Here is a 57,671-nt window from a genome sequence, read left to right as displayed (position 1 = left end):
CTACCTCGTGGAGGTGATGGGTCGTTACGGCGTCACCGTCACCGATTTCGTGCCGTCCATGCTCAGCGTCTTCGCCGGACATGTGCACGGCACCGGGCAGCGCCTGGCCGCGCTGCGCACCGTCTTCGTGATCGGCGAGGCGCTGCCCGCCGAGACCGTCCGCGCGTTCGGTGCGGTGAGCGAGGCGCGGCTGCACAACCTGTACGGACCCACCGAGGCCGCGGTGAGTATCACCTACCGGGACGTGACGGGCGAGACCGAGCGCACCGTGATGCCGATCGGCAACCCCGAGTGGAACAGCCGTGTCTACGTGCTGGATTCGCGCCTGCGGCCGACGCTGCCGGGTGTCGCAGGCGAGCTGTACCTGGCGGGGACCCAACTCGCCCGGGGCTACCACGGGCGACCCGACCTGACCGCGGATCGGTTCGTGGCCAACCCCTTCGGCGCTCCCGGCGAACGCATGTACCGCACCGGCGACCTCGTGCGCTGGGACACCGGCGGCGACTCCGCCGAGCTGGTGTACCTGGGACGCACCGACTTCCAGGTGAAGTTCCGCGGCCAGCGCATCGAGCTCGGGGAGATCGAGGCGGTGTTGGCCGGGGTGACAGGCGTGTCCCAAGCGGCGGCGCTGGTGGTCGGCGATCACCTGGTCGGCTACGTCGTGCCGACACCGGAGCGAACTGCGGATCTCCAAGACGCGCTGCGCGCCGCGGCGCGGGCGGCGCTGCCGTCCTACATGCTGCCGTCGGCCTTCGTGGTGCTGGACGCCTTCCCGCTCAACGCCTCCGGCAAGCTGGATCGAAAAGCGTTGCCGGAGCCGGTATTCGATCGCCGCGCCTACACGGCTCCGGTAACTCCGGCCGAGCGTCTGGTGGCCGCCGCCTTCGAGGACGTGCTCGGTTGCGGGCCGGTCGGCGTCGAGGACAGCTTCTTCGATCTGGGTGGGAACTCGCTCAGCGCGACCAGGGTGCTGGCCAGGCTCGGCGAAAGGCTGGGCAGGCGAGTGCCCGTGCGGCTGCTGTTCGAGGCGCCGACGGTCGGCGCGCTGGCGGCGAGAATCGCCGCGGAGGCAACCGATTCGGTCGTTCCGCTGATCGCGGGTCCGCGTCCTGGCCCGGTGCCGTTGGCGCCCGTGCAGCGCGGCATGTGGTTCCTCAACCGGCTCGATCCGTCGTCGGCCGCGCACAATATCCCGGTCGCGATGCGGATTCGCGGCGAACTGGACGAGGTGGCGCTCGGCGCGGCGTTCGCCGACGTGGTGGCGCGGCACGAGGTGCTGCGCACGATCTACCCCGTCGCGGCCGACGGCACGGCGCACCAAGTGATCCTGCCGGTGGCGTCCGCGCCCGTGCGGCTGGCCGTCGAATCGATCGGCGCGGGCAGTGTCGAGGATCGAATCGCCGAATTCCTCGCCGCCGGTTTCGATGTCACGAGCGAGGTTCCGGTGCGCGCGGTGTTGCTGCGCGAGAGTCCGACCAGCCGGGTGCTCGTCGCGGTGCTGCACCACATCACCGCCGACGGGTACTCGATGCGGCCGCTGCTGCGAGATCTGCTCGCCGCCTACCTGTCCCGCGTGCTGGGAGCCGCACCGGTGTGGCCCGAGCTGGCCGCGCAGTACGCGGACTACGCGGTCTGGCAGACAGTGTCGGTCGAAAACGCGGCGGCGGAGGAACTGTCGTTCTGGCGCGAGGCGTTGCGCGAACTGCCCGAGGATCTGGCCCTGCCCACCGACCGCCCCCGCCCGCCCGTCGCGAGCAAGCGCGGCGGGAACGCGCGGGCCCGGATCGGCGGCGAGGTCGGCGCACGGGTGCGCGAACTCGCCCTCACCTACCGTGCGACTCCCTTCATGGTTGTGCACGCCGCGCTGTCGGTGCTGCTGGCCAGGCTCTCCGGTTCCGACGACATCGCGATCGGCACCCCCGTCGCGGGTCGCGGCGCGGCGGCGCTCGACGACCTGGTCGGCATGTTCGTGAACACGCTGGTGCTGCGCACCCGGCCTCGTCCCGACCAGTCTTTCACCGAATTGCTCGCTGAGACGCGAGCCGCCGACCTGGCGGCGTTCGCGCACGCCACCGTGCCGTTCGAGCGGGTGGTCGACGAGCTCGGCGTGACCACGACGCAGGCGCGGCATCCGCTGTTCACGGTCGCCCTGAGCTACCTGAACACCGGGGACGACACCTTCGCCGTGCCGGGTCTCGAACTCTCGACGGTCGAATTCGACGAGCCGGTGGCGCGTTTCGACCTCCAGTTCACCGTGTCCGCGGATATGGACGCCGACGGACACTTCGCTGTCGAGCTGAATTACGCGACCGACCTGTTCGACGCGGACACCGCCGAAGGGCTGCTGCGCCGGTTCGGTCGGGTCCTCGGCGCGCTGACCGCCGAACCGGAACGTTCGATCGGCGCGGTCGAGCTGCTCGCGCCCGCCGAGCGTGCCGAACTCCTCGCCAGGCGCGGCGCCGAGGCGGTGCCGCAGCGGACCCTCGCCGAGATGATGGCGGCGGCCGTCGCCATGAACCCGGACGGTGTCGCTGTGGTCTGCGGTGACCGCGAGCTGACCTACCGCGAGTTGGACGAGCAGTCCGCGCGCCTGGCCAGGATGCTCGCCGGGCAGGGCATCGGCGCGGAGAACGTCGTCGCGATCGCCATCCCGCGGTCGGCCGAGGCGCTGCTCGCGGTGTGGTCGGTAGCCAAGACCGGCGCGGCGTTCGTCCCGGTCGATCCGACCTATCCGGCCGACCGGATCGCGCACATGCTCACCGATTCCGGCGCGGCCTTCGGCCTCACGATCGACGCTGTCCGCGCCGCGCTGCCCGGCGCCGTCGAATGGCTCGCGCTGGACGCGCCCGCCACCGTGGCGCGGATTCGGCGCACCAGTGGGACGCCGCTCGGCGCGGACGAGCTGGTGCGTCCGGTGCGGGTAGATCACGCGGCGTGGATCATCTACACCTCCGGCTCGACAGGTGTGCCGAAGGGTGTCGTGGCGACGCACGCGGGGATCGCGGGAGTCGCTCGCGCGCAACGGGATCGGTACTCGGTGACCGCCGACGCGCGAGTGCTCACGGTGTCCTCGCCCAGCTTCGACGCCTCGATGCTGGAACTGCTGATGGCGCTTCCGGCGGGCGCGACCATGGTCGTCGCTCCGGCGAGCGTCTACGGCGGGGCCGAGCTGACCGCGCTCATCCGCGATCAGCGGGTGACCCACGCGTTCATCACCCCTGCGGTCCTGCAAACTCTCGATCCGGCGCAACTGCCGGAGCTGCGGCAGTTGACCGTCGGCGGCGAATCCTACGGGCCGGATGTGGTGCGGCGCTGGGGCGTCGGACGCGCGATGTACAACACCTACGGCCCGACCGAGACCACGGTCATCGCCACGATCAGCGCGCGGATGCGGCCGGGCGATCCGCTCGACATGGGCGCGCCGATCCCCGGCATGTCCGCGCTCGTGCTCGACGACCGGCTGCGGCCGGTGCCCGTGGGCGTCGCGGGTGAGCTGTACCTGCGCGGTCCCGGCTTGGCGCGCGGATACCATGCGCGGCCAGGACTTTCGGCGGACCGGTTCGTCGCGGACCCCTATGGCCCCGAAGGCGGGCGGATCTACCGCACCGGCGATCTGGTCAGATGGGTGCCCGCATCGCGAAGCGATTCGATGAGGGGCGGTGGCCGGGCGACGGGTGGGCCCAGGTCCGGCGCCCTCCAGCACCTCGGCCGCACCGACCATCAGGTGAAGGTGCGCGGTTTGCGCATCGAGCTCGGTGAGATCGACGCGGTGCTCGCCGCGCACGAATCCGTCGAATACGCGGTGACCGTCGGACACACCGATGCCGATGGTGTCGTCGCGCTGGTTTCGTACGTGGTCGCCGCGCCGGGGCACAGCGTCGACACGACGGCGCTGACCGCCTTCGCGGGTCGTTCGCTGGCCGCCTACATGGTGCCCGCTGCCATCATGGTCCTCGACCAGCTGCCGCTGACGCCGGTCGGGAAGCTGGACCGGAAGGCGCTGCCGGAACCGGAATTCCGAACTGCCACGTACCGCGCGCCGGTCACGGTGGCGCAACAGACGGTCGCCGCGACCGTCGCCGCCGTACTGGGAGTCGAGGACGTCGGCCTGGACGACGACTTCTTCGCACTCGGCGGAAACTCCCTCACCGCGACGCAACTCGCCGCGCGGCTGGGTGCGGCGCTCGGCGTCACGGTCGGCGTGCGCACCGTGTTCGAGCACTCGACCGTCGCGGCCATGGCCGCCGAACTGGATGGCGCGGACACCTCGCCCGCCCGCCCCGCGCTGGTCGCGCGCCGGGGCGACGAGCCGGTTCCGCTATCGCTCGCACAGCAGCGAATGTGGTTCCTCAACCGGCTGGACCGCCAGTCCACCGCCTACAACATCCCGCTCGCGGTGCGGCTCAGCGGCGAACTCGACATCGCCGCCCTGAATGCCGCCATCGCCGACGTAGTCGCCAGGCACGAGGTGCTGCGCACGGTCTACCCGCAGCGCACGGCCGGACCGGTGCAGGTGGTGCTGCCGGTCGCGGCGGCGGGCACACCCGTGCTCGCACCGATCGCGGTGCCGATCGATGATCTGCCCGTCGCGGTCGCGGATTTCGTCGGCGCGGGATTCGACGTGACCGACGCGGTGCCGTTGCGCGCCAGGCTCTTCCGTCCGGAGGCCGAGAACGACTCGGCGGCAACGGAGCACGTGCTGGTCGTGGTGATGCACCACATCGCGGCGGACGGCTCCTCGCTCGCTCCGCTGGCCAGGGACATGATGCTGGCCTACACGGCGCGCAAGCAGCGTCGCGCGCCGGGCTGGGCGCCGCTGCCGGTGCAGTACGCCGACTACAGCCTGTGGCAGCGCGAACTGCTCGGCTCGGAGGACGATCCGGAATCGCTGGTGGCGCGTCAACTCCGGTTCTGGACCGAGGCGCTCGACGAGCTGCCCGCGCAGCTGCCGCTGCCGACGGACCGGCCGCGGCCCGCGGTCGTGTCAACTCGGGGTAAGCACGTCGATTTCGCCGTCGATGCCGAAACGCACTCGGCACTGGTCGAATTGGGCCGCGCGTCGAGCGCCACGCTGTTCATGGTGGTGCACGCCGCCTTCGCCGCGTTGCTCGCGCGGCTGTCCGGCACCGGCGACATCGCCGTCGGGACACCCGTGGCCGGTCGCGGTGCGGCCGAACTGGACGACGTGGTCGGCATGTTCGTCAACACGCTCGTACTACGCACCCGGGTGGACGCGGGCGACGGATTCAGCGCGCTGCTCGAACGGGTGCGCGCCGCCGACCTGGCTGCATTCGCGCACGCCGACGTCCCGTTCGAGCGGCTGGTCGAGGTGCTCAACCCCGAGCGCTCCACCGCGCGGCACCCGCTGTTCCAGGTCGGCTTCTCGTTCCACAACCAGGCCGAGGCCGATTTCACCCTGGATGGGCTGACCGCGACCGCGGTCGACTTCGACTCCGAGGTCTCCCAGTTCGACCTGCACCTGGTGGTCACCGATCGCTACGACGCGCAGGGCGTGCCCGCCGGACTCGCCGCGACGATCACCTACGCCACGGCGCTGTTCGACGAGGCGACCGTCGCGGGCTTCGCGAGCCGGTTGCAGCGGCTGCTGAAAGCCGTGTGCGCCGCGCCGCGGGTGCCGGTCGGCGACCTGCCGTTGCTGGACGACGCCGAGACCGAACGCATTCTCGTCGCGTGGAACGCCCCTGACCGTGAGTTCGCACCGGACACGCTGGTCACCGCTTTCGAGTCGCAGGTGGCGCGCACGCCCGACGCGATCGCCGTCGTGGACGACGCGCACACCCTGACCTACGCCGAGTTCGCCGCGCGGGTGAACCGGCTGGCCCGGGTGCTGATCGGCCGCGGCGTCAGCCCGGAATCGTCGGTGGCGCTGGCCATTCCGCGCAGCGTCGACCTGCTCGTAGCGATGTACGCGGTGGTGACGGCGGGCGGCGCCTACGTGCCGCTCGACCCGGCGCATCCACTCGATCGGACTACCGGCGTACTGGCCGCGGCGAATCCGGAGCTGGTGCTCACCTCCGCGCGCAGGCCGATGCTGCCCGCCGAGGTGTCCGACCACGAGGTGCTGCTCGACATCACGACGGTCCCCGAGGGCGGCGACGCCACACCGATCCGCGACACCGAACGGGTGCGGGCGTTGTCGCCGTGGCACACCGCGTACGTCATCTTCACGTCCGGCTCGACCGGCGTTCCGAAGGGCGTCGCGGTCCCGCACCGCGCCGTCGCGCACCAACTGGACTGGATGCAGTCGGAGTACGGCCTCGGCGCCGACGACGCCACGCTGCTGATGACCTCGGCCGCGTTCGACCTCTCGGTGTGGGAATTCTGGTGGGCGCTGCGCACCGGTGCGCGCGTGGTCCTCGCGCCGACCGGCGCGCAGCGTGACCCGGAGGGGGTGCTCGACCTGGTCCGTCGAGCCTCGGTCACCACGGTGACGCTCGTGCCGTCGCTACTCGCCATGCTGACCGAGGTGTCCGGCGGGCGCAGACTGCCCCGCTCGCTGCGCAGGCTGTTGGTGATCGGCGAGGCGTTGCCCGCCGCGACCCTGGCGAGGGTCGGAGCGCTTACTGATGCTCGGGTCGACAACTTGTACGGGCCGACGGAAGCGGCGGTTTCGGTGACTCGATACCGGACGGCCGTCGGCTCCGCGGCGTCAGCGCTGACCGGCACCGTGCCGATCGGTACGCCCGAGGCGGGCAATCAGGTGTACGTCCTCGACGACCGGCTGCATCCGGTCCCCGCGGGCGTCACCGGCGAGCTGTACCTGGGCGGCGCGCAGCTGGCCCGCGGGTATCACGGCAGGCCGGACCTGAGCGCGGAACGCTTCGTGGCCAACCCCTTCGGCGCGCCGGGCAGCAGGCTGTACCGCACCGGCGACATGGTGCGCTGGGGCTCCGACGGCAACCTCGGCTACGTCGAACGGCGCGACTTCCAGGTCAAGGTGCGCGGGTACCGCATCGAGCTGGCCGAGATCGAGCACGCGCTGCGCGCCAGGCCGGAGATCGCGGAGGCCGTCGTGGTCGCGTACCGGGCGGATGGTGAAAATGCCATGCTGGTCGGCTATTTCACGTCGGTAGCGCCGGTCGACACCAAGCGGCCGCACACCGCGTTGGGCACGGATGCACCACGCGCTGGGGTGCACGCCGAACAGCTGAGCGCTGGGTTGGACGCCGACGGGCCGCACGTCGGGGCGGAAGCCGAGGGTGCGCGGGCCGGGTTGGTGGCCGATGGACAACGTGCCGGGTTGGGCGCCACGGCGCCACACGCTGGGGTGCACGCCGAACAGCGGGGCGCTGGGTTGCGCGCCGACGAGCCGCACGCCGGATCGGGCGACGGGCAGCACGCCGCGTCGGACATCGGCGCACTACGTGCCGCCCTGGCAGAGGCGCTGCCGAGCTACATGGTGCCCGCCGCGCTCGTTCGACTGGACGCGCTGCCGCTCAACGCCAACGGCAAGGTGGACCGCGCCGCACTGCCCCGGCCCGAACCAACCGCACGCGAGTTCCGTGCTCCGGCAACGGACCTGGAACACGCTGTGTGCGCCGTCTTTACCGAGGTACTGGAGGCGGAGCGAATCGGCATGGACGACAACTTCTTCGAGCGCGGCGGCAACTCACTGCTCGCCACGCGCCTGGCCACCCGGCTCAGCGCGGAACTCGGCGAACCGGTCCCCGTTGTCTGGTTGTTCTCCGCGCCGACGCCCGCCGGGCTCGTCACACAGCTCGAGCTGACCAGGTCCGGCCGGGGCAGGGTGGACGCGGCGGCGGCCTTCGACGTGCTGCTGCCGCTGCGGCCGGGCGGCGGCAAGGCGCCGCTGTTCTGCCTGCACCCGGTCGGCGGTGTGGCCTGGTCGTTCGCCGGTTTGGCCGCGCACATCGACCCGCAACGGCCCATCTACGGCCTGCAATCCCCGGCGCTGAATTCGGCGGAACCACTGCCGGATTCGATCGAGGACTGGGCCCGGCGCTACGTCGCGGAGATCCGCGCCGTGCAACCGGAAGGGCCGTACCACCTGCTCGGCTGGTCGCTCGGCGGCGTTCTCGCGCACGCCGTCGCGATCCAGTTGCAGGACGAGGGGCAGCACGTCGCGACGCTGGCCATGATGGACAGCCCGCGCACCGAATCGGTGGCCGAGACCACCGTGCCGCTCGCCGACCTGCTCGGCGGACTCCTCGGCGAACAAGCCGCCGAGGCGGACACCGAACTCGGCCTCGCCGAACTCGCCGAGCGCATCGCCGACCTGCCGGAACCGTTCGCCTCCTTCGGCGCCGAACGGCTCGGCCGCGTACTGGACGCGGGAACCCGCTCCCTCGAACTACTCACCCGCTACCGGCCTCGCCGCTACAAGGGCAACCTGGTGTATTTCACCGCCGCACTGGACGATCCGACCGGCGCGACCGGAGCCGCCAGCTGGTCCGATGCCGTGGACGGCACCGTGCACAACCACGCCGTCACCGCCACCCACTGGCGAATGACCACCGAATCCGCGCTCGCCCGCATCGGCCACGTGCTGACCGCGGCCTGGGCCGACACCGACCGCGCATGAACCTGTAGACGACTCACGAAAGGCCAACCATGACAAACCCATTCGACGACGATGACGCCCAGTTCTACGTCCTCACCAACGCCGAGGGCGAACACTCCCTGTGGCCCATCTTCGCCGCCATCCCCACCGGCTGGACCATCGCCTACGGTGCGTCCCCCCGCAGCGCCTGCCTGGAATACGTCGAAACCCACTGGACCGACATGCGCCCCAAGTCCCTGATCGCCGCCATGAACCCGAAGACGAACTGAACGCGGGGCGCGTCGGTCCTACTGCCGCGCCCAGAATGGCAGGCGCGGTAACCGACCGAAGGTGCCCTTCGTCCCGCCAGACCGGCTGGAGGTCACCTTCATCCCCGACCTGCGTGCCCAGGGCGGACCGACCCAGGGTGACCTTCATCGCGGCGGGTCGACTGGATCACCGCACCCCGCGCGACTACACGTCCACCCGCTGGGCGTCGACGACCTCCCTGGCCCGCTGCCGCCACTCGCTCACCGCGCGCCCGCTGCCGTTCAGCAGCGCCGAGTCGAATCGCTTGGCGCGCTTGGTGACCGTCAGCCCGACATAGGTGCGCGCGTTGGTGATGGCGGCGGTGGCGACGGCGCAGGCTTCGTCCACTTCGCCGGAGGCGAGCAGTGCGGTCGCGTGTTCGAAGCGCACCAGCGCGGGTTCCATCGTCTCGCTCGGGTCGTACAGCGAGATGGCTTGTGCCGCGGCGGTGGCCGTCTCGTCGGGCTTGCCGAGCCTGGCATATCCGATGGCGCGGTAGAAGGCGAGCTTCTCCGGTCGGAACGAGAAGATGCCGATCGGCAGCTCCTCGGTCGCGACGGTGTCCAGCGCCCGCGCGGATTTGTCGATGCAGTGGGCGAAGTGGCGTTCGTCGCCGAGATCGGCGTGCGCGCGCGCCGCCATGCCCCAGAGCCAGGCGGCGGCCGCGCCGGTCGCCGGGTCCTGCGCGAGGCGAGGATCGAGCAGGCGCAGCACTTCCCTCGGTTTGTCGCTGTAGGTGGGCAGGTAGGCCAGTCCGGCGAGCGCGATGTCCTCCGAGTAGCGGTCGCCGATGTCCTGTGCGGCGTGGATGGCGGTGGCGTACCACAACCGCGCTTGGCCGAAATGCCCTTCGTTGAACAAGATCTCGCCGACCACGTTGGCCAGTCGTCCCGCGGTGCGGACCAGCCGGATCTGGTGGTGTGTGGCCTGGCGCTCGCCGAGACATGCTCGCACCGTGCGGAACTGGTCGAGCGTGCCTTGCAGCAGCTCGTGCGGCGGCACCTGGACGACGTGCTTGCCCAGCGCCGCGGTGGATTCTTCCAGGAAACCGAGCCTGCGCTCGCTCATCGACCCGGCGTCCAGGGTCGCGAGCATCCGCTCCGGTTCGCTTGCCAAGAGTTCGGCAGCGTGTCCCGCCAGACCTGCGCCGATGCAGGCCAGCATTTCCCGCCTTCTCACGTCGTCATCCTCGACTTCCTCGTCGAGCCCGATCGGCGTCGACCGAACCTCCGGTCCGGCCTGCGCTTTGTCCCTACCGAGCTTGATTGTCCGATCGAGCGCCGCGCTCGCATCGTCGGTGTGGCCTGCCGCTTCGCGACCCGCCTTGATCGCCCGCTCGAATCGCGTGACGACGACTGAATCGGCCTCGGACAGCACTCGATCGAGTAGTCGACGGCTTGCGGCGTGCATCCGGGTTGTCCGGCCGTTCTCCCACAAGACCACGGTGCGCGGGGTAACGCCCACCAAACGTGCGAACTCGTAACGACTCCGCTTCATCGCCGTGCGAAGGGCAAGCACGTCCTCGCCCGTCCAGTCGACCTCAACCATAGGACCCGCTTCCTCGCATCAGGCCGATTCACTCGAAAATTACTCGCATTTATCGCATTCCGGACTGTTATGTACCCAATCGCAACGCGCAGTCTGTATTGGCACCCGGCGCCGGGGTTGTGCCCAGACCCTATGGGGGCGCCCACTCTCCGGAACCCGGCGCACGGTCCCGACGCGGTCATGATCCAGCCGCTTCGAGCGCGGTTCCGCCGGCGCTCCCGGCGCCGGGTGCACTGAACTCCGCGGAGGTGGACGATGAACGTACCGCATTCGGACTTGCGCGAACTGTGGCTTGTCCAAAGTCGTGACTGCGCAGCAGAACCGCAGGTCCTGGACTACGACAAGGCGAGATTCATCCTCTCCGTCCACGCCGGCCACGGCAGCGGCTGCCGCCAGTACCTAGCCGCCTCCGCCTACTGCTTCCGGCGCGCCGTAGACAAGTGATCCGATGTACTCGACGCTGTCCATCCTGACCGGTTGCGGTCTGGTCGTCTCCCTCATCGGCATCATCGGAACCTGCGTCGGCGACCCCCGCTCCGCAGCCGGACACCGCGCTCCCACAACACCTTTCACGGTCTCCGAAGCGCACCGCGCAATGCAGCAACACCGCGGTTGCCGGGCAGATGCTTGCGCCCGCAAAGGAGCCGCCTTCCGAACTTTGGTCGCGGCGGGACGCATAGTTCCCGATACCCGCGCCGACGGTTATTCGATGTAGTCGTCTGCGCGGCAACGGATGTCGTCGATCGCGTCTGTCAGTAACACTCCCAGCAGACTTCGACGTCGGAGAAGTCGTGCGGGTGGAAGCGACCTCGACCGCCACCGGCGCCCACTCGAAGTCGCGGTTCCAGCCCACAGGCCGCCCCTGGCTGAGGGGAACAGGCGCGCCTGTGTTCATCGACCGGTCGAACAACAGCACGACACTCGAGGCGTGGCGCCATGAACACCGGAGCCGGGCTGGTTCGGCGCGGAAATGATCCTCGGGGCTGAGGGGAATATCGGGGTGGTCCCGGATGTGCGGGGCACCGGACCTGCCTACCGTCGAGGTATGCGTCTGGTATCGATCGTCGTGGCCGCTTCCGCGGTGGCACTGCTCACCGCGGGGTGTGCGAGTGACAGCCGGACGGAGTCGGCCGGGGTGTCGGATGCTCGGCTCGAGGCTGTGCAGGCGGACATCGACCGGGTGGTGGGGGCCGGGGTCACCGGGGCGATCGCGACGGTCACCGAGAACGGGGAGACCGTGGTCCGTACGGCCGGGGTGGCGGACCTGGGCACCGCGGCGCCGATCCCCACCCAACCCGCACAACAGACCCGCGTCGGCAGCATCACCAAGACCTTCACCAGCGCCCTCGTGCTGCAACTGGTCGCGGAGGGGAAGGTGCGCCTCGACGAACCGATCGACACCTACCTGCCCGGTCTGCTGCGCGGCGACGGCATCGATGGACGCGCCATCACGGTCCGGCAGATCCTGCGCCACCAGAGCGGTCTACCGGACTTCGCGGACGACCCGCGCGTCGACGAATACCGCGCGGGAGTCGAGAACCGCACGATGACACCCGCGGAAGGCATCGCGATCGTCAACGGTGGGCGGGCGGTGTTCGTGCCGGGCGAGCGCTACGAGTACAGCAATTCGAACTACCTGGTCGCCGGGATGTTGATCGAGCGGGTGACCGGAGCTCCGTACGCGGCGGAGTTGGAACGGCGCATCCTGAAACCCCTCGGCCTCGCCGACACGTACCTGCCCGGCGCTGGTGAGCGCGACATCCGCGGCCCGCACCCCGCGGGTTACGCCACCCTGAACGGCGTCGTCACCGACGTCTCCCGCATCGAGCCGTCCATCCCATGGGCGTCGGGCGCCCTGGTCTCGTCGGGCACGGACCTGAACCGCTTCTACGGCGCGCTGCTCGCGGGCCGGGTGTTGGAGGCCGCGGAGCTCCAGCAGATGCGCGATGGTGTGCCCAGCGACCAGGAATCGGGAATGGTCTACGGACTCGGCCTCGGATCCATCCAATTACCCTGCGGTGCTGAGTACTTCGGCCACAGCGGCGGAATCTATGGCTACTACACGGTATCCGGTGCGACCGTCGACGGGCGCGCGATCACCGTCGCCCTCACGAAGGCCCCGGAGACCGAACCCGACCTCATCGGCATGCTCGAACACGCACTGTGCCCATGAGAAACCGGACAAGCTCGCATTGCGCGCAGTCCAGCGTCAGCTGAAACCCACCGCCGCCAGGGGAATCGTCGCGATGCCCGTGAGCGGACGGCTCGATGTCGACGATGGGCGCCCAACCTCTCAGACCAGGTTCTTCTCCTTGCGGATCCGGCGGCGTAGATCGACCATCAGCGCGTGGCTGCCGCCGTGCCGCAGGAACCGCGGGATGAACCGGTTGACGAAGCCGACGAACACGAAAAGGTGCTCGAAGCGGCGCTGATCGGCGGCGGTCCACTCCAACCGCATCTGCTCGCGGAAGTACGGCGCGAGGAAGCCGATCGTCAAGAACTTCAGCAGGTTTCGGAACGGCAGGCGCAGGTACCAGTGGATCATGCGCAGATTCAGCAGATCGTCGACGTAGGCGCGCACGTAATCGTCGAGTACGGCCTGGCGGCACGCCTGGTTCCAGTAGATGTCGAACTCGGCGCGCGTCTTGGGCCACATGTCCTCGGTGACCTGAAGCGTGGTGCCCAGAGTCGACGACGAGGCGTAGAAGGCTTCGGCCTGCTCGTCGTTCATCTTGCCTTGCAGCAGCTGGTAGGTGTCCTCGAAACCGATGTAAAGGCATGCGGCGACCCACAATTGGAGGTTGCGGTCGAACGCGTTGTACTTCACCGGGGCCCCCGGCTCGGACCGCACGTGGCGGTGCACCGAGTCGACTGCCTTGCGGTAGGCCATGCGCTCTTCCTCGGTGCCGAGGATCGCCACCGCCAGGTACTGGGTGGTGGTGCGTGCGCGCTTCCACGGATGCTTCATCAGCGCACCGGATTCCACCTTGCTCTCCGCGACGCCGTAACCCACGCCGGGCCTCGCCATCTGCATCGCCACGTTGGCCGCGGCGCCGGCGAAGGACCAGAAGTCCAGCGCGTCGGCCAGTTTGATCGGCCGCTTGGTGAACGGGCGGTGCGCGGAGCTGATGGGGATGCGCGTCTGCTCCTTGGTCAGTGGCGCCGGTTCGTTCTGGTACGAGAAGTGGGCGACCGCGGTCATCGGAGTCCTTCCGTTGTGTTCCTCGTGGTCCGGACCAGCCGCGCGACCCGCGCGGCGGTGAATCGTCCGGTGCCGAACAGGAATCCGGCGAGGAACAGCCAGCCGAGGAACTCGAAGACCGTCATCTCCACGCTGAGAATCCTGTTGAGTGCTTTCATCGTTCGACCTCCTGGAGGCCGATGCGGGGTCGGGGCGGGGTGTGATCACCCATCCGTCGATTATGTTACCGATCATTCTGTATGACAAGAGTGCGCCTTGTCCGGGGTTTGCCCAGTTTCGAGACGGTCCTAGGCGATGGAAGTGTGGTCGTGTTCTGACCGGAAATATCGGTGAAAGTCTTCCGTCCTGCCGTGAATCGTGCGTAACATACGGGACCATGCCGGACCGGATCTCAGCGGTCGGGTGCGCCCGCGACGTCGCGATCTCCTTCGGTACGCGTGGGCGACCTCGACGGGGTTCGGCTGGCGCAGGAAAGGATGCGACGTACATGCTCAAGAGGCTGGATCGAATATTCAGCTACGAGATGAAGGTCTCCGAGTTCTTCGGGACGCTCATCATCCTCGGAATCCCTTACGGGCTGGTCGGAGTCGTCTGGACGCTGACCCACACGAGTCACCTGCGTGAGATGCACGGCATCGACGTGGTGATCTCGTTCCTCGGATCGATCGTGTGCTGGCCGGTGCTCACCTTCTCGAATGTGTGCATGACCTGATGATGATCCTGGTGTGGCTCATCGACATCTTGGTGATCGTCGTCAAGATTCTCGGTGGGCGGATGAAAGTGAATCCGATTCTGCGCTACGGGCTTTGGGTCGCGGTGCTGAGCGCCGTCGCCGCGGGCGTCGCCGTCGTCGGCTACGTGCTGGTGGCGGGGGCGGGTGTAGCTGCCCAGGGGTGGTTCTCCGGGTGAGTACCTGCCAACGGATAAGGCCGGGTTGCTCGTGTGCCGTCTACGCACATGGGCACCTGCCGTGAGCGGATTCACCTGCTCGGCGCCGACCGGACGTGACGTGGATGGGTGTCCGGAATGGATGTGATTGTCTGGTCACTTCTCTGGCGTCGAGTGTCTGACATGGGCGCGGAAGTGCGGCGATCACCTCGATTTCTTCGCAGGTGACGCGCCTACTCGGTAATCGAACCCAGCTCGTCCCGTTGGGCCAATACCCTCGGAAATATTGAGAATTCTTATTCACATGTGACTTGTGTCGCCCACTGTCTCCGTGCGACACTTCACACGCTCCGCGCCCTCGAAGGGGTCACCGTTACCGGTCGGCGAAGTGAGCGAAAGAAGGCCGAGAAAGGACTCGGGCACCGTGACAACCATCGAACGACCTCCGGGTCGGATCGAACCGGGGGAGTCTCCGGAGCGCACCGATCTGGAGCAGGCCGTCGAGGACCTGAAGGGGCTGTGGCGGCGTCATCCGCAACGGTCGCTGGAAACCCTCGGCAGGCAGGTGATGCTCGGGCGCGACGCGGTCATCGAACTGATCCGCGCGATCGTCGCCCGGCGTTTCCCGTACCACGAGTTCATCCGGCAGTGCGCCTTCATGTCGAGCGTCTCCGCGGCGCCGACGGTGTTCGTCGCGATCCCGATCGCCGTCGTCGTCTCGATTCAGGTCGGAGCGCTGGTGAATCAGGTCGGCGCGACGACGTTCATCGGCGCGGTCGCTGGACTCGGCATCATCCGGCAGGGTGCGCCGCTGGTCACCTCGCTGATGATCGCGGGCGCGGTCGGCTCGGCGATCTGCGCCGACCTCGGCTCGCGCACCATCCGCGAGGAGATCGACGCCATGATGGTGATGGGCGTCGATCCGGTGCGCAGGCTGGTCGCGCCGCGTCTGGTGGCGGCGGTGCTGGTCAGCATGCTGCTGTGCGGGTTCATCGTGTTCGTCGGTTTCGCGACGGCCTACATGTTCAACGTCTACGCCCAATCCGGCACGCCGGGCTCGTTCATCGGCTCGTTCGCGTCCTTCGCGGTGGCCAACGATCTCATCGTCGCGCTGGTCAAAGCCGCCATCTTCGGCGCGCTCACCGCGATCATCGCCTGTGACATCGGGCTGCACGCCAAGGGCGGCCCCGGCGGTGTCGCGAACGCGGTGAACTCCGCGGTCGTCACCTCGGCGCTGATGCTCTTCGCCACCAACATCATTCTCACCCAGCTGTACAACACGCTGTTCCCGACGAAGGTGATCTGAGGTGGGCACGAAGTACACCCCGCCCGCCCTGAGACCATTCCGGGCGGTCGGCACCGCGGTCGCCGTGCCGTACCGGGCCAATCAGCGACTCGGCCACCAAGCCATCACGTTCTTCCAGGCGCTTGGCGCGATTCCGTTCGTGCTCAAGCATTATCGCAAGGAAGTGCTGCGGCTGACCGCCGATGTCGGGTGGGGCAACGGCTCGCTCGTCGTCGGCGGCGGCACCGTGGGCGTGGTGATCATCCTGTGCGCCTTCGGCGGCATCACCGTCGGCATGGAATCGTTCACCGCACTCAACCTGCTCACCATGGGTCCGCTGACCGGCGCGATCTCGGGATTCGCCACCACGCGTGAACTCGCTCCGATCCTGGCGACGCTGGCCTTCGCCATCCAGGCCGGCTGCCGGTTCACCGCGCAACTCGGCGCGATGCGGATCTCCGAGGAGATCGATGCATTGGAATCCATTGCCATCCGGCCACTTCCGTATCTGGTCAGCACCAGGATGATCGCGTCCACGCTGACCATCGTCCCGCTCTACACGGTGGGCCTCGCGGTGGCATACCTGGCTACCAAGCTCTCGGTGCTCTTCCTCGGCGGTACCTCCGCGGGCACCTACGACCACTACTTCTTCCAATTCCTCATCGGGACCGATGTCTTCTTCTCGCTGCTCAAAGTCGTCGTCTTCGTGCTGCTCGCGACGTTCATCCAGTGCTACTACGGCTATGTCGCCTCGGGCGGGCCGGAGGGCGTCGGCGTCGCGGCCGGTCAGGCGATCAAGATGGTGATCGTCGTGATGGTTTTCGCGAATCTGTTCATGACACTGGCCATTTGGGGCATCGACCCCGGCTTCCGGATCTCGGGATAGGGGCCGCGCATGCTTCTCGATCCCAGTGGCCGCGGGCCGAGCGCCCGCCAGCTCTCCCTGTCCGGTCTGGCCATGCTGACGGCCACCGCGATATTGCTCGGCCTGCTGATGCTGCGCTACAACGGCTTCTTCGAGGACAAGGTCCGGGTGACCGCCGAGCTGACCAGCACCGGCGATGGTCTGCCATCGCGCGCCGACGTGAAGTTCCGCGGCATGGTGGTCGGCACGGTCGCGGCCGTCGAGGTGGTCGCCAAGGGGGAACGGCAGCGCGCCGAGATCCACCTGAAACCTGCCGTCGCTCCGACGATTCCGGCCGGTGTCACGGCGCGCGTGGTGCCCAACAACCTGTTCGGCGTCACCGCGATCGAACTCGTCGACAACGGCTCGGCGGGCGCGAAACTCGCCGCCGGTGCGGTGATCCCGGAGGACACCAGCACGTCGACGATGCAGTTGCAGACCACGCTCACCGTGCTGCGCGACGTGCTCGACAACATCCAGCCCGAGAAGCTGGGCCGGGTACTGGCGACTCTCGCCGCCGCGCTCGATCCCGCCGCGCGCGTGCCGGGTTCGACGATCGAGCGGCTGGACCGCTGGGTCACGGAAGTGCGCGCGATCCCCGGTGTCGGCGAGCTGCTCGGCGATCTCGGCAGGGCCACAACGGAACTCAGCAAGTCGGCGCCCGACCTGGTCGGCGTGCTCGCCGAGTCGGTCACGACGGCCCGAACGCTCACCGAGCGCCGTGACAACCTGATAGCGCTGCTGGCCAACGCGAGCAGCACCATCGACTCGGTCAATTCCTTGTTCGCCCGAAACCCCGACGCGGCAAAGGATCTCGTACCCGGCTTGGACGAGCTGTTCGGCAGCTTGGCCCAAGACCCGCAGGCCATCCCGGACACCGCGCGCAACCTCAACGCCTCGCTGGCGAAGCTGGCCACCGTGTTCCACTTCGGCCCGAGCCGCCAGATGGTGTGGAAGATGGACGTCAGCTTCACGCCCTTCCAGCAGTACACCGCCGCGGACTGCCCGTCCTACGGTTACCTCACGGGCCCGCGTTGCGGCGGTCCGACGGTGCCGGAAGTCGCGCCGGAGCAGGAGTACCCGGCCCAGTTGCGGCCGCGCTGGCTCGACGCCGCGGGACCGCGGCCGACGCTCGCTCTCCCGGGACTCGAAGCGACTCCCGCACTTCCGGGCCTCCCGACCCTGCCCGCGATTCCCGGACTCCCCATTCCCGGACTGCCCGCGATTCCCGGGATCACCGTGCCCGCCGCGGGCGCCCCGGCAGCTCGCCCGATCGCGGGCGGCCGCGGGCACGCCGGAGTCGCGGCGATCGTCGGCGGCCAACCGACCGCCGCGCAGCTCCTGCTGCTGACGCCGCTGCTGGCGGGCGGGTCGGTGACCGTGTACGACACCGAAGGGGGCAACTAGATGAAATCCGGAAAGGCCCTCGCGGGCTTCGGCTTCTTCGCCGTGCTGGCCATCACGCTGACCTACACCATCTGGTCGACCTTGCAGCGCTCGGTTCCCGGCGACACACACACCTACTCCGCGACCTTCTCCGACGTGATGGGCGTGCGGGTCGGTGACGACGTCCGGATGGCGGGCGTGCGAGTCGGCCGGGTCGACCGGATCGATTTCGACGACGCCTACAAGGCGGTCATCGATTTCCGCATCCAGGACCGTCAGCGGCTCACCACCTCGACCAAAGCGCTTGTGCGATATCAGAACCTGATCGGTCAGCGATATATCGCGCTAGTTCCCGGCAAGGAAGAGGGCGAGCCGCTTCGGCCTGGCGGTCATATCTCACTGGACAACACCGAACCGTCCTTCGACGTCTCGGCGCTGCTCTCCGGTTTCGAGCCGCTGTTCAGCGTGCTGCAACCCGATCAGGTGAACTCGCTGTCGGAGACGCTGATTCAGGCCTTGCAAGGCGACGGCGTCTCCTTGAGCACCCTGATCACCCAGGCCGCCGATCTGGCAAGCACCTTCGGCCAGCGCGATCGCATCCTCGGCGACGTGATCACCAACCTGAGCAGCGTGATCGCCGGATTGGCCAATCGCTCAGCCGAATTGGAGACGCTCATCGCCCAGTCCAGGGCCCTCGTCGAGGCGCTCTACGCCGAAGGTGAGTCGCTGAAGCAGTCCGTCGATTTGGTGGCGAAATCCACCGACTCCCTGGTCTCTCTCATCGCCCAGGTGCAGCCCGACTTGGCCGGGGCGCAGAACGACGCCACCACCGGCATCGCCATGCTGCTGCTCAACGGCGCCGCGCTGGACAAGGCCGCCGTGCAATTCCCGACGCTGCTCAACGCGCTGGCCCGCTTCACCAGCTACGGCGCCTACGGCAACGCCTACATCTGCCGCCTCGACGTCTCGCTGTGGGGCGTACTGCTCCCGCCGGGTCTGTTCTCGCAGGTCGGCGGCGAATCCCAATCGGAGGTGTGCCGATGATGGCGCGGATTCGGTTGCCGAGGTATTCGGCGAACCGCTACCTCTGGCTCGGCGTGCTCGCGGCGGCCTTCGTAGCGCTGCTGCTGGTCGGCTCCAGCGTGGTGTCCGAGGCGCGGCTGTCGGACAAGACGATCAAGGCCGAGTTCGCCCAAGCGGCGGGACTGCGGCCGGGTGCGACGGTCGACGTGTCGGGCATCGAGGTCGGTCAGGTCCGCGCGGTGCGGCTGGACGGCGACAAGGTGGTCGTCGACCTGCGCGTGCGCCGCGATCTGCGGCTCGGCCCGAACGCGCGGGCCGCGATAAAGATGTCGACCATCCTGGGCAGGCTGCACATCGAACTGACTCCGGGCGACGGGAAGGGATTGCCGGACGACATCATCCGGCTGTCCAACACATCGGTTCCGTACAACCTCGGCAAGGTCATCCAGGACCCGCAGTACAAGTCGTCCTTCGAGCGGATCGAGCGGATCGATCCGGACAAGCTGCGCCAGGCGCTGGACGTGTTCGACCAGCAGATGGGCGACTCGCCGCAGCTGACCGTCGCCGCGCTGGACAGCATCGGCGCGCTGGCCAAGGTGATCAACGATCGCCGTGACGAGGTCGACCTGCTGCTGAAGAGCATGGACGAGGTCTCGCAGCTGGTCGCCGACAACCAGAACAGCGTGCTGCTGCTGCTCACCCGCGGCGAGGCGATCGGCAACGCGGTCGCGCTGCGCCAGGACCTGCTGCGCCAGCTGCTCGACAACGTCGCGGCGCTGTCGGCCCTGCTCCAGGAGATGGGCATCGAGAACAACGACCAGCTCGGGCCGCTCATCCAGAACCTCAACACCATGACCGAGGGGCTGGAGAAGAACCGGGAGAACCTGGACCGGCTGTACGAGATCATGCCGGTGGCCATGCGGCAGTTCAACAACGCGCTCGGCAACGGGCCGTACGGCGAGGTCTGGGCGCCGTGGTTTCTCCCGGACAACTGGCTGTGTTTCGCGCAAGCGGTACCGGGGTGCAACTGATGACGATTCGTGGAGTCCTGAAGCTGGCCGCCCTGTGCGTGGCGGCGGCGGTGAGCAGCGGCTGTTCGCTGCTGCCCGAGAGCGTGAGTTCGCTACCCGGCCGATATCTCGGTGAACAACTGCGGATCAGCGCGGATTTCGAGAACGTGGCGGGCCTGTACGCGGGCAACGAGGTGGCCGTTCTCGGTGTTCCGGTGGGCCGGGTCGACACCGTGACCGCGCGCGGCAGCTACGTCGAGGTCACCATGTCCATCGACAAGGACGTGCAGGTGCCCGCCGATGCCATCGCCGCGCTGGTCTCACCGCAGCTGATCACCAACCGGCACGTCGAGCTGGCCCCGGCCTACACCGGCGGCCCGACTCTCGCCGACGGCGCGCACATCCCGCTCGCGCGCACCAGAACACCGGTCGAACTGGACCGGATCCTGGAGAACTTCGACCAGCTCGGTGCGGCGCTGAAAGGCGACAACGAGAGTGGCCCAATGGCCAGCCGGGTGCTGTTCCCCCTGCTCGACGGCAACGGCGACCGATTGCGGGAGACGCTCGACTCCCTCTCCGCCGCTTTCGAGGTGACCTTGGCCAACAAGGACCAGATCGCCAACACCATCATCAAACTGAACGAGATCACCCAGGTGATCGCGTCCAACGATCAGACGGTGCGCGACTTCAGCGGCAGGCTCACCGAGTTGGTGCGTTTGATGGGCGAGCAGTCGCCCGGTCTGCACGCGGTGCTGACCCAGCTCAACGATTTCGTGAACAACACCTCGACGGTTGTCGGACAGAACCGAGACCAGTTGGCGGGCGCCCTCACTCGCTTCGTCGCCATCACCGAGCAGATGCGCGCGAACTCGCGTCAGCTCACCGAGATCATCGACGTCACACCGCTGTTCTTCGAGAACATCACCAACGCGATGAGCCGCGAGCACCAGGCCGTCCGACTGCACGGCCTGCTCGACAAGGCCGTGCTGGACGGCGAGGCGCTCGCGCTGTTCTGTGAGCGGATTCAGCTGCGGCTGGACGGCTGTCGCACCGGAAAGATCCAAGACATGGGACCGGATTTCGGTCTCACCGCCGCACTGCTGGGGATCACGAAATGAGGACGAAGGCGGCGTTGCGCCGTTCCATCGCGGCCGGGTTGGTCGCCGCGAGCATCGGCGCGACGACCGGTTGCGCGGTGACCGTGGACAACGTGCCGCTGCCCAAGCCGGGCATCGGCGCACCCGGATACAAGATTCACGCCGCGTTCCGCGACGCGCTCAACCTGCCGGATCGCGCGCACGTGAAGATCGGCGGCACCGACATCGGCGTGGTGACCGCGATCAGCACCACGAATTTCCTCGCCGACGTGGAAATGGAGATCCGCGAGGACATCCGGCTGCCGCGCGGCACCACCGCGGAATTGCGACAGGCGACCCCGCTCGGCGACATCTTCGTCGCCATGACCCTGCCCGCCGCGCAGGACAGCACGGAGATGCTGCGTCCGGGCGACACCATCGGCACCGAACACACCTCGGCGGGCGCGTCGGTGGAGCAGCTGATGGTCTCGATCTCCATGCTGCTCAACGGCGGCGGGCTCAATCAGGCGGCCAAGATCACCGCCGAGATGAACTCGATGTTCGCGGGGCGGGCGCCGCAACTGTCGCACCTGCTCACCGAATTGAGCAGCGCCATCGACGCGTTGAACCGGCGCACCGCCGACATCGACAGCGTGCTCTCCGGCGTCAACCTGCTGACCGGCGAATTGGCCGCGCGCAAAGCCGAACTCGGCGCGGCCGCCGACACCTTTCCCGCACTGCTCGGCCTGTTCGCCGAGAACAACAGGGACATCTCGGCATTGATCGGCAAGGTGTCGGTGACCATGTCGGCGCTCGGCGATTTCACCGAGACCACCGGTCCGGAGTTCGTCGGCCTCTTCGACAGCATCCAGCGGCTGATGTCCGGCTTCACCCAGATGGGCGAGGAATTGGGACTGGCGTTGGAGCGTTTCGATCAAATGTATCCGTCCGTCATGGCGTCGTTCGACGGACCGAATCTGTCGGTCGCGGCGACGGTTTCGTATCTCAGCATCGGCGCGCTGACCGATCCGAGCGGCAGCCGTCCGCCGGAACTCGGTGACGTGCCCGCCTTCATCGGCAGCCTCGCGCAGGTCATCGAGAAGGTGATCGGCAGGCTCACCAGCCCACCGCGCACGGAGGGCGGACGATGAACATCCCGCTCTGGAATTACCTGGTACGCAAGCGGATCGCGGTCGCCAACATCGGCCTGGTACTCGTGCTGGTCGCGGGTTCGGTCTACCTGAGTTCGCAGGTGCTGCGCTTCAACCCGGTGCCGAACACGTATCTGGTCACCGTGCAGTTGCAGACCTCCGGCGGGTTGCTGGCGAACAACGACGTCACCTTCCGCGGCACCAGGGTCGGCCTGGTGCGCGAGGTCCGGGTGGCGGACGTCGGTATCGAGGCCATCGCCGAAATCCAGTCCGGCGCGCGCATCCCGGTCGGCGGCACCGTCGCGGTCGGCCGCCTCTCCGCCGCGGGGGAGCAGTACCTGGATTTCCGGCCGGACTCGGACACCGGTCCCTACCTCGGTGACGGCGATGTGGTGCCGGTGTCCCGCACCGCGGCACCGGTCTCGGTGCAGTCCGTGCTGGCGAACGTGAGCGGCATGATCGGCGGACTGAACCCGCAGCGGCTCACCGTGATCGTCGACGAGCTGGACAAGGCGTTGGCGGGCGGCCCGGATCGCTTGCGCAACATGATCTCCGGAATCAGCAGAGCCATGGCGGGACTCAACGACCTGCTGCCACAGACCAGGCAATTGATCGAGAACCTCGAGATCATCGCGGAGACCACCTCGCACGCCCAGCCCGACCTGACGACCCTCACCACCGGCGCGGGCGCGCTGTTCGAACAGCTGACGGCCGCCGACCAGGAGGTCCGGCGCTTCCTCGACCTGGCGCCCGGCCAGCTGGCGACGCTGGGCGGCTTCGTCGCCGAGACCGAGGACCCGGTGACCAACCTGGTGACGAACTTCGTGGCCATCACCAAGTCGGCGAAGCTGCGCCAGCCCGCCATCGCGGCGTTGTTCCCCGCGCTGCGCACCGGCACCGAGGCGATCGGCGTCCCGGCACACGACGGCGCCTTCCATACCCTCGTCGACCCCTGGCCGCGGCCGACCTGCGACTACGAGACGATCCCCGTCGTGCCGACGCTGGCCACCACCGACACCAGGGTGCGGCTCTACAACTACTGCGTCACGAGCAATCCGGCGCTCCAGGTGCGCGGTTCGGCCAACGCGCCGCGGCCCAATGTGCCCGACAACGGCTCCGGCCCGCCGCCGGGTGTGACCGGAAACGAACTGTCCCGACCCGTTCCCGGGCGATAGGAAGGAAAAGCCATGAGTGACAACGATGTCGACAAAGGCGCCGCGCCCGTTGCGGAGCGTGCTGCGGCGGGCGGCGGGTCCGCTGGTGCCGAGGCGCCTGCCTCGTCCACCGACAAGTCCTCCCCGGAGGCGGAGGTCGATGCGACGAGCGGAAGCGCTGCCGGTCGGGCTGGCGCGGATGCGAAGGATGCTGCGGCGGTCGGCGAGTCGGCGCAGGGCGTGACCATGGCCGTAGCTGCCGCGGATGCGAAAAGCGCTGCGGCGAAGCCTAGTTGGCGCGCTCGTCTGGGGATACCAGGCGGTGCCAAAGGGCTCGTCGCGGCACGTGCCGCGGTGGCCGTCCTGCTGGGCGGCGCGCTCGCCTCGACCGGATACTTCTTCGTGCAGAACAAGGACAACGAGGCCCTGCTGGCGGCCCACGAGGAGGCAAGGGCGGCGGCCTGCGCGTACGCGCCCGTGCTCGCCAACTACGACGCGAAGAACCTCGACGCCTACTTCACCGCGGTGTTGGACGGCGCGACCGGCGACTGGAAGAAGCAGTTCGACGACACCAGCCGTGAGCTGAAAGAGGTGCTGTCCCAAGGCGAGGTGGTCTCCAAGACCAACGACGTGCAGTGCGCGGTGAAGACCGGCGACGAGACCTCGGCCGAGGCGATCGTGGTGATCGGCCAGACCATCACCAGCGTCGGCACCCAGGGCAAGCCCGCGCCCGGACAGCTGTCCATGGTGATGCGCATGGCCAAGGTGGACGGTAAGTGGTTGGTGAACATGGTGAATTCGCCGCTGGTTCCGGCTCCGCAGCAGTAGGTTTCGTCGGTTCAGCGGGCCGCTGGCCTGCCGAACAGGATGACCTGCATCAGGTGGGCGACCCGCGCCTGCGAGCTGGACGGATTGTCCGGGCCCAACCACTGACCTAGGTCGACGACCAACGCGAAAGCGGCGTGCACCAGCACCCGCGACTCGGCGGCGGACAGCTCGGGGCGCACCCCGACGACGAGCTTGGCCCACTCTTCGACGTTGAGCCGCTGGATGTTTCGCAGCACCGTGCGGTCTTCCTGCGGCACGTTGCTGATCTCGGCGTAGTAGACGAAGGTCAGTTCCCGCTCGGCGAACGAACCGGCCACGTACAGCTCGATGAGCCTGGTGAGCGCGCGCTCCGGGTCGCCGTCGGAGGCGGCGATTGCGGGTCCGATGGCGGCCGAAACCCGGTCCGCCGCACGGCGAAACGCGGCGGCGAGCAGATCGCCCTTGCTCCGGTAGAAGCGGTAGACGGCCGAGGAAGCGGGCAGCTCGGCGGCATTGGCGATGTCCTCCACGCTGACGTTCGGATAGCCGCGCTCGTGGAACAGTTCGATGGCGCGCCGCAGCAGCAGCTCGTGCTTGAACCGGAGCGGGACCTCGGTGGCCCCCTCGGTGGTCGGCGAGTCGCCGACCGGCGGCAGGTCGCAGCGGACGACGTCCAGGCACGCCGTGCGCAGCAGCTTGGTCAGCGACCGCACCGGGATGGACACGTGGTGATCGGAAATGCTGCCGATGACGCTGAGCACGGCGGTGGCCAGAACGAGGCTGTCCGCGCGCGCGAGTTCGGGCCGTGCCTCGGCGAGCAACGCGCCGACCACCCGATACGCCTCGATCAGCTGGTCGATCAAAATCCGGTAGTCGTCCTGCTCGAGGTAGCGGCTCTGCCACCGCAGCAGCGCCGCGCCGCGACGGTTGGTGATCGACCTCTCGATGAGCGTGTCGATGATGTGCTCGAGCCTGCGATACGCGTCGGCGTCGGCCAAGTCGTCGGGCAGCTGCACCGCCTCCGCGCAGAGCGCGCTCAGCCGCAGCGCCTCCTCACGGAACAGCGCGTACTTGCTGGGGTAGTGGCGATACAGCGCGGTGGAGCTGATGTCGAGCCGGGATGCGATCTCTTCCATGCTGACGCCGTGGTAGCCGAGGGCGCCGAAGGCCTCGGCGGAGGTCGCCGCGATCTGCGCTCGCCGGTTTCGCGGCCGACGCCGGATCGCCCGTGCGTTCTCACCGCTCGCCGCCTCCCGGCGGGCGCCGCCTTTCCGCGCATCCATGCGGCGATGCTAACCCAAACGGATGCTCGGTAAACCCGGCTTTCGCAGGCCGGAATCAAACTGAATGATAGATCACAAACAGGTAGTAACACCGGCGGTAACGGGGACGATTATAACGATGCGGACCAGAATACTCGGTAACATTACCGAGTGCGGCCCGGGTCCTTGGCTCCCTGTGCGCGGTGGTTTCAGCCCTGTGCCGGACGGCCGAACAACGCGACCTGCATCAGCAGTCGCACCCGGTCCTGCGCGGCGATCGGGTCGCTGCCGAACGCGCGGCCGAGATCGATGACGAGCGCGAAGGCCGCGTGGATCAGGAAGCGCGCCTCGGCGGGCGAGAGTTCCGGTCGCACCTCGCGCAGCAGCTTGGCCCACTCCTCGACGCTGAGTCGTTGGATATTGCGCAGGACGGTGCGTTCCTCGGCTGGAACATGTTGGAACTCGGTGAAATACACGAAGGTGAGGGCGCGCTCGGCGAACGAGCCGGAGACGTAGTACTCGATCAGTGTGGTGAGCGCGGATTCCGGTCCGTCGGACGCCGCGACGGCGGGGCCGATCGCGGCCGACACGCGTTCGGCGGCTCTGCGGAACGCGGCGGCCAGCAGATCGCTCTTGCCGCGGTAGAAGCGGTAGACCGCCGACGCCGCGGAAAGCCCTGCGGCGCTGGCGATCTCCTCGACGCTCACATTGGGGTAGCCGCGGTCGTGGAAGAGCTCGACCGCCTTGTGTAGCAACAGCTCGTGCTTGAACGACTCCGGGATCTCCACCGCCGCCGTGGGTTCCGGTTCCGCCGCGGCGGTCGGCAGCTCGGCGTTCGCCAGCGACCAGCAGGCTGAGTCGAGCAGCCGGGCAAGGGCTTTCGCGGGCAGCGAAGCGTGGTGATCGGCGATGCTCGTGATGGCGCTGAGCAGTGCGGCGCGCAAGACCCGGACGTCGTCATCGCCGAGTTCGGGGCGCAGCCCGCGCAATTCGGTGCCGAGCGCGTCGAGGACGGTGGCCTGCTGCTCGGCGAGCGTCTTCTGGTCCTCTGGCTCGAGGTAGCGGCCCTCCCAGCGCACCAGCGTGACGCTCGGGCGGTTCTCGATGGTGGCGCCGATCAGCGCGTCGAGCACGACGTGCAGCCGCTGCTCGGGCGAGAGTTCGGCGGCGTCGGCGGGCAGCTGGACCGACTCGGTCATCGCCCGCCCGACCCGCAGGAGCTCCTCGCGGAACAGCGCGTACTTGCTCGGATAGTGCCGGTACAGCGCGGCCGAGCTGATCCCGAGCCCGGAGGCGATGTCCTCCATGCTCACGCCGTGATAGCCGAGGGCGCCGAAAGCGGCTGCGGACGCCGCGGCGATCTGCGCGCGCCGATTCTTCGGCCGTCGCTTGATCTCCCGTGGTGCCGAGTCGCCGCTGACTGCCTTTCGCGCCGTACGGCGATTGTCGACACTCATGCCGGACATCGTAACGACTTCGCGCCCGCCGTGATTTGCCCAGGTCGCGCTGCGTCGAACGGGTCGAGAGCTGCGCGCGACCGAGCACGGCGGCCGTTCCGTGTGGCCCCGAGGCTCGGTCGCTTCGGGGCCACACGGTTCGCCGTTCGGCTCGCCGCGGCGGCGAGGCGGGATGCGCCGCGCCGATCCGTTCGGAGATCGGCGATCGAACGTCCGCGCTGGGGGCACCAGGAGTCGGGCCTTCATCGATCGCCGAATATTGATAAACATACAGCAGAAACGCAGCAGGTCAACAGGAAATAGACTCATGAACCGATAATCACTATGACGTAGGCGCTCGGTGCTGTCGGTGTTACCGTTGCGGTGGTTCGTCTCAGGGGCGGTTCGTCGGGAAGAGGGGGTAGCTGTGTCGGCATTTCAGATCGCGGTGGTGTTGTATCCGGGCATGACGGCGCTCGACGCGATCGGACCGTACGAGGTGTTGCGTTTCGCGCCGGGCGCGGAAGTCCGCTTCGTCGGGCACGAGATCGGTCCGGTCATCACCGACAGCGGCGCGCTCGCGCTCGGGGTCACCCACACCTTCGACGAGGCACCGGCCCCGCGGCTGGTCGTGGTACCAGGCGGCCCGGCCGCGACCGCCGTCGCCGCGGACGAGCGGGTGCTGAACTGGTTGCGCGCCGTGCACGAAACCAGCGAATGGACCACCTCGGTGTGCACGGGTGCGCTCGTGCTTGCCGCGGCGGGTCTGCTCGATGGCCGGTCCGCCACGACGCATTGGGCGGCGCAGCGCGCGCTCGGCCTGCTCGGGGCCGTGCCCAAGCGCGGCGAACGATTCGTGGTCGGCGACCGCATCGCCACGGCCGCGGGTGTCTCGGCGGGTATCGACCTGGCGCTGTGGTTGGTCGGCGAGATGTTCGGCGAGGAGCGCGCCGAGGCGATTCAACTCGCCATCGAATACGACCCCCGACCGCCCTTCGACGCAGGCCACCCAGACAAGGTCGCGCCCGCGATGCGCCGCTCCGCGTTGATCGACCAGGTCCGCCTGCTCGGAGACCTGCGCCACAGCGGAACCCTGGTACGCACCCTCACGGGCGCGCAGCAGGCGTTGTGGCGCAGCGCTATTCGCCGCATCCGCGCCTGACCGGCGCGGTCGGGTCAGCGCGCAGGACGGATCTTCGCGTACCAGTCCAGCAGGTCCGGGTCGTCGACGGCGCTGCGCTCCACCACGCGCGCGGCCTCGGCGCCCTGGAACAGTTTCTTGATCGGCACCTCGAGCTTCTTGCCGGTGCGGGTGTGCGGGATGCCGGGCGCGACCAGGATCTCGTCGGGCACGTGCCGGGGCGAGACCTCGGTGCGGATGGTCGAGCTGATGCGGTCGCGCAGCTCGTCGGTCAGCTCGGCGCCGGGCGCGAGGACGACGAACAGCGGCATCCAGTACCCGCCGTCGGGCTGTTCCGCACCGATCACCAGCGCCTCGGTGATCTCCGGCAGCCGCTCGACGGACTGGTAGATGTCGGCGCTGCCCATCCGGATCCCGTGCCGGTTCAGGGTGGAATCCGAGCGGCCGTGCACGACGATGCTGCCGTGGTCGGTGATGGTGATCCAGTCGCCGTGCCGCCAGACTCCCGGGAACATGTCGAAATAGGCGTCGTGGTAACGCTTTCCGTCCGGGTCGCGCCAGAAGCTCACCGGCATGGACGGCATCGGCGCGGTGATCACCAGTTCGCCGACCTCGCCGCGCACCGGCTTGCCCGCTGGATCGAACGAGTCGAGCGCGACGCCGAGATAGGGCGCCGACAGCTCGCCCGGCCAGACCGGCACCGTGCGCACACCGCCGATGAAGGCCGAGACCACGTCGGTGCCGCCGCTGATCGAGGACACCGGAACGTGCTCGCCGACGTTGTCGCGCAACCACAGTGCCGAGGAGGGCGGTAGTGCGGATCCGGTGATGCCGACCGTGCGCAGCGCCGAGAGGTCGTGCTCGTCGCGCGGGACGACGCCCGCCTTGATGCAGGCCAGCACATAGCCGGGACTGGTCCCCACCACAGTTGCCCGCGTCTCGGCGGCGATGCGCCACAGCGCGTCCGGCGCGGGGTAGGTCGGGCTGCCGTCGTAGCAGACGATCGTCGCGCCGACCAGCAGGCCCGCGATCTGGAAGTTCCACATCATCCAGCTCGGGCTGGTGTACCAGAAGAAGGTGTCGTCGGCGCCGATATCCGATTGGAGGGCAATGGCTTTCAGGTGCTCGAGCAGCACGCCGCCGTGGCCGTGCACGATGCCCTTCGGAAGGCCGGTGGTGCCGGAGGAGAAGACGATCCACAGCGGATGATCGAAATCCACGGTCTCGGTCTGGATGACGGCCCCGGCATTGTCGGTACCGACCGCCTCCGCCCACGGCATGGCATCGGGGACCTCCAAGCCGAGCCGCGAGACGGCGACCGTAGCGCGTAGCGATTCGAAACCCTCTTGCAGCGCGGCGATATCGGCACGCTTGTCGTGCGCCTTGCCACCGAAACGGTAGCCATCGGCCGTGACGAGGACCGTCGGTTCCAGCTGGCCGAGGCGGTCGAGTGCGGCCTTCGGCGAGTAGTCCTGCCCGCACGCGCTCCAGATCGCGCCGAGACTCGCGGTCGCCAGGAAGGCGATCACCGCCTCGGGAATGTTCGGCAGGTAGCCGACGACCCGGTCACCCGGCTCGACGCCCAGTTCGCGCAGGGTACGTGCGAAGGCGGCGGTGGCGTCGATCAGCTCGATCCAGGACACCTCGCGGGTCGGCTCGTCCTCGCCGACGGCCAGGATGGCGGGGCGGTCGGTGCGCGCCTGGCGCACGACCTGGTCGACGTAGTTGAGCTTGGTGCCCGGAAACCACTGGGCGCCAGGCATCTCCGTGCTCGCCAACACCTCGCCGTCGATCTCGCCGAGTTCGAAGTACTCCCAGACCGCCCGCCAGAAGCCGGCCAGGTCGTCCACCGACCACTGCCACAGCGAGTGGTAGTCCGACGTGGCGACGCCGGTGCGCTCGGCGACGAACCGCGCGAACTCGGTCACCTCGGCGTCGGCGATGTCCCGTTCGGTCGGCACCCACTGTGGTTGCACCGCAATACCTCCTGGCTCGTGGGGTGGATCAGTTCTGGGCGTGCGCGCGCCGCACGATCTGTTCGGCGTGCCGCAGCACCGGGGCGTCGACCATCCGGCCCTCGAAGGCGAAGACGCCGCGGTGCTTGGGCACCTCGTCGAGTACGCGCCTCGCCCAAGCGATTTCGTCGTCAGCGGGTGCGTAGGCGGCGCGGATCACCGGCACTTGGCTGGGATGGATCGCGACCTTCGCATCGAATCCGATGGCCACCGCGTCGTCGGTCTCGGCCCGCAGGCCGTCGAGATCGCGGATGTTCAGGTACACCGAGTCGAGGGCGAACTTGCCGTAGGCCTTGGCGGCGAGCAGCGCGCCGGAGCGCACGTGCCGCGCGACGTCGCGATAGCCGCCGTCGGCGTGCCTGCTCGCGGTGCCGCCCAGACCCGCGATCAGGTCCTCCGCGCCCCACATGACGCCGATCGCGTTGCGCGCCGTGACCGCTTGCCCGATGTTCAGCGCGCCGAGCGGCGATTCGACCAGCGCGATCACCTCGTAATCGGACAGCGCGATGATCTGTTCGGCCGCTTCGGTTTTCGGCAGCATGACGCGGCGGTAGCCGGTCTCGGCCAAGGCCGCGAGATCCAGCTCGTGCTCGTCGGTGCCCGCCGCGTTGACCCGCACCACGGTGGTCTCCGGGTCGAGCGGGGACGCGATCAGGGCCGCGCGTGCGCCGGCCTTGTCACCGGCCGCGACGCCGTCCTCCAGATCGAGGATCACCACGTCGGCGGCCGCCGCTGCCTTGGCGTAGCGTTCGGGTCGGTCGGCGGGGCAGAACAACCAGCCCGGCCCCGCCATCTGCCACGTCATGCCTGCTCCGGCGCCATGCGAACCAGCGTCTTGCGGGTGGCCGTCGCGACCACTTCACCGTGCTGATTGCGCCCGGTGTGGGCGAAGGTCACGATGCCCTCGCCGGGGCGGGACTTGGACTCGCGCTTGTCGGTGACCACGGTCTCGGCGTACAGGGTGTCGCCGTGGAACACCGGGTGCGGGAAATTGATCTCGGAGAAGCCGAGATTCGCCACGATGGTGCCCTGGGTCAGCTGGGCGACCGAGAGCCCGACCAGGGTGGACAGGGTGAACATGGAGTTCACCAGTCGCTTGTTGAACGGCGGCAGCGCGTCGCTGAACGCCGCGTCCAGGTGCAGCGCCTGGGTGTTCATGGTCAGCGTGGTGAACAGGACGTTGTCGGCCTCGGTGATGGTGCGACCCGGCCGGTGTTCGTAGACGACACCGGTCTCGAACTCCTCGAACCACAAGCCGCGCTGGACGATTCGCCGCTCGCTGTGTTCCGTCACAGACCCAGCTCCCGTCCGATCAGCATCAGCTGCACCTCCGTCGTGCCCTCGCCGATTTCCAGGATCTTGCTGTCGCGGTAATGCCTGGCCACAGCGTATTCGTTCATGAAGCCGTTGCCGCCGAAGATCTGGGTGGCGTCGCGGGCGTTGTCCATCGCGGCCTCGCTGGCCACCAGCTTGGCGATGGAGGCCTGCTTCTTGAACGGCTTGCCCGCGAGCATCAGCGCGGCGGCGTCGTAGTAGGCGGTGCGCGCGGCGTGCGCGCGGGTCTCCATGCGGGCGATCTTGAAGGCGATGGCCTGGTTGCGACCGATCGGCTGACCGAACGCGAGCCGCTCCTTGGCGTAGCGCACGCTCTCGTCGACGCAACCCTGGGCCGCGCCCACCGACAGCGCGGCGATCGCGATGCGGCCCTCGTCCAGGATGCGCAGGAAGTTGGCGTAGCCGCGGCCGCGCTCGCCGAGCAGGTTCTCCTCCGGCACCCGCACGTCGCTGAAGCTGAGCGGGTGGGTGTCCGAGGCGTTCCAGCCGACCTTGTTGTAGGCGGGCTCCGCGACGAAGCCGGGGGTGTCGGTCGGCACCAGGATGGTGGAGATCTCCTTCTTGCCGCCGGTCGTGCCGGTCACCGCGGTCACCGTGACGAGCTTGGTGATGTTCGTGCCGGAGTTGGTGATGAACTGCTTGCGGCCGTTGATGATCCACGTGCCGTCGTCCAGCACGGCCTTCGTGGTGGTGCCGCCCGCGTCGCTGCCCGCGTCCGGCTCGGTGAGCCCGAACGCCGCCAGCGAGCGGCCGCTGGTCAGCTGCGGCAGCCACTCCTGCTTCTGCTTGTCGTCGCCGAAGCGGTAGATCGGCATGGCGCCGAGCGAGACGCCCGCTTCCAGCGTGATGGCGACGCTCTGGTCGACCTTGCCGAGTTCCTCGAGCGCGAGGCACAGCGCGAAGTAGTCGCCGCCCATGCCGCCGTACTCCTCGGGGAAGGGCAGGCCGAACAAGCCCATGTCCGCCATGCCCGCGACGACCTCGTACGGGAAGGTGTGGTTCGCGTCGTGCTCGGCGGCGACCGGGGCGACCACCTGCTGGGCGAAATCGCGGACCGTCAGGGCCAGATCGCGGTAGTCCTCGGGCAGCGTGCCGGTGGACAGGAAGTCGGTCATTCGGAAGTTCCTTCTCGCTCAGAGGTATGCGACTCGGCGACGATGCGGGCCAGCGGCTGGTCGAGGCGCACCTGGGCGCCCGGCTCGACCAGTACTTCGACGACGCCCGCGACCGGCGCGGTGAGCGTGTGCTCCATCTTCATCGCCTCCACCACGACGACCGGCGCGCCCGCCGCCACCGTCGCGCCGGCGGCCACCGGGACGGCGATCACCGAACCCGGCATGGGACTGCGTATTTCGGCGTCGCCGACGTGTTCGCCGCCGCCTCGGACGTTGACCTCGGCGACCTCGCGCAGCACCGAGACGCCCGCGGGACCCGCCACCCAGAGCTGTCCGTCGTGTTCGGCCACCCGGTAGTCGCGGCGCAGGTCGTCCAAGGTCAGGGTCAGCACACCGCTTTCCGCGGTGTCCGCCACGAAAGAGGCCGACAGTGTTCGGAATTCGCTGTCGCCGACCTGGACCTGCGCCGATTCGGGGCGGCCGGTGAGGTAGACGTGCTCGGTGCGGTCGCCGCCCGCGAGCCGGATCGGGGTGGGCGCGTGCACGCCGATTCGCCAGCCGGACGGGATGTCCCACGGATCGTTCGCGTCGGCGGGCCAGCGGCGCAGCCAGTGGTAGGCGGCCGCGACGACGAATTCCTCGTCGCGCACCGGCTGCGGCCGGAAATCGCCCACCCTGCGGTCGAGCAGGCCGGTGTCGAGTCGTCCCGCCGCCACGTCCGGGTCGGCGAGCAGGAAGCGCAGGAACTCGACATTGCTGGTGACGCCGAGCAGCACGGTGTCGGCCAGCGCGCGGTCCAGCGCGCCGAGCGCGGCGGCGCGGTCCGGGCCGTGCGCGATGACCTTGGACAGCATCGGGTCGTAGTCGCTGCCGACCACGGTGCCTTTGCGCAGACCCGAATCCACCCGCACGCCAGGGCCTTCCGGCTCGACGAGATCCAACACCGTGCCGCCGGTGGGCAGGAACCCACGGCCGGCGTCCTCGGCGTAGACGCGCGCCTCGATAGCGTGGCCGGTGAGGCGGATCTCCTCCTGGCGCGCGCCGATCTTCTGGCCCGCCGCGACCCTGACCTGGCATTCCACCAGGTCGACGCCGGTCACCAACTCGGTGACCGGATGCTCCACCTGCAACCGGGTGTTCATCTCCATGAAGAAGAACTCGTCCGGCCGGTCGGCGGAGACGATGAACTCGACCGTGCCCGCGCCGACGTAGTTCACGCTGCGCGCGGTGTTGCAGGCTGCGGCGCCGATGCGCGCCCTGGTCTCCGCGTCCAGCAGCGGAGACGGCGCTTCCTCGATCACCTTCTGGTGCCTGCGCTGCAAGCTGCATTCGCGCTCGCCCAGGTGCAGGACGTTGCCGTACTGGTCGGCCAGGATCTGCACTTCGATGTGGCGCGGACGGGTGACGAACCGCTCCAGGAACAGGGTGTCGTCGCCGAACGCCGCGCCCGCCTCACGCCGCGCGCTGACCAGCGCGTCGGGCAGCAGCGCCGGATCCTCGACCAGGCGCATGCCCTTGCCTCCGCCGCCCGCCGACGGCTTGACCAGCACCGGGTAGCCGATCTCGGCGGCCGCGGCGATCAGCTCGTCGTCGGTGAGGCCGGGCTTGGCGATGCCGGGGACCACCGGGACGTCGAAGGCCGCGACGGTGTTCTTGGCGGCGATCTTGTCGCCCATGATCTCGATGGCGCGAGCGGGCGGACCGAGGAAGACGATGCCCGCCTCGGCCAGCGCGGCGGCGAAAGCGGCGTTCTCCGAGAGGAATCCGTAGCCGGGGTGCACGGCCTGCGCGCCGGTGCGCACGGCGGCCGCGACGACTTTGTCGATGGCCAGGTAACTCTCGCGGGCGGGTGCCGGGCCGAGCCGCACGGCGGTGTCCGCCTCGACGACGTGCCTGGCCCCGGCGTCGGCGTCGCTGTAGACGGCGACCGAGCGAATGCCCATGGCGCGCAGGGTGCGGATCACCCGCACCGCGATCTCGCCGCGATTGGCGACGAGCACGGTGTCGAAACCGACGGGGTGGGATTTGTTCAACATCGGGATCACATCCGGAAGACGCCGTAGGAAACCGGTTCGAGCGGCGCCTGTGCGCAAACCGAAAGGGCGAGGCCGAGAATGGTTCTGGTGTCGGCGGGGTCGATGACACCGTCGTCCCACAGGCGGGCCGTCGAGTAATACGGATTGCCCTGGTGTTCGTACTGGTCGCGGATCGGCGCCTTGAACGCCTCCTGATCCTGCGCCGACCAGGGCTGCCCGCTGCTGTCCAGCTGATCGCCGCGCACGGTGGCCAGCACCGAGGCGGCCTGCTCGCCGCCCATCACCGAGATCCGCGCGTTCGGCCACATCCACAGGAAGCGCGGCGAATACGCGCGCCCGCACATCGAGTAGTTGCCCGCGCCGTAGGAACCGCCGATGACGACGGTCAGCTTGGGCACCCGCGCGCAGGCCACCGCGGTCACCATCTTCGCGCCGTGCTTGGCGATGCCGCCCGCCTCGTAATCACGCCCGACCATGAAGCCGGTGATGTTCTGCAGGAACAGCAGCGGGATCTCGCGCTTGTCGCACAGCTCGATGAAATGCGCGCCCTTCATGGCGGATTCGCTGAACAGCACGCCGTTGTTGGCGACGATGCCCACCGGGTGGCCGTGGATGCGCGCGAAGCCGGTGACCAGCGTCTTGCCGTATTCGGCCTTGAACTCGTGGAATCCGCTCTCGCCGTCGCCGCCGTCCACGATGCGGTGGATGACCTCGCGCACGTCGTAGGGGGTGCGCAGGTCGACCGGCACTATGTCGTACAGCTCGGACTCGGGCAGCGCGGGCGGCCTGGAAGCTGTGATCTCCCAAGGGCTTTGCGGTCGCGGGCCCAAGGTGGCGACGATGCGGCGCACGATGCGCAGCGCGTCCTGGTCGTCCTCGGCCAGGTGATCGGTGACGCCCGAGGTGCGTGAGTGCAGCGCGCCGCCGCCCAGCTCCTCGGCCGTGACCACCTCGCCGGTGGCGGCCTTCACCAGCGGCGGGCCGCCGAGGAAGATCGTGCCCTGGTCGCGCACGATCACCGCCTCGTCGCTCATCGCGGGCACGTACGCACCACCCGCGGTGCAGGACCCGAGCACGGCCGCGATCTGCGCGATGCCCTTGGCGCTCATGGTCGCCTGGTTGTAGAAGATGCGGCCGAAGTGCTCGCGATCGGGGAACACCTCGTCCTGGTGCGGCAGGAACGCGCCGCCCGAGTCGACCAGGTACAGGCAGGGCAGCCGGTTCTGCATCGCCACCTCCTGCGCCCGCAGGTGCTTCTTCACCGAGAGCGGGTAGTAGGTGCCGCCCTTGACCGTGGCGTCGTTGGCCACGATGACGCATTCGCGTCCCGACACCCGACCGATCCCGGCGATCACGCCCGCGCCGGGGCATTCGTCGCCGTACATGCCGTTCGCCGCGAGCGGGGAGAGCTCGAGGAACGGGCTGCCGGGATCGAGCAGCTGATCCACCCGCTGCCGGGGCAGCAGCTTGCCGCGCGCGATATGCCGCTCCCGCGCCTTGGCGGGCCCGCCGAGCGCGGCCGCCGCCAGCCGCGCGCGCAGGTCGCTGGTGAGCGCCTCGTGCGCCGCGCGGTTGCCGACCTCTTGGGTAACCGTCATCACGTCCGCCGTCCAGTTAGTCGCCGATAACTGGAATTCAGGTTAATATCGATTAACCGAGTTGTCCAGATCGGGTGAAAGGAGCGGGTGTGACCGGCACGGAAGCTGTGGCACTCACCCGCCGCGAGCAGCTGAAGGCGGAGCGGCGCAAGCAATTGCTGGAGGCGGGGGCGCGGCTCATCGCCGATCGGGGTTTCCTCGGCGTGCGGCTCGACGATCTCGGCGCGGCCGTCGGCATCAGCGGCCCCGCGGTCTACCGGCACTTCCCGAACAAGGAGGCGCTGCTGGTCGAACTGCTGGTCGGGGTCAGTCAGCGGCTGCTGGCCGGTGGCCGGGCCGTCGTGGTCGGCGCCAACTCCGCCGAGGCCGCGCTGGAAGGTCTGATCGACTTCCATCTGGACTTCGCGTTCGGCGAGCCCGAACTCATCCGCATCCAGGACCGTGACCTGGACAACGTGCCCGCCGGGCCGCGTCGCGAGCTGCGGCGCACCCAGCGCCAGTACGTCGAGGTCTGGGTGGAGGTGTTGCGCAAACTGCATCCTGGGCTGCCCGAGGAGGGGGCGCGGGTGCAGGCGCACGCCGCGTTCGGCCTGCTCAACTCGACCCCGCACAGCGCGCCGCCCGCGACCGCGAGCAAGGCGCGGCCGATCCTGCGCGAGATGGCGCTGTCGGCGCTGAACCGAACCGGCTGATCCCGCGCGGACCGGCCGACTCATCGAGCGCTCCACCCACCGTCCATGGTGTAGGACGCGCCGGTGACCATGCCCGCGTGCGGGCCGGTGAGCCAGCCGACCAGAGCCGCGACCTCGTCGGGTTCGACGAGCCGCTTGATGGCGCACTCGGTGAGCATGATCTTCTCGATCACTTGCTGTTCCGGGATGCCGTGCGTTCTGGCCTGATCGGCGATCTGCTTGTCCACCAATGGTGTTCGGACGTAACCGGGGTCCACGCAGTTGCTTGTCACGCCGTGCGCGCCGCCCTCCAGCGCGGTGACCTTGGACAGCCCTTCCAGGCCGTGCTTGGCCGTCACGTAGGCGGCCTTGTACGCCGAGGCGCGCAGCCCGTGCACCGACGAGATGTTGACGATGCGCCCGAATCCGTTGCGGTACATGTGCGGCAGCGCCGCGCGGATGAGCAGGAACGGCGCTTCGACCATCAGGGTGAGGATGTCGCGGAACTGCGCGGGCGGGAAGTCCTCGATCGGATGGATGCGCTGGATTCCGGCGTTGTTCACCAGCACGTCCGCCTCGAGGCGCAGGTCTTCGAGCGCGGCGACGTCGAGAAGGTCGACCTGCCAAGGCTTTCCGCCGATCTCGTTGGCCAGCTTCTGGGCGCCGTCGCCGTCGATGTCGGCCACGGTGACCTCCGCGCCGCGGGCCGCGAGCTCGCGCGCGCAGGCCGCGCCGATGCCGCTCGCGCCGCCGGTGACCAGGGCGCGCCGTCCGAGTAGGTCGGTCATCGAGCGGTCACCTCGGCGTCGGACCGGTCGACCGCCTGCAGGTCGAGACCGCTTGTCTCCCTGGCGAAGAGCACGGCCACCACTGTGACGGCCGCGGCGCCCGCCAGGTACCAGGCGATCGGCACCGACGAGCCGAAGCTGTCGAGCAGCCGGACCGCGATGATCGGCGCCAGCGATCCCGCCACGATGGAGGTGACCTGATAGCCGAGGGACACACCGGAATAGCGCATCCGGGTGGGGAACATCTCCGCCATGATCGCGGGCTGGGCCGCGTACATCAGCGCGTGAAAGACCAGCCCGACGATGATCGCCGACATGATGACCAGGTGGCTTCCGCTGTCCATCATCGGAAAGGCGAAGAAGCCCCAGGTGCCCGCGGTGAGCGCGCCGACGAGATACACCGGCCGCCTGCCGAATCGGTCGGACAGGTGCCCGGCCAGCGGGATCGCCGCGAAGTGCACCGCGTGCGCCGCCAGCAGCCACCACAGGATGGTCTTCGTGTCCGCGCCGACGTGCACCTTCAGGTACGTGATGGAGAACGTGACCACCAGGTAGTACATGATGTTCTCGCCGAAGCGCAGGCCCATCGCGGTGAAAACGCCTCGGGGATAACGCTTCAGCACCTCGACCACGCTGAACGAGGTCGCCTCGAGCTGTTCGGCCTCGCGCTGCGCCTCCAGGAAGATCGGCGCGTCGGTGACCTTGGTGCGGATGTAGTAGCCGACCAGAACGACCACCGCCGACAGCCAGAACGCGACCCGCCAGCCCCAGGACAGGAACGCGGCGTCCGACAGTGTCGAGGTCAGCGCGAGCAGCACGACCGTGGCCAGCAGATTGCCCGCGGGCACACCCGCCTGCGGCCAGCTCGCCCAGAAACCGCGACTGCGGCTGGGACTGTGTTCGGCGACGAGCAGCACCGCGCCGCCCCATTCGCCACCCACCGCGAAGCCTTGGATGAAACGGAGGGTCACCAGCAGCGCGGGCGCCCAGTAGCCGATCTGCCCGAAGGTCGGCAGGCAGCCCATCAGGAACGTCGCGCTGCCGACCAGCAGCAGGCTGAATTGCAGCAGCTTCTTGCGTCCGTAGCGATCGCCGAAGTGTCCGAAGACGATGCCGCCGAGCGGCCGCGCGGCGAAGCCGACCGCGTAGGTGACGAACGCGGCGAGAATCGCGTCCAGATCGCTGGTCCCCTTGGCGAAGAACACCTTGCTGAACACCAGCGTGGCGGCCGTGCCGTAGAGGAAGAACTCGTACCATTCGACGACCGTGCCCGCCATCGAAGCGGAGACGACCCGCCGTAGACCGGTGGGTGTCGGACTGGGATCGCTGTCCGTCGCGATTTCGCGCACGCTCATCGAACTCTCCTTCATGACGGGAGCCACATCACCCCTCATCTGTGATGCGGCACACACGTTGTGGCTGGAACGAGTATTCGTGCAGATCTCTGTCGGTGGCAATGCCCAGATGTGCACGACCAATCTGCAAAGATGCAGATATGAGTCCGGCTTCCCCCGGATTCGGCCGCCGTCCCAGCGCCGATGACCTGCTGGTGCTGCTCGCGGTGGGCCGATCCGGTCGCTTCGTGTCCGCCGCCGACGAACTCGGCATCAACCACACCACCATCTCCCGCCGCATCGCCGCGCTCGAGGAAACGCTCGGCGGGCGCGTGCTGACCCGGGTGACCGGCGGCTGGGAACTCACCGACCTCGGCCGCGACGCGCTGGCCGCCGCCGAAGCCGTCGAATCGGCGGTCAAGTCGCTGGCCGCCGACCCGGCCGGTAACCGGACGCTCGAGGGAGTCGTGCGCCTCTCGGCCACCGACGGATTCAGCGCCTACCTCGCTGCGCCCGCGGTGGCGCAGGTGCAACGCAGGCATCCGAAGATCGCCGTCGAGATCGTGACCGCCACCCGTCGCGCTTCCCAACAGCGGTCCGGGCTGGACATCGAGGTCGTCGTCGGCGAGCCGCAGGTACACCGCGCCAAGGCGATTCGGCTCGCCGACTATCGGCTCGGGCTCTACGGCTCACGACAGTACTTGCGCGAGAACGGAATCCCCTCCGGCATCGAGGATCTCGCCCGGTACCCGCTGGTCTACTTCATCGACTCCATGCTCCAAGTCGACGACCTCGACCTGGCCTCCAGCTTCGCCCCTTCCATGCGCGAATCCATCTCGTCCACAAACGTTTTCGTGCACGTCGAGGCGACGCGCGCGGCGGCGGGGCTCGGGCTACTGCCCTGCTTCATGGCCGACCGCCACGACGATCTGGTGCGGGTTCTACGAGACGAGGTTTCGGTGCAGTTGGCGTACTGGTTGGTGACGCGGACGGAGACGTTGCGCAGGCCGGAGGTCGCGGCGGTGGTCGATGCGATCCGGGAGCGGGTGTGGGAGCAGAAGGGGATGTTGTTGGGGGAGGACGGGTAGGGAACTGCTTCCAAGAACCGGCCGGAAGCCACAATCAGCCGAGCATCTGGTCGATGGTTTTCGCGGTGGCAGCCCGTTCGACCCAGCTGTTCAGCAGATCCGCGTCAGCGCACCCGCGGATGCGGACTTCGGCTTCGATCGGGATTCGGATGCGTCGGGCGCGCAGCATTGTCAGCAGTGCCCGTGCCTCTCCGCGTGCCTCGCCCTCGGCCTTCCGCGCGCGTAGTACCGCCGGGCGTACTCGCTCTTGTACTCGTATGTGTCGGTCGTCATTGGGCCAAGATGTACCTCCGCCTCCGGCCATGCGCAGGCTGACGACGGACTTCGCCGGGCAGCGCCCGTTAGGGTGTGCGCATGACCTCTCTGTCGGATCCCAAGGTGCGCGAATTTCTCGAGCATGGCACGCGGACGGGCAAGGTCGCCTTCGTGGCGGCGGACGGGCGTCCGATCGTCACGCCCGTGTGGTTCCTCGTCGAGGGCGAGGAGATCGTGTTCAACACCGGGAAGGAGACCGCCAAGGGCCGGGCGTTCACGCGCGATGGGCGGGTCGCGCTGTGCGTCGATCTGGAGGAGCCGCCGTACGCGTCGGTTCAGATTCAGGGCGTGGTCACGATGTCCGAGGATCCGGACGAGTTGCTGCGCACCGCGACGGCGCTCGGTGGGCGGTACATGGGTGAAGATCGGGCCGAGGAGTTCGGGAAGCGCAATGGAGTGCCCGGGGAACTGGTGGTTCGGCTGCGGCCGACCAAGGTGATCGCGCACTTCGACGCGACCGCCTGATCGCGGGGGCTGGCGCCTTGGACCTCTGATCAGACGCGGCGGCTTATTGCGGCAGGGGAGCGAACCGCCGTGTGGTTCGGTCAGCTTGCTGATCGGCCCGCGGGGCGACCGACGAGCTGGAACATCCCGCCGCTCGACTCGAGCTGGTTGGCCTACGACCTCACGAGGCCGCTGAGACAGGGTCGCGCTGCCGCAGGAAGCTCCGCCTTCGCTCCGGCCGTGCGCGGACTATGGCCGGACTTCGCCCACCTACACTGACCCGCATGACCGTGCACTTCATCGGGGCCGGGCCGGGCGCCGCGGACCTGCTGACCGTGCGAGCGGTCACCCTCCTGCGCACCTCCCCGGTCTGCCTCTACGCGGGCACCTACCTGGACCCCGAGGTGCTGGCCCACTGCGCGCCCGACACCGAACTGATCGACACCCAGCGCCTCGACATCGACCAGATCACCGCCCACCTGGTACGCGCCCACGAATCCGGCCGCGACGTGGCGCGACTCTGCTCCGGCGACCCGTCCGTCTACTCGGCGCTCACCGAACAGACCCGCCGCCTCGACGCCCACGGCATCCCCTGGGACGTCACCCCTGGCGTCCCCGCCTACGCCGCCGCGGCCGCCTTGCTCGGCACGGAACTGACCGTGCCCGAACTCGTCCAGTCGGTCGTGCTCACCCGCACCCAAGCCCGTTCCACCGCCATGCCGGAATCCGAAGCGCTGGCCAACTTCGCCCACACCCGCGCGACCCTCGTCCTGCACCTGGCCATCACCCGCATCCGCACGTTGGCCGCCGAACTCACCGCCGACTACGGACCCGACTGCCCCGTCGCGGTCGTCTACCGGGCCAGCCAGCCCGAACAGCTAGTCCTCCGCGGCACCCTCGCCGACATCGCAGACCAGGTCGAAGCCGCCGAGCTGCGGCAAGCGGCCGTCATCCTCGTCGGCCGCGCCCTGACACCGGCTCTGTCGTGCACCGGTTCCCATCTCTACGACCCGGGCCGTGACCGGCACTCGGTACCGGAGGGCGGATCTGGCCGTCGCTGAGATTCGGCGGCTCAGCGATCGCCCGGCGGAGCCCCGCGGCGCCCCTCGGTTCGGTCGTGCGTCGACGAGGGGTTGAAGCGTCGGATCGGCACACAGCTTTCCTACGCCTCACAAAGCCGTCGCCTCTGTGAGGCGTAGGAAACGTCTGTGGCAAGGCAGACGATCTCGGCGGGGGCGGGCGGGTCGCTGGGAGTTAGAAGTAGGACAGCACGTCGGCATCGAACTCGTCGCTGTCCGGTACCGCGGTCGGCGGTTGATAGTCCGCGTCCCGCACGTGGAACAGGAACTTCTCCGGGAAGTTCAATCGGTAGGTCGCTAGGTAGTGGATCGAATCCACCCGCCAAATCCACCGTCCATCCGAGATCAACGAAGGCCCGCCCGGAATCGCCGTACTGCCGTCGAGCAGGTCGGTGACGTCCTCCAGCACGTCGAAGACCGGTGGCGCTGAACGCATGTACTCCAGGATGGCCTGTCGATCGGTGAGCGGTTGCGTCGCCTGTGCTGCCCGCAGCGACGGCAACTCATCCTTCGGATTTTGGTACATCTCCCCGTAGATCCCGACGGTGTTCAACATGGGTATTCGTCCCCCTCGTGTGCTGGTTCTTCGGTGTGTAGTGCACGGCATCGGAAGTTCGGCGTCATATCTCGAAATTACCTGTTGCCGCGTAAGTTATGTGGGAAATTCACCGAGCCAGCCGCGGTCCAGGAATCCAATTGGTATGTAGTCGGATTCCACTTCGATCGGGAATCCGGCGTCGTAGGCAAGGCAGGTTATTGCCAGCGGGCCCAGTGCCAGGTTTCCCGATAGATACATTTCGCGTTCCGGTGATGTCCAGTACTGCTGGTGCAAATGTAGTGCTTCCGCCAGGGCTTCGTTGAAGCCGCTGTGGTCGCGTCGCAGGAATCGGTAGAACAAATTGATGGGTGGGTAGAGTATCTTGTCCAGCGTCTCGCGGTCTGCGATGGAAGCGATGTCGGGACTCGATTTGTCCAGTGTGGTGGTGAGTTTTTCGACTATTCCAGGTTGCTCCGTCCAATAGGTCTGAAGCGTGTCCACCCAGTCGTATATGTACTCGTCGTAGACTGCGCCGGACGAACTAAGTAGATCGAGCGGCACAGCGGCGAGTTCGGACATGCGTGTCTGATCTCTGCAGACAATGGCATACCAGAACGCGGAAATCCAATTTCCGGCGCTGGTGTAGGAGGTGGGTCCGATTGCCGGGAAAGTGTATTCCTTGTGGTCGATCATGCAATTGATCGTTGTTTCAGCGGGTGCCGTCGCTGCCGTGAACATTGCAGAGCCGATCTGCATCGCGGCGACCATCGATTCCCAGGTCTCGATTTTCGACGCTTGGGGGTCGACCATCAACTGAGCCGAAATGTTGGTCGTCGCCGTATTGAATGCGCGATCGAATGACCGAGGAAGTCGTTCGACGGCCTTCGTCAGATTTCGACGAAGCCCCAAGGCGCTAGCCTCTGGATCCGGTATCTGAACGGTATGGCGAGAAATATTCACTGGTGTCCTTCTGTGGTGATGTCGAACTGAGCCATGGTGTAGCCCGCATATTCGCCAGTGTTCTTGTTGCCTTTGACCAGGATATAGTCGAGTCGACCATCGTCAAGTGCATTCATCAAGTCTTCGGCTAACTCGTCCTCTCCGCGCTCTTCCATCAATCTGATGATGTCATTGAAGTACTCGCGTGTTCCTTGTGATGCGCGTCTGCCGTCGGGAAGGTTGCGTGCTCCGAGTTCGGTGTCGACACTACTCTTCGCTTCGATGACGACATATCGCCCATCGGGGGTTTTCCAAACCTGATCGAACTGGTCATTACCGTTCGCTGGGCCTCCCAGCGGTTGACGTTCCGCGCCTGGGTAGTGCTCGGGTATCACATGGTGCTCGGCAATGGTTTCACCGAAATATTCCGAGGCCTGTGACATTTCATGGTGGAGTGGTCTGTGTTCGGCGCGCGCCCTTTCGAGATCGTCGCGGTTGGCTTGCGTGTCGTCCTTTTCAGCAGCGTCTTTCGCGGCTTTCAGAAGCTTCTCCGCAGCGATGTCCGATTGGATCGCCTGGTGGCGTCTTTGGGCGGCCGCGTCGAGGCGTTCGAGTGCCTCTGCGGTAGCGCTGTCTCGGCCGGTCGGGTTTCCGAATTCGCCGATGTCGTGATATTTGGGCGGAATCGGCGGCGGAGCATCGCTCGCGGCGATCCAGTCTCCGGTACGAGTGTCTCGGACTAGTTGCGGCGGGACGTGCCCAGTATCATCTCGGCGCGTTTTGTCCTTTCGCTGACCATCTGAACGGTAGTACTCCCTGAAGTATTTCTCATCCTCGTTCGCACGCTTGACCTGCTGTTGCATTATTTCTCGTTGCGATGCGTCGCGAGGTTGATCCCGGCTATGGGCGTCGTCGGTGGACCCACCGTCCGTTGCTGCGGATTCGGTGTCGTCGCCCATGTAGTCGACGGGTTCGTCGGGGGTGGGCGGGGTGGAGGGTGGTGGGGTGTGGGTGGTGGGGGCGGGGGTGTGGCCTTCGGGGGTGGTGGGGTGGTGGGTGGTCCAGGTGCCGTTGTTGCGGACGTGGGCGGGGGAGTTGGGTTTGTTGGGGGTGCCTACGGCGTCGGAGGGGGTGTGGACGGGGACGCCGAGTTCGTTGGCTATGTGGCGGGCGAGGTCGGGGTTGTTGGCGGTGTTGCAGGCGATGAGGCGGATGGGGGTGCCGGGTTTGTAGTTGGGGTTGCTGCGGATGGCGTCGACGATTTGGTCGGGGGTGAGGTTGTCGAGGGGGGTGCCGTTTTGGTCGGCGTGGAAGATGACGTCGAAGTCGCCTTCGTTGCGGAGGTTGTTTTGGACTCGGTGGGTGGCGGGGTCGTCACCGAGGGCGGTGCTGGTGGGGGTGTGGGTGATGGGTGGGGTGGTGGAGTTCGGGGTCGCCGGGGTGGAGGTGTCCGCCGGGGGTTTGGTGTCGCTTGGGTGGGATTGGTTGAGGGGTGTTGTCGGGTGTTCGGTTGGGGTGGTGGGGGTTTGGGATGGGGTGGGCGGTGGGGACTGCGTGGAGGCAGGTGTGGTTGCGGGGTTGGTTGAGGGAGTTGGTGATTGGGCGGGGGTGGTGGGGGAGTCCTGTGGGGTGGTAGCCCACGGGGTGGAGTCGGGGTTGTATTCGTGCTGTTTGAACCAGTTCTGCCAGTCTTCGAAGCTGCGGCGGTTCGGGTTTTGGGACGCCGGGTTCTGTTGGGGCGCTGTGGGGTTCGTGTCGTTGCCCTGGATGGGGCGGTGCTCCGGACGGGTTGGGTGGTCGGAGAACAGCGGTCGCGGTTCGGGCCGGGTGGGTTGGTTCGGCGTGGGCGTGCGGTGTTCGGGCCGCGTTGGCTGGTCTGGGGATGGGGTGCGGTGTTCCGGTCGCGTGGGCTGGTCCGGTGAAGGGGTGCGGTGGTCGGGCCGGGTGGGCTGGTCCGCTACGGGGCCGCGGTTGTGCGGTTGGGTGGGGAGTTCGGACGGGGATGTCCGTGCGGGGTCGGCGGATGCGGTGCGTGTGTCAGGGCGCGACTGATCACCAGCTCGCGGTTGGGTGGCGGGACGCGCCTGGTTGTCGGGCGTCGGCCGGTTGGCGGGGCTCGTTTGGTTGTCCGGCGTCGGCCGGTTGTCGGTGCCGTTGAACGGGACCCCGGGGGGTGGCGTCGGGGTGGTCGACGGGCCGGGTTGTGTTGCCCTGGTGGGGGTTTGGTCCGCAGCGTCGGGGGTCTGGTGCTGTGGTGCGGGCGACGAGGGGGAAGTCGCCGGAGTGGTCGTCGGCTCGGTGGCCGACGGGGAGTTCAGAACTCGAACGTCCCGGTCTCCGGCCAGGCTCCCGTCTGGCTGCGGGCTTGGGCCCAACCCGCTGCTTGGCGGCAGGTCACGTGGGTTGCCGGGGTCTCCGTGTAGAAGCGGTGGGTGTGCTTGTTGATTATCAGATGGTGTTCGACCGGGGGTTGGGGTGGTTGGGTCAGTGACTCCGCTCGGACTCGGTAGTCGATCTCGGCTCGGCTCTCCCGAATCCGTTCGATGTGGACTCTCCAGGTCGGGGGATGCACCTGGTACCCCTGTACCGGGCGTCCAGCCTGTATCGCCGCGTCGTAGTTCTCCCCGATCGTCGTTGGATGCAGGCTCGAATGTGCCGTCACTACCCCGGTCTGTTTGTTGACCACGTAGCTCCCCTGGCCCATTCCCTGACCGTTCGCTATCTCCTCCTGCGTCAGGACTCCACGGCAGACCCATCCGTGCTGGAATTCCAGAACTCGGTATTTGCGGTCCGTCTTGAGGGCTCTGGCCAAGTACTCCCGAACTTGCTGCGGGGTTTCCAGAGGCTCCGGCATTGTGTGGTCCTCCATTGGGATCGATGGGGATGAAAATCAGCTGGCAGGAGCCGTCGATCAGAGAGGCAGGGGGCACGTCCGAGGTCGTGCCTTGCTGCGGATCCCACCACACCGGTCCACTGGCACCGGGCGGGTAGAGGATGACCGTAGCGTGACCACCGTCGATGACAGGATTGCCCTCGTCGTCGTACATGAGCTGGTTGTTCTCGTCGCGGGCGTGCCAGTAGTTTCCGACCAGCGCGGATGACCCGGGGCCCAAATGGGCTATCCAGTTGTGCAGTGCCTCGAACTGCTCGGCGATGGGGCGGTCGCCGTAGTTCAGCCAAGGCGCGTCGAGCCAGGCCGCCGCGCGTTCAGGACCACGGAACTCGCCGCTGCGGTCATCGATGCTTCCGTCTGGCATCTGGTCAGGGTGTCGAGGCGCGGAGACCTGCGGGTTTCCGTAGAACGACGACAACGCCGACAGAGAGCAGTCGAGGCAGTTGTTGCTGCGGCCCGGGACCGTAGGTCCGCCATCGTTGACCAGTTGCCCGTACGGGTGGGTGCGTGGATCGGCGCCGACGACGAATTCGTTGCCGTTGCGTAGCGAGTCTTCGACGTCGTGCTGATAGCCAGGGTTTTCGACGGGTGCGAGTCGAAACGGTCCGTCGATTCGCGTATCCGACGGGTTGTCGAAGCGGGGATCGGTGTTGGCGGCGGCGATGTCGTTGCTGAGTTGGCGGAGGTCGTCGGGGGTGAAGCCGGGGTCGCCGTTGGTGGGGCTCGGCATGAGGCCGAGGTGCATGCGGAGGTTGTCGGCGAGGGTGTTCGGGCGGTCGCCGGGGGACCAGTTGTCGCGGCCCTCGCCGATTGGGGTGGCGTTGACGTCGAGGTGGGCGTTCGCGGGGTCGTTGGTGAAGACGACGTCGACGAGGACACGGTCGCCGCTGAGCAGGCTCGGTGCGGAGTTGAAGGCGGCGTCGGCGGCGTTTTCGGTGTTGGACATCAGGCGGCGGATGTCGTTGGGGGAGATGCCCGCGGTGGGGGAGACGTGGACGCGGACGGTCAGGATCGAGACGTACTCGCCCGACGGGAGTCGGTGGCGGCGGACTTCGTAGTTGGGTCTGCCGAGGCCCGCGTGAATACCGCGTGCTTGGACGGATGTTGTTCCGCCCAAAGGGGTTTGGGTGCGATAGAACTCGCGGGCCGAGCGGGCTTGGTCGATCCGACGCTGTTGCGGGGAGGTCGGGTTTTGCGGTCGGTTCGGGGGGCCCGGCGGTGTGCTGGGGGAGTTGGGGTTCGGTTGTGCGGTCCGAGCGGGGCCGGGGGGCTGCTGGTTGGGCTGGTTGTGGCGCGGGTCCGCGTTTTGTGGAGTGGTGCGCGGAGGCTGGGGTGCCGGCCGCTGCGGTGTGTTGCGTGGGTCGGCGTTTTGTGGGGCGGTGCGTTGTGGCTGTGGTCCCGGGCGGTGCGGTGCGTTGCGCGGGTCGGCGTTCTGTGGAGTGTTGCGGGGAGGCTGGGGTGCGGGCCGATGGGGTGTGTTGCGTGGGTCGGCGGATTGCGGAGTCGTGCGGGGAGGCTGCGGACCCGGTCGGTGAGGTGTGTTGTGCGGGTTGGTGTTCTGCGGGGTCGCGCGGGTGGGCGGCTGATCGCGTTGCGGCGGAGACGATTCCGGTGCGCGGACGTTGGGGAGTGGCGTCTGCGGGCGGCCCGGATCGGCAGGTGTGCTGGTCGGTGTGGTCGCGTTGGGCTGCGGCTGGACCGGATAGGCGCTGTTGCCGGGATGCGTTGGGGTGTCGGAGGTTGGGCCGGATGACGCGGTGTTGGTCGTCGTGGTGTCCGGGCTGTTCGAGTTGTTCTGGAGCTGTTCGCGTTCGGCGCGGATTTCGGCTTCGGTGGGTTGATAGCGGCCGATGTGCGGGTTGTATTGGCCCGCGTAGAAGGGGTCGCGGGGGATGGGACGGCCGTCGTTGTAGTGGGCGATGAATTTGTGGTTCGCGGGGTCGAAGCCGGGGCGGTTGGCGGGGCCGAGCGGGTTTGGCTTCTGTTGCGCGGGAGTCTGGTTCGCCGGGGATTCGTCGTTCGGACGCGGCTGTGTCGGTTCGCCGGAGTCGGGGGTGTTCGAGGGCGAGTTGGTGGAGGGCTGGGCGTTCGTGGGCGTGCTCGGGCGGGGAGCGGTGGAAGGCTCGATGCCGTGGCTCGCGGGCGTGTTCGGGCGCTGGGTCGGTGCGGCCTCGGTGGCAGTGTTCGGGGTGGTTCCGGTGGGTTGGCCAGCATTCGTGGGCGTTGGCGGGGTGCCAAGAGTTCGCGTGTCTGCCGGAGATGGGGTGGGGGCTGCCGGGTTTGGTGCGGTGCCGGGGCGCTGGGTCGGCTGGGCAGTGTTCGCGGAAGTTGCCGGAGTGCCGGGAGTTCGGGTGTCTGCCGGAGATTGATTGGGGGATGCGGGGTTTGGTGCGGTGCCGGGGCGCTGGGTCGGCTGATTTTGCGGACCGGTGCTCGGGGTGGTTGCCGCGGGTTGGTTCGGGGTGGTTCCGGGCTGTGCGGTGGTCGGCGTGCTGGAGGCGGGAGTGCCGGTGGTGGGCGTGTTCGGAGCAGGGGTGGCCGCCGTGCCCGCCTGGGTGGATGCGGGGGTGTTGTCGCCGGTGGGGCGCGCGGTGTCGGTGGGTGAGGAGGCCGGGAACGCGGGTGCCGACGGAGTGGCTGTCGCCGTCGCGGAGGCGGTGCTGGTGTCCGTCGATACGGGGGCGGTCGGATTCGACGTGGTCGGGCTGGTCGTCGTCGGCCCGGTGGGGTTCGTTGCGGGGGTGCTGTTAGCGGGCGCGGTGGGCGCAGGGGTGGTCGGAGGGCCCGAGGCGGGAGTGCCGGTGGTGCCCGGCGGAGTGGTCGACGATGTTGTCGTGCTGTCCGGGTTCGATGGTCCCGGGTTCGACGCGGTCGGAGTGGACGGTGTCGTAGCGGGGTTCGACGGGGTCGTGGTTCCCGGAGTCGACGGTGTAGACGGAGTGCCGTTCTCAGGAGTCGACGGTGTAGACGGGGTGCGGTCGTCCGCCGGGCGGGACGGTTCCTGGGAAGGAGTCGTTCCTGGGATACCGGAGGTCGGGGTGGTGGGGTTGCTCGGCGAGGACGGCGTGGTCGGTTGCGTGGGGACCGAACCGGGCGGGATGTTCGAGGTGGGGTTGTTCTCGCGGCCGGATTGATCGGAGGTGTCCGGGGCGGGACGTTGAGCTGATGGGTCGCTGCCGGTCGGGATATCAGTTGTCGAGCCAGGGCTCGGCGTGGTCGGTGGCGAGTCGTTGCGCTGGGACGGGGTCGGCTCGGTGCTCGAAGAGTGGTCTTGCTGGGTGTTCTGACCGGGCTGGGTCGGCTGACCTGTCGACGGATGCGTGGGGTCGCTCGACTGGGCGGGCGGCTGCGGCTGTTGGGCGGAGGGCTGCGCCTGCTGGCCGGAGGGCTGTGGCTGTTGCCCGGTCGGCTGTTCCGAGGGCTGCGTTTGTTGGCCCGACGGCTGGCCGGGTCGGTCCGAGGATTGCTGATCAGACGGCTGACTCTGCTGATCCGGCTGCGACGGTTGTCCAGACGGCTGAGTGGGCTGGCTCGACGGTTGGTTCTGTTGGCCGGATGGATGGCTCGACTGGTCCGTGGGCTGGTCCGGTTGCTGGTTTTGCTGGCCGGAGGGCTGGCTCGCCTGATCCGACGGCTGGTTCTGTTGGCCGGATGGCTGATTCTGCTGGTCCGAGGGTTGCGTCGGCTGCGTGGGCTGTTCCGACGGCTGTGACTGTTGGCCCGAGGGCTGGGTCGACTGGCCCGTCGGCTGGGTCGACTGATCCGTCGACTGCGACTGCTGACCCGAGGGCTGCGTCGACTGCTGCTGTGAGGGCTGTGATTGCTGATCACCGGCGGGCTGGGTCTGCTGACCAGGATCGTTCTGCGTCCCCGACGGCTGCGTCCACCCCGGATCCTGCCGACCCCGTCCCGGATCACCCTGCTGATTCTGGTTCTGCTGACCCTGATCGCCCTGCCGACTTTCATCCTGGCTGTGCCCGGGATCGTCCTGCTGATCCTGCCCAGGATCGTCTTGCTGGTCCCGATCCCCCTGATCACCGGGATCCCCGGCCCCCTCATCACCCCCACGATCCCCCGCCGACTCGATCCCCGCCTGCACACCCCCCGCCAACGACGACGTCAACGTCTCCGTCGTCAACACCTCCCCCAAATCGAACGGCTTATCGTTCAACGCCGCATCCGTCGCCGCCGCCGCGACCTCCCCCGCCAACCCCGTCAACGTCTCCTTCCCCGCCTCCTTCAACCCCTCCGACAACGGATTCCCACCCCGCCCCGGACCACCCGACCCACCCAACAACCCCTCCGTCGCCCCCGCCACCCCCGCGGTCAACAACGTCTTACCCGACTCGACCCACTCCTCCTTCGACAACGGATCCCGCCGATCCGCCGCCACCTGCGCCAACTTCAACCCCACATCCAGGAAGGCCTCCTCCAACACCGCCTCCCACGCCCCACGCAACGCAGCCCGCCCCGCCGCCTTCATCGCCGCCTTCGAGATGATCCGCTTGACCAACTGCTTGATCGCCACCCGGATCGCCACCTGCGTCGCCGCCCGCGCCGCCGCACCCGCCGCCGCCCCCGCGGGCGCACCCACCCCCGTCGCCATCGCCGCCAACGCCGCGGCCATCTCCACCGCGAAAATCACCAACGACGCGATGATCACCAACTTGGTGTGCTCGATATCAGCAGCACCATCCCCGATCTGATCAGCCAACGTCTCCACATGCTTGATCAGCCCATCGAACGCCCCCGCGCCCCCACCCAACTTCTCCCAATGCGACGACAACGCCGCCCCGGTCTCACCATCCAACGCCGAGATCGCGGCCTTCACCACATGGGTCGCCTCGGAATCCAACCCCCGCAACGTCTCCGCCAAACCCGACCACGCCGACTCCACCCGACGCATCGCGGTCTCATCACCCTCGGGCCAATCCCCCGCCCCCACAACATATTTCGCAGCCCACTGCAACGGCTCCGGAATCTCGATGCCCACGCCCGACCCCTCCGCTACTCCGCCCCGACCGTGCTGGGCCTAGAACATACCGACAACCAACTAGACGCGGCCGGGCCGGCATCGGTTCCAACGAAAAGTAGCTGGGGCCCCGTCGGCGCTGGTGGCGACGCCGAAGCGGACTGCGCGACAGGTAGGTCCGGACGGGGCGGCGGAACGGCCCTCCGGCGGACCGCGTCTCGTGGCGTGAGCCATCTCGCTGTGAGAACCGCTACACCGAATTCAGCAAACTCGACCCGAACGCCCTGCCAGCGGTGATGTTCCGTCGCTATGGATCTTGGTTGGTCGCTGAGGGTAGGCGCGGGTAGATTGTTCCGGTGATCAGCGACAAATGTCCCGGCTCGGCCGGTCGGTGGGTAGTGGTCGGTCCCATGTAACAAGATCGGCCCACTGGACAGATAGTGCCAGTGAACTTTTTTAGCTTGATTGATACGAGAACTGAACCCGGGGACGCAGGCGCCACGCTGTGAAAGGTGTGCGTCCTGTCCGGGTGTCGTCGGGGAGCGCTTGCGTGGTGTTCCGGAAGCGAGGTTACGGTTGGACCGGCTGGATTTCGGCGGGAACGGCGAAGCTGGTGGCGAATTCTTCCCGCTGTCGCCCGCACAGCTGGGCATCTGGTATGCCCAGCACGTCGATCCGCAGGTGCCGATCAATATCGCACAATATGTCGACCTGCGGGGTGAGCTCGATCTCGCCGCGCTGGAGCGTGCCAGCCGCGAGGCCGCGCTGGAGCTCGGCTCCGGCTTCCTGAAGGTCGTCGAGCTCGACGGTCAGCCGTTCCAGACCGTCGACCCCACGCAGGACGCCACGCTGGAGTACGTCGACCTGCGCGATGCCGAGGACCCGGAGGCCGCGGCCGCCGAGTGGATGCGCGCCGAGTACAGCCGCCCGCTGAACATCGTCGGCGACCGCCTGGTCCGCGCCGCCGCCCTGCGGCTCGAGGACGCGCGCTGGTTCTGGTACTCGCGCGCGCACCACATCGTGCTCGACGGCTTCGGCGCGATCACCTTCATGTCCCGGATCGCCGCGCACTACACGGCCGCGGTCAACGGCGAAGAGCCGAAACCGGCCAAGGCCGCCGACCTGAAGACGCTCTACGAGTCGGAGATCGCCTACCGCGACAGCTCCCGCTTCCAGGCCGACAAGCAGCACTGGGCCGAGCGGGTCGCCGGGCTCGAAGAGGGCTCCAGTCTGGCCGGTCGTTCGGCCCCGCCCGCGCCGGTCAACGGGATCTCCAGCGCCGCGCTGTCGCCGGTTCAGGACGCGCTGCTCGCCGAGGCCGTCGCCCGCCACGACAACTCGCCCGCCGGTCTGCTCATCGCCGGTTTCGCGACCTACCTCGCCCAGCTGACCGGCGCCGAGGACGTGATCCTCAGCCTGCCGGTGACCGCGCGCACCACCGCGACCATGCGCCGTTCCGGCGGTGTGGCCTCCAACATCGTGCCGCTGCGGCTGCGCGTCGGGCACGACACGACCGTCGCCGAGTTGCTGAAGTCGGTGCAGATCGAGGTGTCCGGCGCGCTGCGGCACCAGCGCTACCGGCACGAGGACATCCGTCGCGACGCGGCCGGTGACGGCATGGTGGCCACGCAGTTCTTCGGCCCGTGGGTCAACATCATGCTGTTCACCAGCGAGATGATGCTCGGCCCGATGGCCGGTCGGATGCACGTGCTGTCCACCGGCAGCATCGACGACCTGGGCGTCAATTTCTATCAGTCGGGCACCAGCTCGCACATCGACTTCGAGACCAACCCGAATCTCTACACCGCCGACGAGGCGCGCGCCCACCACGGCCGGTTCCTGGAGTTCTTCGACCGGTTCCTGGCCGCCGACGCCGACGCGCGCGTCTGGGAGCTGCCGGTCACCACCGAAGCCGAGCGCGAGACCACGCTGGTGGAGTGGAACGACGCCGAACAGGACGTTCCCGAGACCACCTTGGCGGCGTTGCTGGACGCCCAGATCCCGCTGACTCCGGACAACATCGCCCTCGATTTCGAGGGCGAAACGCTGACCTACGCCGAGTTCGGCGCGCGGGTCAACCGGCTGGCGCGGTTCCTCATCGCCGACGGTGTGGGCCCGGAGTCGCTGGTGGCTTTGGGTATGCGGCGTTCGCTGGAACTGGTCATCGGCATGCACGCGGTGCTCAAGGCCGGTGGCGCGTATGTGCCGATCGATCCGGATCATCCGGCCGATCGCACCGCCTACATCCTCGAATCCGCCGATCCGGTGTGCGTGCTGACGCTCTCGCACGACGATCTGGAACTGCCGGAAACGGTGCGGCGAGTCGAGATCGACACCCTGGATGTGTCGGAGTTCTCCGACGCGCCGGTCACCGACGCGGACCGGTTGGCGCCGCTGCGCCCGGCCAACACCGCCTACGTCATCTACACCTCCGGTTCCACGGGTCGCCCGAAGGGCGTGGCGGTCACCCATCACGCGATCGTCAACCAGCAGCTGTGGATGCTGGACGAGTACCGGCTCACCGCCGCCGACGTCTACCTGCAGAAGACCGCGACCACCTTCGACGTGTCGCTGTGGGGTTACTTCCTGCCGTTGATGGTCGGCGCGAAGCTGGTCGTCGCCGCCCCGGACGGGCACCGCGACCCGCTGTACGTGGCGCAGATGATCCAGCGCCACGGCGTGACGGTCACCGACTTCGTGCCCTCGATGCTGACGGTGTTCGTCGCGCACGCCACCGCCGAGCAGTGCGCGACGCTGCGCGCGGTGTTCGTGATCGGCGAGGCGCTGCCGCCGGAGACGGCCGCGGGCTTCCGCGCGATCACCTCCGCTGGCCTGCACAACCTGTACGGACCCACCGAGGCCGCGGTCTCGGTGACCTACTGGGAGGCCACCGCCGCCGACACGGTGACGGTGCCGATCGGCATCCCGGAGTGGAACGTCGAGGTCTACGTGCTGGATTCGCGGTTGCGTCCGGCCGCGATCGGCGCCCCCGGTGAGTTGTACCTGGGCGGGCGTCAGCTGGCCCGCGGTTATCGCGGTCGCCCCGACCTGACCTCGGATCGCTTCGTGGCCAACCCGTTCGGCACGAACGGTGAGCGCATGTACCGCACCGGCGACCTGGTGCGGTGGAGCCCCGCTGGCACGTTGGAGTACATCGGTCGTACCGACTTCCAGGTGAAGTTCCGCGGTCAGCGGATCGAGCTGGGTGAGATCGAGACCGTGACGCTGGCGCACCCGGCGGTGAGCCAGTCCGCGGTGCTGGTGGTCGATACCGCGACCGGTCAGCAGCTGGTGGCGTATGTGGTTCCCGCGCCGGGTCATTCGATCGATCCGGCGGAGCTGACGCGCTTCGCCTCCGAGCAGTTGCCCAGCTACATGGTGCCCGCGTCGGTGATGGTGTTGGAGGCGTTCCCGCTCAACACTTCCGGCAAGCTGGATCGAAAGGCGTTGCCGGAGCCGGTGTTCGCCGCGGACGCCGGTTATCGCGCGCCGCGCACGCAGGCCGAGCAGATCGTGGCCGGGATCTTCGCCGATGTGCTGAGCCAGCAGCAGATCGGTATCGACGACAACTTCTTCGATCTGGGTGGTAACTCGCTGGTCGCGACCCAGGTGGTGTCGCGGATCGGTGCGGCGTTCGGCATCCAGCTCGGGGTGCGCGCGTTGTTCGAGACGCCGACGGTGGCCGGTCTTGCCGCGCGCGCGGAGACCGCGGGGCCGGGCGAGGGTTCGCGTCCGCCGCTGGTGGCTCAGCAGCTGCCCGCCCGCGTGCCGCTGTCGTTGGCGCAGCAGCGGATGTGGTTCATCAACCAGTTCGATCCGTCGGCGCCGACTTACAACTTGCCGTTCGTGGTGCGGTTGCGCGGACATGTCGACATCCCGGCGCTCGAGGCGGCGCTCAACGATGTGATGGCGCGGCAGGAGTCGCTGCGCACCGTGTTCCCGGAGTCCGGTGACGGCGGCTACCAGCAGGTCGTGCCGGACGACGAGATCAACTTGGCGATCTCGGTGCAGGCCATCGACGAATCCGAGTTGTCCGGTGTGCTCACCGAATTCGCCAGCACGGGCTTCGATGTGGCGCGCGAGCTGCCGATCCGGGTGCGGATCTACCAGGTGACCGGCGGGTCGACCAACGGAACGCCCGATCACGCTGTCGCCTTCGTGGTGCATCACATCGCGGCCGACGGTTTCTCCTTCGGCCCGCTTTCGCGGGATGTGGCCACCGCGTATCTGGCGCGGGCCGCCGGTGAGGCGCCCGCGTGGTCGCCGCTGCCGGTGCAGTACCAGGACTACAGCATCTGGCAACGCGAACTGCTCGGCTCGGAAGCCGATCCGGGTTCGATGGCCGCCCGTGAGATCGCCTACTGGCGTCGCCAGCTCGGCGGTCTTCCCGACCAGCTGGACCTGCCCACCGACCGGCCGCGTCCGCCCGTGCAGAGCTTCCGCGGCAGCACGGTGCGCTTCGACATCGACGCCGAATTGCACACCGCCCTCGCGGGATTGGCGCGCGCGCAGGGCGTCAGCCTCTTCATGGTCGTGCACGCCTCGCTCGCGGTGCTGCTCGGTCGCCTGTCGGGCACCAGCGACATCGCGATCGGCACCCCGATCGCGGGCCGCGGCGAGCAGGCGCTCGACGACCTGATCGGCATGTTCGTCAACACGCTGGTGCTGCGCTCCGACGTGGACAGCGGCGTGTCCTTCGCCGACTTCCTCGCCCGCACCAGGGAAACCGACCTCGCGGCGTTCGCCTACGCCGACGTGCCGTTCGAGCGGCTCGTCGATGTGCTCAACCCGACTCGCTCGCAGGCGCGGCACCCGCTGTTCCAGGTGATGCTCTCCTTCCAGGAGATGGCGCACGGCGCGCTCGAACTACCCGGGCTTTCGGTGACCGCCACCGAGCTCGAGGTCGACATCGCCAAGTTCGACCTGCAGTGGACCATCACCGAGGAGCGCGGCGGCAACGGCGAGCCCGAGGGCATGACGGCGGCGGTGCAGTTCGCCACCGACATGTTCGACACCGAGACGGTGGCCTCCTTCGCCGAGCGCTTCGTGCGCATCCTGCGCAGCGTCGTCGCCGATCCGGCGGTCGTCGTCGGCGAAATCGATGTTCTCGCCGCCGACGAGCGGCTCGCGGTGTCGCGCGACTGGGTGTCCTCCGGCACGGACGGCGGCACCGGGCGTTTCGCCGACCCCGAAACCACCCTGGTCGCGCTGTTCGACCAGGCGGTCGCCGCCTACCCCGAGCACGTCGCCGCGCGGTTCGGCGCGGAGTCGCTGACCTATGCCGAGCTCGACAAGCGCGCGAATGTCTTGGCGCGCAGGCTGATCGCCGACGGCGCGGGCCCGGAGTCGCTGGTCGCGGTGATCCTGCCGCGCTCGATCGAGCTCGTCGTCGCGCTGCTCGCCGTGGTGAAGACCGGTGCCGGTTACGTGCCGGTGGACCCGACGTATCCGGCCGACCGTATCGCGTACGTGCTGGCGGATTCGCGTCCGGCCAGCGTCGTCATCGATTCCTCGGTGGACGTGGCCGTTCCGGACGAACTGCCCACCGTGGTCCTGGACGAATTCGCCACCGCAGCACACGGTTTCGCTGATACTCCGATCACCGACGCGGACCGCTCCGCGCCGCTGAACCCCGACAACGTCGCCTACGTGATCTACACGTCGGGTTCGACGGGTCGTCCGAAGGGTGTGGCGGTCGCGCATCGGAACGTGGTGCGGTTGTTCGCGAATACCGATCGTGATTTCGGTTTCGGTCCGGATGATGTGTGGACGTTGTTCCACTCGTATGCGTTCGACTTCTCGGTGTGGGAGTTGTGGGGTCCGCTGTTGTTCGGCGGCACGGTGGTCGTTGTCGACTACTTCACCTCGCGGTCTCCGGAGCAGTTCCTGGAACTGCTGCGCGACGAGCGCGTGACCGTCCTCAACCAGACGCCCTCGGCGTTCTACCAGCTCGCCGAGGCCGACCGTGCCGCGGGACCCGCCGCGCCGCCGCTGTCGCTGCGTTATGTGGTATTCGGCGGTGAAGCGCTCGAGCTGCGTCGTCTGTCGGATTGGGTCGCCCGGCATGGCGATTCCGCTCCGGTGCTGGTGAACATGTACGGCATCACCGAGACCACGGTGCACGTGTCCTACCGTGCCCTGGACGCCGCGACCATCGAGGCCGCCTCCGGCAGCATCGTCGGCCGCGCCATCTCCGGTCTGAGCGTCTACGTCTTGGACAACCGGCTCCAGCCGGTCCCGGTCGGCGTGGTCGGCGAAATGTACGTCGCCGGACCGCAATTGGCGCGTGGCTACCTCGGCCGCCCCGACCTCACCACGACCCGCTTCGTGGCCAACCCCCTCGCCGATGCCGCCAGCGCGGGTTCGCGCCTGTACCGCTCCGGCGACCTCGCGCGCTGGAACCGCTTC

Annotated in this window: 40 protein-coding genes and 2 pseudogenes (2 of these 42 running past the window's edge); 22 read left to right on the top strand and 20 right to left on the bottom strand. The window is 68.1% G+C overall.

The annotated features are described in order from the left end of the window. On the top strand, nt 1–8,563 hold the end of the coding sequence (locus tag T333_RS13615) for a non-ribosomal peptide synthase/polyketide synthase (protein ID WP_496424633.1). 17,159 nt of this gene lie to the left of the window's left edge; the window shows 8,563 of its 25,722 coding nt (coding positions 17,160–25,722); its start codon lies beyond the left edge, outside the window; it ends in the stop codon at nt 8,561–8,563. 29 nt (nt 8,564–8,592) lie between these two features. Next, complete coding sequence (locus T333_RS13610; protein WP_354998974.1) at nt 8,593–8,811, top strand: MbtH family protein; 219 nt, start codon at nt 8,593–8,595, stop codon at nt 8,809–8,811. 184 nt (nt 8,812–8,995) lie between these two features. On the opposite strand, the gene T333_RS13605 is transcribed toward T333_RS13610, so the two are convergent. Beyond that, entirely contained in the window at nt 8,996–10,378 is a 1,383-nt protein-coding gene (locus T333_RS13605) for a helix-turn-helix domain-containing protein (RefSeq protein WP_355002204.1), read from the bottom strand. 1,045 nt (nt 10,379–11,423) lie between these two features. Here T333_RS13605 and T333_RS13600 point away from each other — a divergent pair. Beyond that, nucleotides 11,424–12,551, top strand: coding sequence for a serine hydrolase domain-containing protein (locus tag T333_RS13600; protein WP_496424632.1), 1,128 nt, complete (start codon nt 11,424–11,426; stop codon nt 12,549–12,551). A 120-nt stretch (nt 12,552–12,671) separates the two neighbouring features. Here the strand turns inward: T333_RS13600 and T333_RS13595 are convergent, their stop codons facing one another. Both T333_RS13595 and T333_RS13590 read right to left on the bottom strand, forming a co-directional pair. Next, nucleotides 12,672–13,580 carry an oxygenase MpaB family protein gene (locus T333_RS13595; protein ID WP_496424631.1) on the bottom strand — a complete coding sequence of 303 codons (909 nt, stop codon included), beginning with the start codon at nt 13,578–13,580 and terminating at the stop codon, nt 12,672–12,674. Next, nucleotides 13,577–13,738 (bottom strand): hypothetical protein, encoded by a 162-nt coding sequence (locus T333_RS13590; RefSeq protein WP_496424630.1) that lies wholly within the window; start codon nt 13,736–13,738, stop codon nt 13,577–13,579. Before T333_RS13590 ends, T333_RS13595 begins: the two co-directional genes overlap by 4 nt. Before the next feature lie 329 nt (nt 13,739–14,067). On the opposite strand from T333_RS13590, the gene T333_RS13585 reads away from it, so the two are divergent. The 11 genes from T333_RS13585 (at nt 14,068) to T333_RS13535 (ending at nt 24,285) form a co-directional block, all read left to right on the top strand. Next, nucleotides 14,068–14,292, top strand: coding sequence for a hypothetical protein (locus T333_RS13585; RefSeq protein WP_357255649.1), 225 nt, complete (start codon nt 14,068–14,070; stop codon nt 14,290–14,292). Continuing rightward, a complete protein-coding gene (locus tag T333_RS13580; RefSeq protein WP_496424629.1) occupies nt 14,292–14,489 on the top strand; it encodes a hypothetical protein in 198 nt (65 codons plus the stop codon). Before T333_RS13585 ends, T333_RS13580 begins: the two co-directional genes overlap by 1 nt. 433 nt (nt 14,490–14,922) lie before the next feature. Further along, a complete protein-coding gene (locus T333_RS13575) occupies nt 14,923–15,774 on the top strand; it encodes an MlaE family ABC transporter permease (protein WP_355002230.1) in 852 nt (283 codons plus the stop codon). A gap of 1 nt (nt 15,775) precedes the next feature. Beyond that, entirely contained in the window at nt 15,776–16,639 is an 864-nt protein-coding gene (locus T333_RS13570) for an ABC transporter permease (protein WP_355002199.1), read from the top strand. Nucleotides 16,640–16,648: 9 nt separating this feature from the next. Further along, a complete protein-coding gene (locus T333_RS13565) occupies nt 16,649–18,064 on the top strand; it encodes an MlaD family protein (RefSeq protein WP_496424628.1) in 1,416 nt (471 codons plus the stop codon). Beyond that, a complete protein-coding gene (locus tag T333_RS13560) occupies nt 18,065–19,087 on the top strand; it encodes an MlaD family protein (protein WP_357255643.1) in 1,023 nt (340 codons plus the stop codon). Further along, nucleotides 19,087–20,097 carry an MCE family protein gene (locus T333_RS13555; RefSeq protein ID WP_496424792.1) on the top strand — a complete coding sequence of 337 codons (1,011 nt, stop codon included), beginning with the start codon at nt 19,087–19,089 and terminating at the stop codon, nt 20,095–20,097. Before T333_RS13560 ends, T333_RS13555 begins: the two co-directional genes overlap by 1 nt. Further along, a complete protein-coding gene (locus T333_RS13550; protein WP_496424627.1) occupies nt 20,097–21,194 on the top strand; it encodes an MCE family protein in 1,098 nt (365 codons plus the stop codon). Before T333_RS13555 ends, T333_RS13550 begins: the two co-directional genes overlap by 1 nt. Further along, a complete protein-coding gene (locus T333_RS13545; protein WP_496424626.1) occupies nt 21,191–22,303 on the top strand; it encodes an MCE family protein in 1,113 nt (370 codons plus the stop codon). Before T333_RS13550 ends, T333_RS13545 begins: the two co-directional genes overlap by 4 nt. Continuing rightward, nucleotides 22,300–23,478 carry an MCE family protein gene (locus T333_RS13540; RefSeq protein ID WP_355002194.1) on the top strand — a complete coding sequence of 393 codons (1,179 nt, stop codon included), beginning with the start codon at nt 22,300–22,302 and terminating at the stop codon, nt 23,476–23,478. Before T333_RS13545 ends, T333_RS13540 begins: the two co-directional genes overlap by 4 nt. 12 nt (nt 23,479–23,490) lie before the next feature. Beyond that, nucleotides 23,491–24,285 (top strand): Rv1363c family protein, encoded by a 795-nt coding sequence (locus T333_RS13535; protein ID WP_496424625.1) that lies wholly within the window; start codon nt 23,491–23,493, stop codon nt 24,283–24,285. An 11-nt stretch (nt 24,286–24,296) separates the two neighbouring features. Here T333_RS13535 and T333_RS13530 read toward each other — a convergent pair whose 3' ends face one another. Continuing rightward, nucleotides 24,297–25,547 carry a TetR/AcrR family transcriptional regulator gene (locus tag T333_RS13530; protein WP_496424624.1) on the bottom strand — a complete coding sequence of 417 codons (1,251 nt, stop codon included), beginning with the start codon at nt 25,545–25,547 and terminating at the stop codon, nt 24,297–24,299. Between the two features lie 188 nt (nt 25,548–25,735). Beyond that, nucleotides 25,736–26,983, bottom strand: a complete 1,248-nt coding sequence (locus tag T333_RS13525; protein ID WP_496424623.1) for a TetR/AcrR family transcriptional regulator — start codon at nt 26,981–26,983, stop codon at nt 25,736–25,738. 445 nt (nt 26,984–27,428) lie between these two features. Between T333_RS13525 and T333_RS13520 the strand changes: the two genes are divergently transcribed. Continuing rightward, nucleotides 27,429–28,124 (top strand): DJ-1/PfpI family protein, encoded by a 696-nt coding sequence (locus T333_RS13520; RefSeq protein WP_496424791.1) that lies wholly within the window; start codon nt 27,429–27,431, stop codon nt 28,122–28,124. 14 nt (nt 28,125–28,138) lie between these two features. Here T333_RS13520 and T333_RS13515 read toward each other — a convergent pair whose 3' ends face one another. Genes T333_RS13515 through T333_RS13490 form a run of 6 tightly spaced genes read right to left on the bottom strand, consistent with a single transcriptional unit; the run spans nt 28,139 to nt 36,202 of the window. Then, nucleotides 28,139–30,079 carry an acetoacetate--CoA ligase gene (locus T333_RS13515; RefSeq protein ID WP_355002189.1) on the bottom strand — a complete coding sequence of 647 codons (1,941 nt, stop codon included), beginning with the start codon at nt 30,077–30,079 and terminating at the stop codon, nt 28,139–28,141. 28 nt (nt 30,080–30,107) lie between these two features. Beyond that, a complete protein-coding gene (locus T333_RS13510; RefSeq protein WP_496424622.1) occupies nt 30,108–30,923 on the bottom strand; it encodes an HpcH/HpaI aldolase/citrate lyase family protein in 816 nt (271 codons plus the stop codon). Then, on the bottom strand, nt 30,920–31,411 hold the full coding sequence (locus T333_RS13505; RefSeq protein WP_355002187.1) for a MaoC family dehydratase: 492 nt from the start codon (nt 31,409–31,411) through the stop codon (nt 30,920–30,922). The genes T333_RS13510 and T333_RS13505 overlap by 4 nt, the downstream gene beginning before the upstream one ends. Next, entirely contained in the window at nt 31,408–32,568 is a 1,161-nt protein-coding gene (locus T333_RS13500; protein ID WP_355002186.1) for an acyl-CoA dehydrogenase family protein, read from the bottom strand. The genes T333_RS13505 and T333_RS13500 overlap by 4 nt, the downstream gene beginning before the upstream one ends. Then, nucleotides 32,565–34,604: an acetyl/propionyl/methylcrotonyl-CoA carboxylase subunit alpha gene (locus T333_RS13495; RefSeq protein ID WP_496424621.1), complete on the bottom strand. Its 2,040-nt coding sequence runs from the start codon at nt 34,602–34,604 to the stop codon at nt 32,565–32,567. The genes T333_RS13500 and T333_RS13495 overlap by 4 nt, the downstream gene beginning before the upstream one ends. 5 nt (nt 34,605–34,609) lie before the next feature. After that, nucleotides 34,610–36,202, bottom strand: coding sequence for a carboxyl transferase domain-containing protein (locus tag T333_RS13490; RefSeq protein WP_496424620.1), 1,593 nt, complete (start codon nt 36,200–36,202; stop codon nt 34,610–34,612). 89 nt (nt 36,203–36,291) lie between these two features. Here T333_RS13490 and T333_RS13485 point away from each other — a divergent pair, with 89 nt between their 5' ends. Next, nucleotides 36,292–36,894, top strand: coding sequence for an SACE_7040 family transcriptional regulator (locus T333_RS13485; protein ID WP_357255624.1), 603 nt, complete (start codon nt 36,292–36,294; stop codon nt 36,892–36,894). 20 nt (nt 36,895–36,914) lie between these two features. Here T333_RS13485 and T333_RS13480 read toward each other — a convergent pair whose 3' ends face one another. Beyond that, a complete protein-coding gene (locus T333_RS13480; protein ID WP_496424619.1) occupies nt 36,915–37,661 on the bottom strand; it encodes a 3-hydroxybutyrate dehydrogenase in 747 nt (248 codons plus the stop codon). Next, entirely contained in the window at nt 37,658–38,938 is a 1,281-nt protein-coding gene (locus tag T333_RS13475; RefSeq protein ID WP_496424790.1) for an MFS transporter, read from the bottom strand. The genes T333_RS13480 and T333_RS13475 overlap by 4 nt, the downstream gene beginning before the upstream one ends. 218 nt (nt 38,939–39,156) lie before the next feature. Between T333_RS13475 and T333_RS13470 the strand changes: the two genes are divergently transcribed. After that, on the top strand, nt 39,157–40,083 hold the full coding sequence (locus tag T333_RS13470) for a LysR family transcriptional regulator (protein ID WP_355002180.1): 927 nt from the start codon (nt 39,157–39,159) through the stop codon (nt 40,081–40,083). A gap of 34 nt (nt 40,084–40,117) precedes the next feature. On the opposite strand, the gene T333_RS13465 is transcribed toward T333_RS13470, so the two are convergent. Then, on the bottom strand, nt 40,118–40,252 hold the full coding sequence (locus tag T333_RS13465) for a hypothetical protein (protein WP_496424618.1): 135 nt from the start codon (nt 40,250–40,252) through the stop codon (nt 40,118–40,120). 185 nt (nt 40,253–40,437) lie between these two features. Here T333_RS13465 and T333_RS13460 point away from each other — a divergent pair, with 185 nt between their 5' ends. Together T333_RS13460 and cobM are read left to right on the top strand one after the other, a co-directional pair. Next, a complete protein-coding gene (locus T333_RS13460; RefSeq protein ID WP_355002179.1) occupies nt 40,438–40,863 on the top strand; it encodes a PPOX class F420-dependent oxidoreductase in 426 nt (141 codons plus the stop codon). 263 nt (nt 40,864–41,126) lie between these two features. Next, nucleotides 41,127–41,903, top strand: coding sequence for a precorrin-4 C(11)-methyltransferase (cobM, locus tag T333_RS13455; RefSeq protein ID WP_496424617.1), 777 nt, complete (start codon nt 41,127–41,129; stop codon nt 41,901–41,903). 193 nt (nt 41,904–42,096) lie between these two features. On the opposite strand, the gene T333_RS13450 is transcribed toward cobM, so the two are convergent. From T333_RS13450 to T333_RS13430, 5 genes and pseudogenes are all read right to left on the bottom strand, one after another. Beyond that, a complete protein-coding gene (locus T333_RS13450) occupies nt 42,097–42,477 on the bottom strand; it encodes a hypothetical protein (protein WP_496424616.1) in 381 nt (126 codons plus the stop codon). A 96-nt stretch (nt 42,478–42,573) separates the two neighbouring features. Further along, nucleotides 42,574–43,419 (bottom strand): immunity 49 family protein, encoded by an 846-nt coding sequence (locus T333_RS13445; protein WP_496424615.1) that lies wholly within the window; start codon nt 43,417–43,419, stop codon nt 42,574–42,576. Further along, nucleotides 43,416–45,773, bottom strand: a complete 2,358-nt coding sequence (locus tag T333_RS13440) for a DUF8616 domain-containing protein (protein WP_496424789.1) — start codon at nt 45,771–45,773, stop codon at nt 43,416–43,418. The genes T333_RS13445 and T333_RS13440 overlap by 4 nt, the downstream gene beginning before the upstream one ends. Next, entirely contained in the window at nt 45,713–46,252 is a 540-nt protein-coding gene (locus tag T333_RS13435) for an SUKH-4 family immunity protein (RefSeq protein ID WP_496424788.1), read from the bottom strand. Before T333_RS13435 ends, T333_RS13440 begins: the two co-directional genes overlap by 61 nt. 97 nt (nt 46,253–46,349) lie before the next feature. After that, nucleotides 46,350–46,727 (bottom strand): annotated as a pseudogene (locus T333_RS13430) (toxin glutamine deamidase domain-containing protein); the annotation flags it as partial. A 1,993-nt stretch (nt 46,728–48,720) separates the two neighbouring features. Between T333_RS13430 and T333_RS13425 the strand changes: the two are divergent. Beyond that, entirely contained in the window at nt 48,721–49,425 is a 705-nt protein-coding gene (locus T333_RS13425) for a hypothetical protein (protein ID WP_496424806.1), read from the top strand. 182 nt (nt 49,426–49,607) lie between these two features. Next, nucleotides 49,608–50,003, top strand: a complete 396-nt coding sequence (locus tag T333_RS13420) for a hypothetical protein (RefSeq protein ID WP_496424805.1) — start codon at nt 49,608–49,610, stop codon at nt 50,001–50,003. An 891-nt stretch (nt 50,004–50,894) separates the two neighbouring features. Here T333_RS13420 and T333_RS13415 read toward each other — a convergent pair. Beyond that, nucleotides 50,895–51,236: pseudogene (locus T333_RS13415) on the bottom strand (WXG100-like domain-containing protein); the annotation flags it as partial. Nucleotides 51,237–51,839: 603 nt separating this feature from the next. Between T333_RS13415 and T333_RS13410 the strand changes: the two are divergent. Continuing rightward, nucleotides 51,840–57,671, top strand: partial view of a non-ribosomal peptide synthase/polyketide synthase gene (locus T333_RS13410; protein WP_496424614.1) — the beginning only. The gene runs 31,254 nt beyond the window's last position; 5,832 of the gene's 37,086 nt are visible here — the first part of the coding sequence; the start codon lies at nt 51,840–51,842; the stop codon falls past the right edge of the window.

The organism is Nocardia sp. CNS-044, from assembly GCF_059570515.1.
Note: the sequence above shows the minus strand (reverse complement) of the source record. Positions and strands in the feature narration are given on the sequence as shown.

Bases quoted from the DNA above. Each gene is read 5' to 3' on its own strand.
- T333_RS13480 (WP_496424619.1), bottom strand. From the start codon at position 37,661: ATGACCGACCTACTCGGACGGCGCGCCCTGGTCACCGGCGGCGCGAGC.
- T333_RS13465 (WP_496424618.1), bottom strand. From the start codon at position 40,252: ATGCTGCGCGCCCGACGCATCCGAATCCCGATCGAAGCCGAAGTCCGC.
- T333_RS13550 (WP_496424627.1), top strand. From the start codon at position 20,097: ATGACGATTCGTGGAGTCCTGAAGCTGGCCGCCCTGTGCGTGGCGGCG.
- T333_RS13585 (WP_357255649.1), top strand. From the start codon at position 14,068: ATGCTCAAGAGGCTGGATCGAATATTCAGCTACGAGATGAAGGTCTCC.
- T333_RS13490 (WP_496424620.1), bottom strand. From the start codon at position 36,202: ATGACGGTTACCCAAGAGGTCGGCAACCGCGCGGCGCACGAGGCGCTC.
- T333_RS13475 (WP_496424790.1), bottom strand. From the start codon at position 38,938: ATGGCGGGCACGGTCGTCGAATGGTACGAGTTCTTCCTCTACGGCACG.
- T333_RS13525 (WP_496424623.1), bottom strand. From the start codon at position 26,983: ATGAGTGTCGACAATCGCCGTACGGCGCGAAAGGCAGTCAGCGGCGAC.
- T333_RS13595 (WP_496424631.1), bottom strand. From the start codon at position 13,580: ATGACCGCGGTCGCCCACTTCTCGTACCAGAACGAACCGGCGCCACTG.
- T333_RS13605 (WP_355002204.1), bottom strand. From the start codon at position 10,378: ATGGTTGAGGTCGACTGGACGGGCGAGGACGTGCTTGCCCTTCGCACG.
- cobM (WP_496424617.1), top strand. From the start codon at position 41,127: ATGACCGTGCACTTCATCGGGGCCGGGCCGGGCGCCGCGGACCTGCTG.
- T333_RS13450 (WP_496424616.1), bottom strand. From the start codon at position 42,477: ATGTTGAACACCGTCGGGATCTACGGGGAGATGTACCAAAATCCGAAG.
- T333_RS13420 (WP_496424805.1), top strand. From the start codon at position 49,608: ATGCGTGGGGTCGCTCGACTGGGCGGGCGGCTGCGGCTGTTGGGCGGA.
- T333_RS13565 (WP_496424628.1), top strand. From the start codon at position 16,649: ATGCTTCTCGATCCCAGTGGCCGCGGGCCGAGCGCCCGCCAGCTCTCC.
- T333_RS13590 (WP_496424630.1), bottom strand. From the start codon at position 13,738: ATGAAAGCACTCAACAGGATTCTCAGCGTGGAGATGACGGTCTTCGAG.
- T333_RS13520 (WP_496424791.1), top strand. From the start codon at position 27,429: ATGACGGCGCTCGACGCGATCGGACCGTACGAGGTGTTGCGTTTCGCG.
- T333_RS13560 (WP_357255643.1), top strand. From the start codon at position 18,065: ATGAAATCCGGAAAGGCCCTCGCGGGCTTCGGCTTCTTCGCCGTGCTG.
- T333_RS13580 (WP_496424629.1), top strand. From the start codon at position 14,292: ATGATGATCCTGGTGTGGCTCATCGACATCTTGGTGATCGTCGTCAAG.
- T333_RS13540 (WP_355002194.1), top strand. From the start codon at position 22,300: ATGAACATCCCGCTCTGGAATTACCTGGTACGCAAGCGGATCGCGGTC.
- T333_RS13530 (WP_496424624.1), bottom strand. From the start codon at position 25,547: ATGGATGCGCGGAAAGGCGGCGCCCGCCGGGAGGCGGCGAGCGGTGAG.
- T333_RS13535 (WP_496424625.1), top strand. From the start codon at position 23,491: ATGAGTGACAACGATGTCGACAAAGGCGCCGCGCCCGTTGCGGAGCGT.
- T333_RS13600 (WP_496424632.1), top strand. From the start codon at position 11,424: ATGCGTCTGGTATCGATCGTCGTGGCCGCTTCCGCGGTGGCACTGCTC.
- T333_RS13555 (WP_496424792.1), top strand. From the start codon at position 19,087: ATGGCGCGGATTCGGTTGCCGAGGTATTCGGCGAACCGCTACCTCTGG.
- T333_RS13545 (WP_496424626.1), top strand. From the start codon at position 21,191: ATGAGGACGAAGGCGGCGTTGCGCCGTTCCATCGCGGCCGGGTTGGTC.
- T333_RS13500 (WP_355002186.1), bottom strand. From the start codon at position 32,568: ATGACCGACTTCCTGTCCACCGGCACGCTGCCCGAGGACTACCGCGAT.
- T333_RS13470 (WP_355002180.1), top strand. From the start codon at position 39,157: ATGAGTCCGGCTTCCCCCGGATTCGGCCGCCGTCCCAGCGCCGATGAC.
- T333_RS13495 (WP_496424621.1), bottom strand. From the start codon at position 34,604: ATGTTGAACAAATCCCACCCCGTCGGTTTCGACACCGTGCTCGTCGCC.
- T333_RS13510 (WP_496424622.1), bottom strand. From the start codon at position 30,923: ATGACGTGGCAGATGGCGGGGCCGGGCTGGTTGTTCTGCCCCGCCGAC.
- T333_RS13460 (WP_355002179.1), top strand. From the start codon at position 40,438: ATGACCTCTCTGTCGGATCCCAAGGTGCGCGAATTTCTCGAGCATGGC.
- T333_RS13435 (WP_496424788.1), bottom strand. From the start codon at position 46,252: ATGCCGGAGCCTCTGGAAACCCCGCAGCAAGTTCGGGAGTACTTGGCC.
- T333_RS13610 (WP_354998974.1), top strand. From the start codon at position 8,593: ATGACAAACCCATTCGACGACGATGACGCCCAGTTCTACGTCCTCACC.